This window comes from Pseudomonas sp. 2024-210 (assembly GCF_045062345.1).
Taxonomy (GTDB): domain Bacteria; phylum Pseudomonadota; class Gammaproteobacteria; order Pseudomonadales; family Pseudomonadaceae; genus Aquipseudomonas.
Genome location: NZ_JBJGEJ010000002.1, coordinates 1 through 57,292, shown reverse-complemented (window position 1 = coordinate 57,292; position 57,292 = coordinate 1). Strand labels below are relative to the sequence as shown.

50 protein-coding genes, 1 tRNA gene, 2 rRNA genes and 2 pseudogenes are annotated in these 57,292 nt (G+C 55.7%); 16 read left to right on the top strand and 39 right to left on the bottom strand.

Features of this window, described 5'->3' with window-relative positions; translation table 11 throughout:
* Positions 1–89: 89 nt before the first annotated feature.
* Complete coding sequence (locus ACI7MX_RS02905) at positions 90–494, bottom strand: flagellar basal body-associated protein FliL (RefSeq protein WP_405584721.1); 405 nt, start codon at positions 492–494, stop codon at positions 90–92.
* A 284-nt stretch (positions 495–778) separates the two neighbouring features.
* Entirely contained in the window at positions 779–1,456 is a 678-nt protein-coding gene (locus ACI7MX_RS02900) for an energy transducer TonB (RefSeq protein WP_314485966.1), read from the bottom strand.
* Between the two features lie 273 nt (positions 1,457–1,729).
* Between ACI7MX_RS02900 and ACI7MX_RS02895 the strand changes: the two genes are divergently transcribed.
* The gene (locus ACI7MX_RS02895) at positions 1,730–2,977 is read left to right on the top strand and encodes a hypothetical protein (RefSeq protein ID WP_405584717.1); all 1,248 of its coding nucleotides are present in this window, start codon (positions 1,730–1,732) and stop codon (positions 2,975–2,977) included.
* Here the strand turns inward: ACI7MX_RS02895 and ACI7MX_RS02890 are convergent.
* From ACI7MX_RS02890 to trxA, 5 genes are all read right to left on the bottom strand, one after another.
* Complete coding sequence (locus ACI7MX_RS02890) at positions 2,948–3,628, bottom strand: gamma-glutamylcyclotransferase (RefSeq protein WP_405584714.1); 681 nt, start codon at positions 3,626–3,628, stop codon at positions 2,948–2,950. The genes ACI7MX_RS02895 and ACI7MX_RS02890 overlap by 30 nt on opposite strands.
* Before the next feature lie 157 nt (positions 3,629–3,785).
* Positions 3,786–4,754, bottom strand: coding sequence for a CDP-6-deoxy-delta-3,4-glucoseen reductase (locus ACI7MX_RS02885; protein ID WP_405584711.1), 969 nt, complete (start codon positions 4,752–4,754; stop codon positions 3,786–3,788).
* Positions 4,754–6,220, bottom strand: coding sequence for a 4-hydroxy-3-polyprenylbenzoate decarboxylase (ubiD, locus tag ACI7MX_RS02880; protein ID WP_314485957.1), 1,467 nt, complete (start codon positions 6,218–6,220; stop codon positions 4,754–4,756). Before ubiD ends, ACI7MX_RS02885 begins: the two co-directional genes overlap by 1 nt.
* 142 nt (positions 6,221–6,362) lie before the next feature.
* A complete protein-coding gene (rho, locus tag ACI7MX_RS02875; RefSeq protein WP_003438291.1) occupies positions 6,363–7,622 on the bottom strand; it encodes a transcription termination factor Rho in 1,260 nt (419 codons plus the stop codon).
* 233 nt (positions 7,623–7,855) lie between these two features.
* Positions 7,856–8,185: a thioredoxin TrxA gene (trxA, locus tag ACI7MX_RS02870; protein WP_016783018.1), complete on the bottom strand. Its 330-nt coding sequence runs from the start codon at positions 8,183–8,185 to the stop codon at positions 7,856–7,858.
* A gap of 302 nt (positions 8,186–8,487) precedes the next feature.
* Between trxA and ACI7MX_RS02865 the strand changes: the two genes are divergently transcribed.
* From ACI7MX_RS02865 to ppx, 5 genes are all read left to right on the top strand, one after another.
* A complete protein-coding gene (locus tag ACI7MX_RS02865) occupies positions 8,488–9,273 on the top strand; it encodes a transporter substrate-binding domain-containing protein (RefSeq protein WP_405584704.1) in 786 nt (261 codons plus the stop codon).
* 21 nt (positions 9,274–9,294) lie between these two features.
* Positions 9,295–9,960, top strand: a complete 666-nt coding sequence (locus tag ACI7MX_RS02860; RefSeq protein WP_314489729.1) for an amino acid ABC transporter permease — start codon at positions 9,295–9,297, stop codon at positions 9,958–9,960.
* On the top strand, positions 9,960–10,607 hold the full coding sequence (locus ACI7MX_RS02855; RefSeq protein WP_405584700.1) for an amino acid ABC transporter permease: 648 nt from the start codon (positions 9,960–9,962) through the stop codon (positions 10,605–10,607). Before ACI7MX_RS02860 ends, ACI7MX_RS02855 begins: the two co-directional genes overlap by 1 nt.
* Positions 10,594–11,328, top strand: coding sequence for an amino acid ABC transporter ATP-binding protein (locus tag ACI7MX_RS02850; RefSeq protein WP_314489725.1), 735 nt, complete (start codon positions 10,594–10,596; stop codon positions 11,326–11,328). The genes ACI7MX_RS02855 and ACI7MX_RS02850 overlap by 14 nt, the downstream gene beginning before the upstream one ends.
* Before the next feature lie 174 nt (positions 11,329–11,502).
* Positions 11,503–13,005 (top strand): exopolyphosphatase, encoded by a 1,503-nt coding sequence (gene ppx, locus ACI7MX_RS02845; RefSeq protein WP_314489723.1) that lies wholly within the window; start codon positions 11,503–11,505, stop codon positions 13,003–13,005.
* A 156-nt stretch (positions 13,006–13,161) separates the two neighbouring features.
* Here the strand turns inward: ppx and ppk1 are convergent, their stop codons facing one another.
* Positions 13,162–15,399 carry a polyphosphate kinase 1 gene (gene ppk1 / locus ACI7MX_RS02840; protein WP_314489721.1) on the bottom strand — a complete coding sequence of 746 codons (2,238 nt, stop codon included), beginning with the start codon at positions 15,397–15,399 and terminating at the stop codon, positions 13,162–13,164.
* A gap of 345 nt (positions 15,400–15,744) precedes the next feature.
* Here ppk1 and ACI7MX_RS02835 point away from each other — a divergent pair, with 345 nt between their 5' ends.
* Entirely contained in the window at positions 15,745–16,365 is a 621-nt protein-coding gene (locus ACI7MX_RS02835) for a DedA family protein (RefSeq protein WP_314489719.1), read from the top strand.
* A gap of 59 nt (positions 16,366–16,424) precedes the next feature.
* Here the strand turns inward: ACI7MX_RS02835 and ACI7MX_RS02830 are convergent, their stop codons facing one another.
* The gene (locus ACI7MX_RS02830; RefSeq protein ID WP_314489717.1) at positions 16,425–17,564 is read right to left on the bottom strand and encodes a hypothetical protein; all 1,140 of its coding nucleotides are present in this window, start codon (positions 17,562–17,564) and stop codon (positions 16,425–16,427) included.
* Positions 17,565–18,013: 449 nt separating this feature from the next.
* On the opposite strand from ACI7MX_RS02830, the gene ACI7MX_RS02825 reads away from it, so the two are divergent.
* Entirely contained in the window at positions 18,014–18,937 is a 924-nt protein-coding gene (locus ACI7MX_RS02825) for a hypothetical protein (RefSeq protein ID WP_405584695.1), read from the top strand.
* Positions 18,938–19,094: 157 nt separating this feature from the next.
* On the top strand, positions 19,095–19,760 hold the full coding sequence (elbB, locus tag ACI7MX_RS02820) for an isoprenoid biosynthesis glyoxalase ElbB (protein ID WP_314489713.1): 666 nt from the start codon (positions 19,095–19,097) through the stop codon (positions 19,758–19,760).
* Here the strand turns inward: elbB and ACI7MX_RS02815 are convergent, their stop codons facing one another.
* From ACI7MX_RS02815 to ACI7MX_RS02795, 5 genes are all read right to left on the bottom strand, one after another.
* A complete protein-coding gene (locus tag ACI7MX_RS02815; RefSeq protein ID WP_314489711.1) occupies positions 19,761–20,213 on the bottom strand; it encodes a YaiI/YqxD family protein in 453 nt (150 codons plus the stop codon).
* A gap of 108 nt (positions 20,214–20,321) precedes the next feature.
* The gene (locus tag ACI7MX_RS02810) at positions 20,322–22,217 is read right to left on the bottom strand and encodes an FTR1 family protein (RefSeq protein ID WP_405584690.1); all 1,896 of its coding nucleotides are present in this window, start codon (positions 22,215–22,217) and stop codon (positions 20,322–20,324) included.
* A 67-nt stretch (positions 22,218–22,284) separates the two neighbouring features.
* Entirely contained in the window at positions 22,285–22,917 is a 633-nt protein-coding gene (locus ACI7MX_RS02805; RefSeq protein ID WP_314489709.1) for a LysE family transporter, read from the bottom strand.
* A 77-nt stretch (positions 22,918–22,994) separates the two neighbouring features.
* Complete coding sequence (locus ACI7MX_RS02800) at positions 22,995–23,552, bottom strand: mechanosensitive ion channel family protein (protein ID WP_314489708.1); 558 nt, start codon at positions 23,550–23,552, stop codon at positions 22,995–22,997.
* Complete coding sequence (locus ACI7MX_RS02795; protein ID WP_314489707.1) at positions 23,552–25,462, bottom strand: ATP-binding cassette domain-containing protein; 1,911 nt, start codon at positions 25,460–25,462, stop codon at positions 23,552–23,554. Before ACI7MX_RS02795 ends, ACI7MX_RS02800 begins: the two co-directional genes overlap by 1 nt.
* Positions 25,463–25,512: 50 nt before the next feature.
* On the opposite strand from ACI7MX_RS02795, the gene ACI7MX_RS02790 reads away from it, so the two are divergent.
* Entirely contained in the window at positions 25,513–25,977 is a 465-nt protein-coding gene (locus ACI7MX_RS02790; RefSeq protein ID WP_405584685.1) for a TIGR02444 family protein, read from the top strand.
* Here ACI7MX_RS02790 and ACI7MX_RS02785 read toward each other — a convergent pair.
* Complete coding sequence (locus ACI7MX_RS02785; protein ID WP_405584682.1) at positions 25,974–27,023, bottom strand: AlgP family protein; 1,050 nt, start codon at positions 27,021–27,023, stop codon at positions 25,974–25,976. The two genes, ACI7MX_RS02790 and ACI7MX_RS02785, sit on opposite strands and share 4 nt — an antisense overlap.
* 247 nt (positions 27,024–27,270) lie before the next feature.
* Here ACI7MX_RS02785 and ACI7MX_RS02780 point away from each other — a divergent pair, with 247 nt between their 5' ends.
* Positions 27,271–27,936 carry an FKBP-type peptidyl-prolyl cis-trans isomerase gene (locus tag ACI7MX_RS02780; protein WP_314489698.1) on the top strand — a complete coding sequence of 222 codons (666 nt, stop codon included), beginning with the start codon at positions 27,271–27,273 and terminating at the stop codon, positions 27,934–27,936.
* A gap of 56 nt (positions 27,937–27,992) precedes the next feature.
* On the opposite strand, the gene rsd is transcribed toward ACI7MX_RS02780, so the two are convergent.
* The 8 genes and pseudogenes from rsd to ACI7MX_RS02740 all read right to left on the bottom strand — a co-directional run.
* Positions 27,993–28,472 (bottom strand): sigma D regulator, encoded by a 480-nt coding sequence (gene rsd / locus ACI7MX_RS02775; RefSeq protein WP_314489696.1) that lies wholly within the window; start codon positions 28,470–28,472, stop codon positions 27,993–27,995.
* Positions 28,473–28,685: 213 nt separating this feature from the next.
* Positions 28,686–29,189, bottom strand: coding sequence for a disulfide bond formation protein B (locus ACI7MX_RS02770; protein ID WP_405584678.1), 504 nt, complete (start codon positions 29,187–29,189; stop codon positions 28,686–28,688).
* Positions 29,190–29,533: 344 nt separating this feature from the next.
* Positions 29,534–30,760: a heme biosynthesis protein HemY gene (locus tag ACI7MX_RS02765; RefSeq protein ID WP_405584675.1), complete on the bottom strand. Its 1,227-nt coding sequence runs from the start codon at positions 30,758–30,760 to the stop codon at positions 29,534–29,536.
* On the bottom strand, positions 30,757–31,884 hold the full coding sequence (locus ACI7MX_RS02760) for a uroporphyrinogen-III C-methyltransferase (protein ID WP_314489693.1): 1,128 nt from the start codon (positions 31,882–31,884) through the stop codon (positions 30,757–30,759). The genes ACI7MX_RS02765 and ACI7MX_RS02760 overlap by 4 nt, the downstream gene beginning before the upstream one ends.
* A gap of 16 nt (positions 31,885–31,900) precedes the next feature.
* Complete coding sequence (locus ACI7MX_RS02755) at positions 31,901–32,668, bottom strand: uroporphyrinogen-III synthase (RefSeq protein ID WP_405584671.1); 768 nt, start codon at positions 32,666–32,668, stop codon at positions 31,901–31,903.
* Positions 32,665–33,606: a hydroxymethylbilane synthase gene (gene hemC, locus ACI7MX_RS02750; RefSeq protein WP_314489690.1), complete on the bottom strand. Its 942-nt coding sequence runs from the start codon at positions 33,604–33,606 to the stop codon at positions 32,665–32,667. Before hemC ends, ACI7MX_RS02755 begins: the two co-directional genes overlap by 4 nt.
* 104 nt (positions 33,607–33,710) lie before the next feature.
* On the bottom strand, positions 33,711–34,457 hold the full coding sequence (locus ACI7MX_RS02745) for a LytR/AlgR family response regulator transcription factor (protein WP_405584666.1): 747 nt from the start codon (positions 34,455–34,457) through the stop codon (positions 33,711–33,713).
* A pseudogene (locus ACI7MX_RS02740) lies at positions 34,454–34,570 on the bottom strand (sensor histidine kinase); the annotation flags it as partial. The pseudogene ACI7MX_RS02740 and the gene ACI7MX_RS02745, both read right to left, overlap by 4 nt.
* Before the next feature lie 270 nt (positions 34,571–34,840).
* On the opposite strand from ACI7MX_RS02740, the gene argH reads away from it, so the two are divergent.
* Complete coding sequence (gene argH, locus ACI7MX_RS02735; RefSeq protein ID WP_314489686.1) at positions 34,841–36,235, top strand: argininosuccinate lyase; 1,395 nt, start codon at positions 34,841–34,843, stop codon at positions 36,233–36,235.
* 72 nt (positions 36,236–36,307) lie between these two features.
* Here the strand turns inward: argH and ACI7MX_RS02730 are convergent, their stop codons facing one another.
* A complete protein-coding gene (locus tag ACI7MX_RS02730) occupies positions 36,308–36,967 on the bottom strand; it encodes a glutathione S-transferase family protein (RefSeq protein WP_405584663.1) in 660 nt (219 codons plus the stop codon).
* 125 nt (positions 36,968–37,092) lie between these two features.
* Between ACI7MX_RS02730 and ACI7MX_RS02725 the strand changes: the two genes are divergently transcribed.
* Complete coding sequence (locus ACI7MX_RS02725) at positions 37,093–37,377, top strand: hypothetical protein (protein WP_405584660.1); 285 nt, start codon at positions 37,093–37,095, stop codon at positions 37,375–37,377.
* A gap of 7 nt (positions 37,378–37,384) precedes the next feature.
* Here the strand turns inward: ACI7MX_RS02725 and dibA are convergent, their stop codons facing one another.
* Positions 37,385–39,307, bottom strand: coding sequence for a phosphodiesterase DibA (gene dibA / locus ACI7MX_RS02720; protein WP_405584657.1), 1,923 nt, complete (start codon positions 39,305–39,307; stop codon positions 37,385–37,387).
* Positions 39,308–39,455: 148 nt separating this feature from the next.
* Here dibA and desA point away from each other — a divergent pair, with 148 nt between their 5' ends.
* Positions 39,456–40,640: a delta-9 fatty acid desaturase DesA gene (gene desA, locus ACI7MX_RS02715; RefSeq protein WP_339405097.1), complete on the top strand. Its 1,185-nt coding sequence runs from the start codon at positions 39,456–39,458 to the stop codon at positions 40,638–40,640.
* 591 nt (positions 40,641–41,231) lie between these two features.
* On the opposite strand, the gene ACI7MX_RS02710 is transcribed toward desA, so the two are convergent.
* The 3 genes from ACI7MX_RS02710 to gabD form a co-directional block, all read right to left on the bottom strand.
* A complete protein-coding gene (locus ACI7MX_RS02710) occupies positions 41,232–42,458 on the bottom strand; it encodes an HDOD domain-containing protein (RefSeq protein ID WP_405584654.1) in 1,227 nt (408 codons plus the stop codon).
* A gap of 145 nt (positions 42,459–42,603) precedes the next feature.
* Positions 42,604–43,887, bottom strand: a complete 1,284-nt coding sequence (gabT, locus tag ACI7MX_RS02705) for a 4-aminobutyrate--2-oxoglutarate transaminase (RefSeq protein WP_314491703.1) — start codon at positions 43,885–43,887, stop codon at positions 42,604–42,606.
* Between the two features lie 175 nt (positions 43,888–44,062).
* Entirely contained in the window at positions 44,063–45,505 is a 1,443-nt protein-coding gene (gene gabD / locus ACI7MX_RS02700) for an NADP-dependent succinate-semialdehyde dehydrogenase (RefSeq protein ID WP_122785370.1), read from the bottom strand.
* Positions 45,506–45,852: 347 nt separating this feature from the next.
* Between gabD and ACI7MX_RS02695 the strand changes: the two genes are divergently transcribed.
* Positions 45,853–45,929 (top strand) — tRNA-Arg (locus tag ACI7MX_RS02695).
* Positions 45,930–46,187: 258 nt separating this feature from the next.
* On the opposite strand, the gene ACI7MX_RS02690 is transcribed toward ACI7MX_RS02695, so the two are convergent.
* The 7 genes from ACI7MX_RS02690 to ACI7MX_RS02660 all read right to left on the bottom strand — a co-directional run bounded on the left by ACI7MX_RS02690 (position 46,188) and on the right by ACI7MX_RS02660 (position 53,386).
* The gene (locus tag ACI7MX_RS02690) at positions 46,188–47,672 is read right to left on the bottom strand and encodes a YdgA family protein (RefSeq protein ID WP_405584650.1); all 1,485 of its coding nucleotides are present in this window, start codon (positions 47,670–47,672) and stop codon (positions 46,188–46,190) included.
* A gap of 278 nt (positions 47,673–47,950) precedes the next feature.
* Positions 47,951–49,411, bottom strand: a complete 1,461-nt coding sequence (locus ACI7MX_RS02685; RefSeq protein WP_314491696.1) for an efflux transporter outer membrane subunit — start codon at positions 49,409–49,411, stop codon at positions 47,951–47,953.
* Entirely contained in the window at positions 49,408–50,310 is a 903-nt protein-coding gene (locus ACI7MX_RS02680; protein WP_314491694.1) for an HlyD family secretion protein, read from the bottom strand. The genes ACI7MX_RS02685 and ACI7MX_RS02680 overlap by 4 nt, the downstream gene beginning before the upstream one ends.
* Positions 50,307–50,516, bottom strand: coding sequence for a DUF1656 domain-containing protein (locus ACI7MX_RS02675; RefSeq protein ID WP_314491691.1), 210 nt, complete (start codon positions 50,514–50,516; stop codon positions 50,307–50,309). The genes ACI7MX_RS02680 and ACI7MX_RS02675 overlap by 4 nt, the downstream gene beginning before the upstream one ends.
* Entirely contained in the window at positions 50,513–52,603 is a 2,091-nt protein-coding gene (locus ACI7MX_RS02670) for an FUSC family protein (protein WP_314491688.1), read from the bottom strand. The genes ACI7MX_RS02675 and ACI7MX_RS02670 overlap by 4 nt, the downstream gene beginning before the upstream one ends.
* On the bottom strand, positions 52,600–53,031 hold the full coding sequence (locus ACI7MX_RS02665) for a MarR family transcriptional regulator (protein WP_314491686.1): 432 nt from the start codon (positions 53,029–53,031) through the stop codon (positions 52,600–52,602). The genes ACI7MX_RS02670 and ACI7MX_RS02665 overlap by 4 nt, the downstream gene beginning before the upstream one ends.
* Positions 53,032–53,140: 109 nt before the next feature.
* Positions 53,141–53,386, bottom strand: a complete 246-nt coding sequence (locus ACI7MX_RS02660; RefSeq protein ID WP_405584645.1) for a DUF2789 domain-containing protein — start codon at positions 53,384–53,386, stop codon at positions 53,141–53,143.
* A 613-nt stretch (positions 53,387–53,999) separates the two neighbouring features.
* Between ACI7MX_RS02660 and ACI7MX_RS02655 the strand changes: the two genes are divergently transcribed.
* On the top strand, positions 54,000–54,698 hold the full coding sequence (locus ACI7MX_RS02655) for a GntR family transcriptional regulator (RefSeq protein ID WP_314491680.1): 699 nt from the start codon (positions 54,000–54,002) through the stop codon (positions 54,696–54,698).
* Positions 54,699–54,751: 53 nt separating this feature from the next.
* Here ACI7MX_RS02655 and ACI7MX_RS02650 read toward each other — a convergent pair whose 3' ends face one another.
* The 4 genes and pseudogenes from ACI7MX_RS02650 to rrf (ACI7MX_RS02635) all read right to left on the bottom strand — a co-directional run bounded on the left by ACI7MX_RS02650 (position 54,752) and on the right by rrf (ACI7MX_RS02635) (position 57,292).
* On the bottom strand, positions 54,752–55,537 hold the full coding sequence (locus tag ACI7MX_RS02650) for a methyl-accepting chemotaxis protein (RefSeq protein ID WP_405585333.1): 786 nt from the start codon (positions 55,535–55,537) through the stop codon (positions 54,752–54,754).
* Positions 55,538–55,609: 72 nt separating this feature from the next.
* Positions 55,610–56,632 (bottom strand): annotated as a pseudogene (locus ACI7MX_RS02645) (cache domain-containing protein); the annotation flags it as partial.
* Positions 56,633–56,956: 324 nt separating this feature from the next.
* Positions 56,957–57,072: ribosomal RNA gene (rrf, locus tag ACI7MX_RS02640) — 5S ribosomal RNA — on the bottom strand.
* Positions 57,073–57,177: 105 nt separating this feature from the next.
* Positions 57,178–57,292 (bottom strand): 5S ribosomal RNA (gene rrf, locus ACI7MX_RS02635).

The window sequence follows — 57,292 nt, the reverse complement described above, 5'->3', positions numbered from 1 at the left end:
AGCCGTAAACAAGCCCCGCAGCCTCGTGCTTCGGCAGCGACTACAGGAAACACAGGGTGCATGAACCTTTACCGCAGAGGCTTTGAGCGTTACTGAACAATTAAATTGTTAAACAACAAGTCGTCCACCATCGGCTTCCCGGTCTCGTCGTTCATGACCTGTTGAATCTGTTTCAACGCCTCTTGTCGCAGGTTTTCCTTGGCCTCCACGCTGCTCAGCGTGGCGCTGGTCTGTTGGGCAAACAACCCCACCAACTGATTACGGATCAGTGGGTCATTGGCCTTCACCGCCTTGGCTGCCTCATTACCTGTTACGCGCAAGGAGATGTCGGCTTTAAACACTTTAAGTTTTGGACTGCCGTCCAAACCATAGTTACCCACAAAGGGTGGGCTCAACGTGATGTAGCTGACCTTGGCAGCGCCCTCTTCAGCCTCTTCAGCAACCGCTGCCAGTGGCAAACACAGGGCCATCATCAATACGATCCACGCTTTCACAATTCGCTCCTTTGTTGGGTTTGGCAGCGCACGGGATACCCCATTCAGAAGCAGAACAGCGACCACCCCATGAACGCTTCATAGGGTTATCGGCCGATTTTTTCAGAACAATAGAATCATGGACTTCACCCCCATCGTCGAGATTGGACATTGCTACGTGAAATAAGAAGAGCCCGTTGAGCAGCACTCACAGCGCCTGTCTTATTGAATGAAAGCATGATGGCCATAGGGGGCAGACCATACTCAAACGCAGGTAATTCTTTTATGTGTCGCCCCTTCGTTTGTTAAATAGGCTGGCTTTCTATCGGGCCTTTTAAGCCCGCCGTGCGCGCTAAAAGCGCCTGAACACTCTCCGGTAATTTCTCGACAAATCGGCGGCTGATCGTTCGCTGACAGGTTCTTACGATCCTTTCTGTTGCCTGAGAAAGATCAAACAGTGCAATCGCTAACTCCTCACTGGAATAGCGCTGGGCCACCAACCCGCTAATCAGTTGGTGGCGCGTTTTGCTGAACAGCTTCAACTGAGCCAACGGAGCATTTACCTTGCGGCGCATATGGTTTTCAATTTCAGTGTTCAGTTGACGGCACGTAGACGTCTCAAGATCGATGGCGCTCAACGGTTTATTTTTGGCGCTGGAATCACCGCCAAACAGCACCGGAGCGACGACTTCGACCTGCTCCGGCCTACCTTCACCCGATGTCCAAGTGCTAAAGCGCCACGCGCGTATAACCTTCAAGGTCGCGCCCGCAAACTCCGGATGAGAGCTGTAGAGAATCACAGGGTCAACGACGGTGCCATCGGGATTGACCAAAACCCTAACCCTTACGTCACCCACGATGCCCAAACGCATCAATTCATTTGGGTAGGCGGGTTCCAACAGGTACACAACTGAAGGCGGAAAATTTTGCGCCCAGGTATTGAACGACATCAACACTACTGCCAACCCCATCAAATGCTTCATCACCGTTCTCCAGAACTTGCGGCAAGCCGCCTCGGCATCAGTACCGTTGGGACGAATACTATTAATGTGGAGCCAATTTTTTCAGCTCATGGGTTCCGATAGTTACGTGGGATATGTCCGAATGTTTATATCAAGTTACTATTTGTCCACCTGTGTTTTAAATCTTCTATACAGCGGGAATTATTCCCCAAGCACGAGAGAATAAAGCGCTTTCAACCGCTCACCTAAAATACATAATTAGAAGCAATATGAAGAGAGGATGAGTGGATACACATGACGTACCATCTCGAAAAAATCACGGACGATATCGAGATGAACACGGCATACGCCATCAATAAAAATCAATATAAAAAATCTCTGGACTTCTACACTGCACTTATTAAAAAAGTAATGACGCCGCACGTCATCCCTAAAAAGATTTTGCTGGTCTGCCCACGTTACAGTTCAACCTTGGCCATGATAGAAGTCCTTGCCAGGCATTTCGATTTGTGCGGAATAATACTTAAAAATTCGACGAAGAAAAACGACGCCACGTTGCAGTTTTTGAAAAGTGCCAATTATCCGGTTCTAGACATATCCAAAGCCGATATGATTGCGCTTTCACCTTCCACTGTTGAAATACTGGAACAGGCCATCGGCCCAGGGTCCAGCTGTGTCGTGCTTGACCATGGCGGCTATTTTTCCTTGAACAGTCAGGCGTTGAGTATTTTAAAACCTGATCTAATATCCGGTATTGCTGAGTACGCTATTAATGGTGAAAACCGATACTTCAACACGTCCATTGACGACAGACCCTTCATATCAGTGGGGCGTTCCACCATAAAGAAAAACAGTGATCTGGCCTCCGCAAACAGCATCATGTTGATCACCGAACTTTACCTGCAAAACCAGGGCATCATGTTATTCGGCAATGATGTCAGGGTCGGCGTTATTGGTCACGGCACATTAGGCGCACGCATACGCAGCCTTCTCCAAGAGCGGGGAGTGGATCATTTTCTTATCCATGATTTAGACCCAAACAAGCTAGGTGATATTCCTTTAAAAAACATTGCACACAGCACCGCTCATCTTTGTCAGCAGTGCGATATTTTATTTTGTGCAACGGGCAATTACGCGTTAACGAGAGACGACCTAAAGTTCATCAAAGATGGCACCATCGCCTTTACCGTAACCTCGCCGGATGACGAGCTTGACCTGCATACCCTTAAAAAAGATCGCATCATCACCTTAAATACCGACCGCAGTCACGGTGACACGGTTGTTTACACCATTGCAGAGACGGGCCATGCATGGGTTCTTCCCTTTGATGGTGAGGCACCCAATACCCAAATCAATTTTGGGCTTGCCGATGCGTCCATCCACCAGCCGTGCGCAACACACATCGTGGCCGCCGTACGCCTGATGCAAGGGCAACTCGAACACAACCCTCAGTACTTGAGCCTGGAGGACGAACAGTTGGTTAAACAGCTATGGGACGAGTACTACCAGCCTTCAAAAACCCGTGACCATGCCACTGCCTGACCCTTCCAGCTGGGCCGCATCGCAGCGTTTGAGTCGTGCTTCCAGATTGCGATCGGGCATGGCATGAGTGCGCAGCGCTTTTACAGTCTGCTCAACATAATCGCGAGTAGTACCGTAGCGCCCGCTGGCATTGGCTAGCACTTGGCGCAGCACATTGTCCGGCAGGTTACCTGCATAGCTGGGTAAGTGGCGCTCCAGCACAAACCCCAGCGCCTGTACCTCCGTGCCATTATCCAACCGACAGCTAAGCCACCGTGGCCGATAGGAGGGAACCGGCATTTCACGCAGCCACAATGCGTACAAGGCAGCTTCCAGGTTGTCCTCTGGCAGCCTGTAAGCAAAGCCACTGCATGAGCCACCACGATCCAGACCAAATACCAGACCCGGCCATTGAGGCGTTCCACGATGTTCGTGAGACCACAGATACAGCCCGCGATGGTAGCCATGCACCCGCCCGCGCACGCGCTCGACCGCCGAACATTCGGGGCGCCAGTTCAGTGAGCCGTAGGCAAACAACCACACCGGCCCGCCTTGGTGACGCGCCATGGTGCTGCGAAGGGAATGGTGCAATTGTTCGGGGGTCAACGGCGCCCCGAGGTCGAGTCGCGGCGGATAGTGAGGGTTCAGGCAGGCAGTGTCTATAACAGTCATAACCAGTGATCGCGGCCTTACACGCTTAACATTAAGTAAACAAAATAACGTGTTGATTCTTATAGCACTGAAAAATCAGACGGTGTGGTTTGTCTGATGAACCGTGCAGGCAAGCCAAGTATGAGTCAGTAAAAATTATGGCTTGCCTGCCCCGTTTTCAAGGGCGTGGACAGTAGGCGAACACATCGGCGCGCATTTGATGCGGGTCCATGCCAGCGCTGACCAACGCATCGAGGGTGCCGTAGATCATCGCCGGAGAGCCACTGGCATACACATGCACAGCGCTTAAATCACTGATGTCTTCGCAGACCGCCTCATGCAGCAACCCACAGCGACCTTCCCAGCCACACAGGTCACTGACAACTTTGTGCAGGAACAAATTGGGCGTGTTCTGCCAGGCCTCCCATTCTTCCAGCCCGTAGAAGTCCTCGGGACGACGCACGCCCCAATACAGGTGCACCGGGTACTTGAAGCCTTTCTCGCGGCAATGCTCGATCAGGCTGTGCATTTGCGCCATACCGGTTCCGGCAGCGATCAAGACCAAAGGGCCGTCTGGCAACTCGGCCAAATGGGTATCCCCAAACGGCAGCTCAATTCGGATCATCTGGTTGCGCTGCAATTGCACAATGAGGCTGAGCGAACTGGCCTCACGAGCCAGAACATGCAGTTCCAGCTCTCGGCCGGAGTGCGGCGCACTGGCCAGCGAGAAGGCCGATTTTTCACCATTCTCGCGCGTCAGCATCGCGTATTGCCCAGCGTGATAACGCGGGAGTTTGCCGGCCGGTGCACGTAAACGCACCCGCCAGACATCCCCCCCCACTTCGACACATTCGACCAATTGACACGCCAGAGTTCGCACCGGTATTTCTCCTAACGCAAGCACGCCATCCCACAGCACTACGCAGTCTTCAAGTGGTGCTGCCAGACAGGTATACACCTCGCCGTGGTCGCGCACTTCCCCCGCCTGCTCTACCTGCCCTTCAACCAGCAAGGCCGCACACACGTGGCAATTACCATTGCGGCAACTCTGCGGGCATTCATAGCCCAAGCGTTGCGCCGCATCCAGAATTCGCTCACCAGGCAGGGTTTCCAGCACCGCACCTGAAGGCTGCAAAGTTACACGCATCAATCTATTCCTAATTGATTCCAGATGTCATCGACCCGGCGGGTAACAGCTTCGTCCTTGACGATAACCCGGCCCCATTCGCGGGTGGTTTCACCCGGCCATTTGTTCGTGGCGTCCAACCCCATCTTGGAACCCAGGCCGGAAACCGGCGAGGCAAAGTCGAGGTAGTCGATAGGCGTATTTTCAATCATCACCGTGTCGCGCTTGGGATCCATGCGCGTGGTGATGGCCCAGATTACGTCGTTCCAGTCGCGGGCATTGATGTCGTCGTCGGTCACGATAACGAATTTGGTGTACATGAACTGGCGCAAAAACGACCACACACCGAGCATCACGCGCTTGGCGTGCCCCGGGTACTGCTTTTTCATGGTCACAATGGCCATGCGGTACGAGCAGCCTTCGGGCGGCAGATAAAAGTCAGTGATCTCCGGGAATTGCTTTTGCAGGATGGGTACAAACACTTCGTTCAATGCCACACCCAAAATCGCCGGTTCGTCAGGTGGACGGCCGGTGTAGGTACTGTGGTAGATCGGTTTGACCCGATGAGTGATGCGCTCAACGGTAAAGACCGGGAAGCTGTCGACTTCGTTGTAATAGCCGGTGTGGTCGCCATACGGGCCTTCAGGGGCCATTTCACCCGGGTGAATCACGCCCTCAAGAATGATCTCGGCAGTGGCTGGCACTTGCAGGTCGTTGCCTCGGCATTTCACCAGTTCGGTCCGATTGCCCCGCAATAGGCCAGCAAAGGCATATTCGGACAAACTATCCGGAACCGGCGTCACAGCGCCCAAAATAGTTGCTGGGTCTGCACCCAACGCAACAGAGACAGGGAACGGCTGGCCGGGGTGTTTTTCACACCACTCACGGTAGTCCAGCGCCCCGCCGCGATGGCTCAGCCAGCGCATGATGACCTTGTTGCGGCCAATCACTTGCTGACGATAGATGCCAAGGTTCTGTCGGTCCTTGTTCGGACCTTTGGTCACGGTCAGGCCCCAGGTAATCAATGGCGCCACGTCGCCCGGCCAGCAATGCTGAACCGGCAACAGTCCAAGGTCGACGTCATCACCTTCAATGACCACTTCCTGGCACACCGCGTCTTTAACGACTTTCGGGGCCATGGAAATGATCTTGCGGAAGATCGGCAGCTTGGACCACGCGTCTTTCAGACCTTTAGGCGGCTCAGGCTCTTTTAGAAATGCCAGTAGCTTGCCGATTTCCCGCAGTTCACTCACGGCCTCGGCGCCCATGCCCAAGGCCACACGCTCCGGCGTACCAAACAGGTTGCCGAGCACAGGAATGTCATGACCGACCGGGTTCTCGAACAGCAACGCCGGGCCTTTGGCGCGCAGCGTACGGTCGCAGATTTCGGTCATTTCCAGATTCGGGGAGACTGGAAACTGGATGCGCTTGAGTTCACCGCGCGCTTCCAGGCCGCTGATAAAGTCGCGTAAGTCGCGATACTGCATGCATGAGCCTCATATTGGCCGGGCGTTGGGAGGAAGAGTGTAGCGCCCAAGTCGGCTGTTCAGAAGAGAGCGCTGTCTACCTCAAGAAAAGTCAGACAGCAAAAAGCCGGGTTTCCCCGGCTCTTGCTTGGCTTCCGGCGATTTACTTGCGCTTCATCGACAGGAAGAACTCATCGTTGGTCTTGGTCTGTTTCAGCTTGTCGATCAAGAACTCGATAGCCGCGACTTCGTCCATCGGGTGCAACAGCTTGCGCAGAATCCACATGCGTTGCAGTTCGTCATCCGCGGTCAACAACTCTTCGCGGCGTGTGCCGGAGCGGTTGATGTTGATTGCCGGGAAGACGCGCTTTTCAGCGATCTTGCGGTCCAGAGGCAGTTCCATGTTGCCAGTGCCTTTGAACTCTTCGTAGATCACTTCATCCATCTTCGAGCCGGTTTCAACCAGCGCGGTAGCGATGATGGTCAGCGAGCCGCCTTCTTCGATGTTTCGCGCCGCACCGAAGAAACGCTTTGGCTTCTCAAGGGCGTGAGCATCAACACCACCCGTCAACACCTTGCCGGAGCTTGGGATGACGGTGTTGTAGGCACGGGCCAGACGGGTAATGGAGTCGAGCAGGATCACCACGTCTTTTTTGTGTTCGACCAGGCGCTTGGCCTTTTCGATCACCATTTCAGCAACCTGCACGTGGCGGGTGGGTGGCTCGTCGAAGGTGGAAGCAACCACTTCGCCGCGAACGGTACGCTGCATTTCGGTCACTTCTTCAGGACGCTCGTCGATCAACAACACGATCAAGTGCACTTCAGGGTTGTTACGCGAAATGTTCGACGCGATGTTCTGCAACATGATGGTCTTGCCCGCTTTAGGCGGAGCAACGATCAGGCCACGCTGACCTTTACCAATCGGGGCACAGAGGTCGATCACGCGGCCGGTCAAGTCTTCAGTGGAACCGTTACCGATTTCCATCTTCATGCGCACAGTCGGGAACAACGGCGTCAAGTTCTCGAAGAGAATCTTGTTTTTCGCGTTCTCTGGACGATCGTAGTTGATCGTGTCGACTTTCAGCAGTGCGAAGTACCGCTCGCCTTCTTTTGGCGGACGGATTTTGCCGACGATGGTGTCGCCAGTGCGCAAGTTGAAGCGACGAATCTGGCTAGGCGAGACGTAAATATCATCCGGGCCGGCCAGGTACGAAGCGTCAGCGGAACGGAGGAAGCCGAAGCCGTCCTGGAGAATCTCCAGCACGCCATCACCCGAGATTTCCTCGCCGCTTTTCGCGTGCTTTTTGAGCAGGGAGAAAATCACGTCCTGCTTGCGCGAACGGGCCATATTTTCTATGCCCATCTGTTCGGCCAATTCGAGGAGTTCGGTAATCGGCTTTTGCTTGAGTTCAGTCAGGTTCATATAGGAATGACGTAATCATTTATGGGGAGGGAAATTAAGCTTTTGGCTTAATGAGGCCGCGCCGCAGAGAAGGCGACAGGATCGCGTACTAATTCGATAAGGAGTGCGTCGGCGACGGCTTGCAGGGGGCAGTGGAGAAACCAGTGCGGGGCCGAATGTACCACTTGAGTTTCATAGCGTCTAGTCCTTGAGCCATGAAAAAGCCCCGCATTTAGCGGGGCTTATATCGACGCTTAAATGTTTGCGTCGAGGAATGCTGCCAACTGCGACTTCGACAAAGCACCTACTTTGGTGGCTTCAACGTTGCCGTTCTTGAACAACATCAGAGTAGGAATACCCCGTACGCCGTGCTTGGCCGGAGTTTCCTGGTTTTCATCGATGTTCAGTTTGGCAACAGTCAGCTTGCCTTTATAAGTCTCGGCGATCTCGTCCAGAACGGGCGCGATCATTTTGCATGGACCGCACCATTCAGCCCAGTAATCGACCAGTACAGCGCCTTCAGCCTTGAGAACATCGGCCTCAAAGCTAGCGTCGGTGACGTGTTTAATAAGATCGCTGCTCATGGAAGTCTCCGTGGTTGTAAGCAAAAACGTAGCACATCATAGCCGTCATCAACGCGTTCAGGAAGCTGAGCGGTGATTGACTCTTACTATAGTGGTACGTAATCAAACGTATCGATCATGTCACTCAACGGTCATGGTGCGCACAATTAAGGTGCGCCAGTACCTTAACCCACGCACCATTGCGGCCCTTCATCTGCCTGGGAGCACCCTGAACAGGAGCAATCTTCCCCTGAAACGACTCTTGGCATGGCCTGTGCTCTGCTCACTACAGACCTTCCCCTGCCTGTTTTCGGAGACGTGCCATGACCCAGCGCTACAGCGCCCTGATTTGCGCCCTGTTCGCCAGCCTGATGCTGAGTCAGGCCCCCGCCCACGCCAATGGCCTTGAAGAGGTAATGGCAAGGGGCACGCTCAAGGTCGCGGTGCCTCAAGACTTCCCACCCTTTGGCTCGGTGGGCCCTGACATGAAGCCTCGCGGACTGGACATTGACACCGCCAAACTGCTGGCCGACCAGCTCAAGGTCAAACTGGAGCTGACCCCCGTTAACAGCACCAACCGCGTGCCTTATCTGACCACCGGCAAAGTCGACGTGGTTATTTCTACCCTGGGCAAAAACCCGGATCGTGAAAAGGTCATCGACTTTTCCCGCGCTTACGCCCCCTTTTACCTCGCCGTATTCGGCCCGCCCGACGCTGACATAAAGACGCTGGATGACCTGAAAGGGAAAACAGTCAGCGTGACGCGGGGTGCCATCGAAGACATCGAGTTAACCAACGTGGCCCCGGCAGGCGTCACCATCAAGCGCTTTGAAGACAACAACTCAACCATTGCCGCTTATCTGGCCGGTCAAGTTGATCTGATTGCCAGCGGCAACGTGGTGATGGTGGCCATCAGCGAACGCAATCCCAAGCGCATTCCGGCCATGAAACTCAAGCTCAAGGACTCACCGGTCTATGTGGGCGTCAACAAAGGCCAACCCGAGCTGCTGGACAAGGTGAACCAGATTATTAGCGCTGCCAAAGCCGACGGCAGTCTCGAAAAGAACGCGATGGTGTGGCTTAAAGAGCCGCTTCCCGCTGACCTCTGATTGATTTGGGCGAGGTTCATCATGGCTTATCACCTCGACTTCTTGCCGGTCCTGCAAAACAGCGACCTGTTATTGCGCGGCGCCCTGTTCACGCTTGAGCTGACGGCCATAGGCACCGTGCTGGGCGTTGGTTTAGGCATCGTCGGAGCAGTGGCACGGGCCTGGAACATCCGCCCCCTGTCTACAGTGTTCGGGGTTTATGTCGAATTGATCCGCAACACACCGTTTCTGGTGCAGTTGTTCTTCATCTTCTTCGGCCTGCCTGCGCTCGGCCTGCATATCAGTGAATGGCAGGCCGCCGTGTTGGCGATGGTGATCAACCTTGGGGCTTATTCAACGGAAATCATTCGTGCCGGTATTCAAGCCATCCCCATAGGCCAGCTCGAAGCCGCCTCGGCATTGGCCATGAGCCGCTTTGAAGCGTTTCGCCATGTCGTGCTGCAACCCGCGCTGGGCAAGGTATGGCCGGCACTGAGCAGCCAGATCATCATCGTCATGCTGGGGTCGGCCGTGTGCTCGCAGATTTCGACCGAAGAACTGAGCTTTTTTGCCAACTTTATTCAGTCGCGAAACTTTCGGGCCTTTGAAACCTATGCACTGACCACGCTGGTGTATCTGTGTATGGCCTTGCTGATTCGCCAACTACTCAACGCCTTCGGGCGCCGCTACCTGACCCGGAGTCGTTAATGGATTTCACGCTCTGGGACATCGTGCGCAACTTGCTGATCGGCTTGCAGTGGACGGTTGGACTGTCGCTGGCGGCGTTTATTGGCGGCGGCGTGATCAGCTTGCTGGTACTGCTGATGCGCATCTCCAAAAGCCGTTTCGCGCGCGTTCTGGCACGCGGCTATATCGAGCTTTTTCAAGGTACGCCGTTATTGATGCAATTGTTTTTGATTTTCTTCGGCATCGCCTTGCTCGGTATCGATATTTCACCGTGGATGGCCGCCGCGCTGGCCCTGACACTTTTTACCAGCGCGTATCTGGCTGAAATCTGGCGCGGCTGTGTCGAATCGGTAGCCCATGGCCAATGGGAAGCCTCGGCCAGCCTGGCGCTTAGCCCGCTGGAGCAATTGCGCTATGTCATTTTTCCGCAGGCCTTGCGCGTGGCCGTTGCGCCCACCGTGGGGTTTTCGGTGCAGGTCATCAAAGGCACCGCCGTGACCTCCATCATCGGTTTTACCGAGCTCACCAAAACCGGCAGCATGCTGGCCAACGCAACCTTTGAGCCGTTTATGGTGTACGGCCTGGTGGCGCTCGGTTATTTCTTCCTCTGTTACCCCTTGTCGCTCAGTGCGCGCTATCTCGAAAGGAAACTGCATGCCTCTGCTTAGAGTGACCGCCCTGCATAAATATTACGGGGATCATCATGTCCTCAAAGGCATCGACCTGACCGTCGAACAAGGCCAGGTCGTCGCCATCATCGGGCGCAGCGGTTCGGGTAAAAGTACATTGCTCAGAACCTTGAATGGCCTGGAGTCCATCAACGACGGTGTCATCGAAGTCGATGACGAATACCTCGACGCCGCCCGCGCCGACCTGCGCAGTCTGCGCCAGAAGGTCGGCATGGTGTTTCAGCAGTTCAATTTGTTCCCTCACCTCAGCGTGGGTGAAAACGTCATGCTGGCCCCGCAAGTCGTACAAAAAGTGCCCAAGGCCAAAGCAGTTGTATTGGCACGCGAGATGCTGGAACGGGTCGGGCTTGGCGACAAGTTTGATGCCTTTCCCGAGCGCCTGTCGGGCGGCCAGCAACAGCGAGTGGCGATTGCCCGGGCACTGGCCATGTCCCCCAAAGTGCTGCTATGTGACGAAATCACCTCAGCGCTGGACCCTGAACTGGTTAACGAAGTACTCAGTGTCGTGCGCCAGTTGGCCCGTGAAGGCATGACACTGATCATGGTCACTCACGAAATGCGCTTTGCCCGGGAAGTCGGCGACAAGCTGGTGTTTATGCATCAAGGCAAAGTTCACGAAGTCGGCGACCCTAAGACCCTGTTTGCTAACCCGCAGACCCCGGAACTGGCGAATTTTATCGGTACGGTGCACATGGCCTGACAGTCGCTTACAGCGTGTAGGCATTATCACGACCGACAATAAGAAAAACGAATTATCCGGGAGCGGCTAATGTCTTTGCTTACGTGTTCCATATCAACGCATCTGACACTACGCGTTGGCGCGAGCCTTTGATCGTGGCACGATGGCGACGTTATCGACCGAGACTTCTCAACTATGCCCCAATCCCAAGCCAAGAGTCCGCCCCTGATCGCCGCCATTGATCTGGGTTCCAACAGTTTTCATATGGTGGTGGCAAAAGCGCAGAACGGTGAAATCCGTATTCTCGAACGTCTGGGTGAAAAGGTTCAGTTAGCTGCGGGCATCGACGAAGAGCGCAAGCTCAACGAGGAATCCATGCAGCGCGGGCTTGATTGCCTGAAGCGTTTTGCCCAACTGATCAACGGCATGCCGCTGGGTGCCGTGCGTATCGTGGGCACCAACGCCTTGCGTGAAGCCCGCAACCGCCATGAATTTATCGTGCGCGCCGAAGAAATTCTGGGCCATACCGTAGAGGTCATTTCCGGCCGGGAAGAAGCCCGTCTGATCTATTTGGGCGTGTCGCATACCCTTCCTGACACGCCGGGCAAACGCCTGGTCGCCGATATCGGCGGTGGCAGCACTGAATTCATTATTGGCCAGCGCTTCGAGCCACTGCTGCGCGAAAGCCTGCAAATGGGTTGCGTCAGTTTTACTCAGCGTTACTTTCGCGACGGCAAGATCACCCCGGCGCGATACGCTCAGGCCTACACGGCGGCGCGCCTCGAAATCATGAGTATCGAAAACGCGCTGCACCGTTTGGGCTGGGATGAAGCCATCGGTTCTTCGGGCACTGTTCGGGCCATCGGGCTGGCCATCAAAGCGGGCGGGCACGGCAGCGGCGAAGTTAATGCCGAAGGCTTGAACTGGCTAAAACGCAAACTGTTCAAGCTGGGCGAAGTCGACAAAATCGACTTTGAAGGGATCAAACCGGATCGTCGGACTATTTTTCCGGCGGGTCTGGCCATTCTTGAAGCTATCTTCGATTCTCTTGAACTGCAGCGTATGGACCACTGCGACGGCGCACTGCGTGAAGGCGTGCTGTACGACCTGCTGGGTCGCCATCACCACGAAGACGTACGTGAGCGCACCCTCAGCTCGCTGATGGATCGTTATCACGTTGATCGTGAACAGGCGGCGCGGGTGGAAGCCAAGGCCCTGCGGGCTTTCGATCAAGTAGCCAAGTCGTGGGACCTCAAGGACGGTGTGTGGCGCGAGCTGCTGAGCTGGGCTGCCAAAGTGCATGAAGTCGGTCTGGACATCGCCCATTACCACTACCACAAGCACGGTGCTTATCTGATCGAGCACTCCGACCTTGCCGGTTTCTCACGCGAAGACCAGCAAATGCTCGCGCTGCTGGTACGCGGTCACCGACGTAACATTCCAAAAGATAAATTCGCCGAATTTGGTGCGGACGGCATCAAGCTGATTCGCCTGTGCGTGCTGCTGCGCTTTGCGATTTTGTTCTACCACATCCGGGGTAATCAGGAGGCGTCGCAAGTCAAGCTGCGCGCCCACGGCGACCACCTTGAAGTGATATTCCCCGAAGGCTGGCTGGCTCAAAACCCGCTGACACAGGCTGACTTCGAGCAAGAAGCACAATGGCTGACCCGGGTCGGAATTGTGCTGACGGTGTCTTGAAAACCTGCGCCCCGTAGCAGCTGCCGCAGGCTGCGTCCGGCGGTGAAACCGTCGTAAAACCTGATATCGCGGTGTTTCAAATTCACCGGGACTTCAGGGTTTACGAGCGCTTCGCACTCGGACGCAGCCTGCGGCAGCTGCTACGGATCTGGGCCTTTACACCGACGGGCCGGTGCTGACGGTCAACACCGGCAAGCTCAAACGCTCAAGCAAGGTCGCCTGCGCGCTACGCGGGTTTTGGTTGCCGGTCGGTGTATTACGCACATATCGACCGTCGGACTGCAAAATCCAGCTGTGAGTGTTGTCCGTCAGGTAGCACTCCAGTTCCTTCTTGACCCGCAGGATCAGCTTTTTACCCTCGATCGGGAAGCACGTCTCCACGCGCTTATCGAGGTTGCGTTCCATCCAGTCAGCACTCGACAGGAACATCTGCTCCTCGCCGCCATTGAGGAAGTAGAACACCCGTGTGTGCTCCAGGAAGCGACCAATGATCGAGCGCACGTGGATATTGTGCGATACACCGGGAATCCCTGGTCGCAAGCAGCACATGCCACGCACAATCAGGTCAATTCTCACGCCCGACTGGCTGGCTTTATACAGCGCGCGAATGATTTTCGGATCGGTCAACGAGTTGAACTTGGCAATAATGTGCGCAGGCTTACCCTCCACCGCGAACTGCGTTTCGCGGGCGATCATGTCGAGCATGCCTTTTTTAAGGGTAAACGGCGCATGCAGCAGTTTCTTCATGCGTAACGTTTTACCCATCCCAATCAATTGGCTGAACAGCTTGCCTACGTCTTCGCACAGCGCATCGTCCGACGTCAGCAAGCTGTAGTCGGTGTAGAGCTTGGCGTTGCCGGCGTGGTAGTTGCCCGTGCCCAAGTGCGCATAGCGGACGATTTCACCCGCCTCACGACGCAGAATCAGCATCATCTTCGCGTGGGTTTTAAAACCGACCACACCATAAATAACCACCGCACCGGCGGCCTGTAGACGGCTGGCCAGTTGCAGGTTGGACTCTTCGTCGAAACGCGCACGCAGCTCAACCACCGCTGTCACTTCTTTGCCGTTGCGCGCAGCGTCCACCAACGCGTCAACGATTTCGGAATTGGCACCACTACGATAGAGCGTCTGGCGTACGGCCAGCACATGAGGATCTTTGGCTGCCTGACGCAACAAATCGACCACCGGGGTGAACGACTCAAACGGGTGGAGCAGCAAAATATCCTGCTTGCTTACCACGCTGAAAATGTTCTCACTGTTCTGCAACAGCTTGGGGATCGCAGGCGTAAACGGCGTGTATTGCAGCTCCGGGTGGCTGTCCAGCCCGGTGATGCTGAACAGTCGTGTCAGGTTGACCGGGCCATTGACCGTATACAGCTCGGTTTCGTGCAGGTTGAACTGTTTGAGCAAGTAATCGGACAGATGTTTAGGGCACGTATCCGCCACTTCCAGACGCACTGCATCGCCGTAACGACGTGAAAACAACTCGCCACGCAGGGCGCGGGCCAGGTCTTCTACGTCTTCCGTGTCGACAGACAAGTCTGCGTTTCGGGTCAGTCTGAACTGATAGCAGCCCTTAACCTTCATGCCTTGGAACAGGTCATCGGCGTGGGCATGAATCATCGACGACAGGAACACATAGTTGTCCCCCGTACCGCCCACCTCTTCAGGCACCTTGATCACTCGCGGCAACAAACGCGGTGCCGGGATAATCGCCAGGCCCGAATCACGGCCAAAGGCATCAATGCCTTCAAGCTCGACAATAAAGTTCAGGCTTTTGTTAACCAACAAAGGAAACGGGTGCGTCGGATCAAGGCCGATAGGCGTGATAATGGGTGCTATTTCATCGCGGAAAAACTTGCGAACCCATGCTTTGATCTTGGTATTCCAGTGGCGCCGACGAATAAAGCGCACCTGATGCTTTTCAAGTTCAGGTAACAAAATGTCATTGAGGATCGCGTATTGGCGATCAACGTGACCGTGTACCAACTCACTGATCCGCGCCAGCGCTTGATGCGGCTGCAAGCCATCAGCGCCCGCCTGCTCACGCGCGAAGGTAATTTGCTTTTTCAGGCCCGCGACACGAATCTCAAAAAACTCATCCAGATTGCTGGAGAAAATCAGCAGGAATTTCAGCCGTTCCAGTAACGGATAGGACTCATCCAGCGCCTGTTCAAGCACGCGAATATTGAACTGCAATTGCGACAGTTCGCGATGGATATACAGGCTGCTGTCATCCAGGTTCGGAATGGCGATCACTGGGTGCGCCGCCGCAGGCGTTTCCGTCACCGCAGGCGCCGGGGCGTCCTGCACGGGTGGCGTTTGCGGGGCCGGCTCAACCTTCGGTTGGGCCTCGGTAGCAACGAGTTCTGTCAGTCCTTCGGTATTCATTGAATGTTCCTGTAAGAGCGGGTTGACTCTCGTAACAGTTAGGCGGCGCATGCGGTCAAGCTGCCAGAATGCCACCAACGCCGGCGGGATTAAACCGCTCGAAGGTGCTTTGTGTGAGTCGGAGCCTGTTAGAGGGCGTTTTGTCAGTTTTGTTCGTGTTAAACACGCCCGCACCTGCGCGCGCCCTTTATACCGACCTGCCATGAACACTAGATGACAACGCCTATGACGTAGGTCAAATCGACATCATTTGTAGGAATTGTTAACAACTAGAGACCTTACGAGACTTTCCTGAACGTGCCTTAAGGCGTAGGCTGCGCGTTCAATTTCGCCAGCTTCCAGACAATGCTCCAACAATTTCTTCAAGAATTTGGCTACTTCGCCCTGTTTCTAGGGACGTTCTTTGAAGGTGAGACCATTCTGGTTCTCGCAGGCTTCTTGGCGTTCCGCGGATACATGGACCTCAAACTGGTCATGATTGTGGCGTTCCTCGGCAGCTATGCCGGCGACCAGCTGTGGTATTTCCTGGGGCGCAAACACGGCCGCAAATTGTTGGCGCGCAAACCGCGTTGGCAGCTGATGGGCGACAAGGCGCTGGAGCACATCCGCAGGCACCCCGATATCTGGGTATTGAGCTTCCGATTCGTCTACGGCCTGCGTACGGTCATGCCTGTGGCCATTGGCCTGTCCGGCTATCCGCCGGGTCGCTATTTGCTGCTTAACGGTATTGGCGCGGCCATCTGGGCCATCGCGCTGGCGACGGCGGCTTACCACTTTGGTGCGGTGCTTGAGGGCCTTCTGGGCAGCGTTAAGAAGTATGAGCTGTGGGTGCTCGGCGCTTTGCTTCTGCTCGGCGTGTGCCTGTGGATACGCCGCCGCATCAAAAATGCGCGTATTGCAAAACAGACGGCGCTGGAAGAAAAGAAAAAGGCAGATGCCGACGCTAACACCCCACCCACTGAGTGAGCCCGAAAGTTGATCGCGTGGGGACGAGTCAGTGCCAACATAGGCTGCCACGCTCGTCCTCAAGTATTAATTTTGTAACCCCCACCCTCAGCACCCTCATGCAAAGCAGCTTGAATACGCTCGTATAAAGCATTGGCTTCCTGAGTAGTGATAGACCGAGAGCAATCTCGAAGCACCACTCTAAGCAGAACATTTTCTTGCCCTTTTAAAAGACCGAGACGCTCTACTGCCTGATTAGGCAAGTCCTCCATGGCCCATCGCCCTTTAACTTGCATTTCCTCAATCCAGCTCGAGTGCTCGCCCGCAGCAACTAACATTTTTTCTGTCAGCACCTCTTCGCTCAAACCAGGTGTGACAGCGAGTGATATATCCCGGGTTATGGAAGGCAAACGCGAAACGGGAGTCCAAGGATGCAAGTCATGCAATTGAGCCTGTACACGCTCATTAGGGTCGCGTAACAACCGTATATCAGGGATACCTTTGCGTAACATGGTCAAGCGATCCAACCCCATCCCCAAAGCCAAGCCCCCATGCTTCGCGGGATCGAGACCCAGTCGTAGCAAAAGTGAGGGAGCAATGCAGCCGCACTCAAGTACTTCCACGGGTTGCTCTTGAGAGATCACGTTCACTTCAATGCCGCCCTCGGTGTAGTGGTGTGGGCTGGGACTGTGCACCCACGGCATATTCGGAACGGCACATTCAAGAATGTCACCTACTAGCTTTAGTAAACGCTCCCGCGTTGAAAGGGCAGTGTCGCCAAGCACCCAAATATCCATCTGATGGGGCTCAGCACAGTGCCACCTGTCACGACTATCTCGCCTGAATGTAATCCCTGGAGCAGCCAAAAGAACGAGCTCTTCGGGTTTACGAACATGTGCAATACGCTGCAAAGCTCCAGGAATTAGACTCGTTGTTTGCGTACGTAAAAGTGAATGCTCATCTACCCAGCGAGTATGCTCGCTCCCCAATGTAACTTCCGCAGGGTCATAGCCAAGCAGTCCATAATTATCTTGTGCCGTCACAATGCGGGGCCCTCTGAGCAATTTTCCAACAGGCCACCCCTTGGTTGCCAACCCCGCGAGCACTTCACCCACTAAAAGCCCAATGGCGTGAACAGGCTCGTCCAGTTCGGTAAGATCGGCAAGTTCAAGCGCTTCATTAACCGACCGTTCACTCAGGTATTTTTTCAACGTAGACATTATTAATCCTCTAGCAAAATGTTAAAACCTCAAATCTATATTAATAAAATAAAATTCCACAATAGGAAAAGCGCTAAAAAACGGGATAAGAAAAATAATCAGACACGGACTACATATGTTTCCTACAGTTATTCCTCTTGTTCATAAATAGGCTCACCCTGCTCCGAAACGATATAAAAATTAAATAAATATCCCTTTAGTTTATTAATTTTTCTCACTTAACATACTGACGCCCTGAACCTATCAGGAGCACCTCTTAAACCAATAAAAAGGTACATCTAATGACCACATTAACTTTGGCAAAACTAAAATTTAACCGCATCACCTCAGGGCCTGATAATTTTGGCTGGGCACCGCTTGCCTGGGCTTACCTGCCAGACTAATTAGCCAATGTAAACGTGAGTGCCTCAGTAATCGCGTCAATAGGCACTCACACTTACCGCGAGGTCATGCCTGTGGCTACCAAAATATCTCCATTCAATTCACATGAATCATGGGTTATTTCCGACGACCCGATTTTTCTTCAACACTGCGCCGCTCAGGGATTCACGACGAGATTACTCAGTCAAATAGACTCGCTTCCTGCACAGAGCATCATTTTTTCCTTCTGCAATGAGGCCGCAAAGCGAACCTTCGACATCGCAAAAAACACGCCTGTGCAACAAAGCATTTTTTGCGCAACTCATGTGTTCGAACCTTCAGTCAACAATGCCTTGTACAGCTTGAACCTCATTATGAACAGTGATTTCCACGCAGCTCTCTATAAACAGAGGTTGGTATTAACACTGCTTGAGACACATACACACTTTAAACTGGAAGGTGCCTCCTCTGAGGCCAGCGTTGTTATTTCGGAGCAGTCCACGCCTTACGCGATGCTTGAGGAAGATATAAACAAACCGTATATACATTCAGTCGCTGAATTCTTTGAAGTCCACTACGCTCATATGCACGCTTCCGCACCTTGCCCTTTTAATTTTGAGGGGCATTTAATAATAACCGGGATTTTAACGGTGCTACGAAAGCCTTTAACACCCCCAGACAAAGAATTAAAAATGGCACTTCTAACCCTAATTCAAGAGGTCGCACAGCACACAGCCCTACTTACCATAAAGCACAACTGCATCACTTCGTTCACGGTTAACAGCATTGAATACAGATCGTTACTTAAACGCGCGGCAGGTGCTCGAGCTTTGGCGCTGACCGAGTTTGCAGTCGGCGTTAATGAAGCTATTGAACCGCTTATAGACTATCGTTTTAACTCACAAATGAACGAAGGCATTAACGGCGTGCATGTTGCAATAGGCGATGGGTCTACGGGTTATCACGTTGATTTCCTCAGTCCCACCGTGGCCTTCAGTCCTTATCAAAAATAACAGCGATAAATGCGCCAGATGAAGCGAACCTCGATCGACTGCTCCACCGGATGACACCGCCGCCTTGATGATGCAAGCGCTGGCGGTGTACAAAGCCCTATAGCTTCACACGCCGAATCCGGCGACATTAGGGCCATGTCCAAAGGAGACCTCCCATATGACTCAGAAAAAAGTTGCCGTGATTCTCTCCGGGTGCGGTGTCTACGACGGCGCTGAAATTCATGAGAGCGTTATTACCTTGCTGCGTCTGGATCAGCGCGGCGCCAAGGTTCAGTGCTTCGCACCCAACATTGCGCAACATCATGTGATTAACCACCTGACGGGCGAAGAAATGCCGGAGTCGCGCAACGTGCTGGTCGAGTCGGCGCGTATCGCACGCGGGGATATCAAAGATATTAGCGAAGCCAATGCCGAAGCGTTCGACGCGCTGATCGTTCCGGGCGGGTTTGGTGCAGCCAAAAACCTTTCGGACTTCGCCTTTCAGGGCACCGATTGCGCCGTGCAACCGGATGTACTGGCGCTGGCCGAAGCGTTCGCCGAGGCCGGAAAACCGATTGGGCTGATGTGTATCTCGCCTGCCATTGCCGCCAAAATCTATGGCCCGGGTGTGATTTGCACAATCGGCAAAGACGCTGATACAGCGGCGGCTGTCAGCAAAATGGGTGGCGAGCATCAGGAATGTGAAGTGTCTGAAATCGTTGAAGACAAAGCGCGCAAACTCGTCAGCACACCCGCCTACATGCTCGCCAACTCCATTAGCGAAGCGGCTTCGGGCATTAACAAAATGGTCGACCGTGTGCTGGAACTGACTCAACAGGAGTAATCAGCTGCGCATCAATCGGGTCAGAATCCGGTCAAGTGAATTGGCGAACGCCTGTTTTTCGCGCTCGCCATAAGCCCCCTGCCCGCCGCCCATCTGGCCCTGTTCCCGCAGGTCGGTGAACAGGTTGCGCACCGCCAACCGCTCGCCCATGTTCTGCGGGTCAAACTCCTTGCCGCGGGGGTCCAGTGCCGCCACGCCTTTCTTTACCAGCCGGTCAGCCAGCGGCACATCGCTACAAATCACCAACTCACCGGGTTCGGCATGCTCCACCAGGTAGTCATCTGCTGCGTCGGGGCCACTGGGCACCACGATCAGCTTGACCAGTGCGTACGTGGGTTTGATCTGGCTCTGACCTGCCACCAGCACCACTTCGAACTGACGCTTGAGAGCGAACTTGATCACTTGATCCTTGGCAGCCTTTGGGCAAGCGTCTGCGTCAATCCAGACACGCATGGTGGGTACTCCTGAAGTGTGATGACTAAAAACTCAAGTATTCGCTGCCGAGGAACGAGAGCTGCGACCGCTTCGCGCTCGATCGCAGCCTTCGGCAGCGGCTACAGGTTACGCGTGCACCCGGCGTCTTTCAGCCAGTTTGCTGCGCCCGAAGAGCACCCCAATCGCTGCCAGCGCCACTACTTGTGCGCCCAGCGAATAGGCGTCCGCATGAATGCCCAGCCAATCAAATTCGAAGAACGCCACGGGCCGTGTTCCAAAAATACCGGCTTCTTGCAGGGCCTTCACGCCATGCCCCGCGAACACGACAGACAAGGCGCAGAGCAAGGCCGCATTGATGCCGAAGAACAGCGCCAGCGGCAATTTGGCCGAGCCGCGCAGAATGACCCAGGCCAGACCGATCAACAGCACCAAAGCCGTGGCACCCCCCGCGAGCACGGCATTGTGGCCGGCCGGACCGGCTTGCAGCCACAGGGTCTCGTAAAACAGGATGACTTCGAACAATTCTCGGTAGACCGAGAAGAACGCCAGAATCGCGAAACCAAATCGACCGCCACCGCTGACCAGACTGCTTTTGATGTAATCCTGCCAGGCCGCCGCATGCCGCCGGTCGTGCATCCACACGCCCAGCCACAGCACCATGACGCTGGCGAACAAGGCGGTACACCCTTCGAGCAGCTCTCGCTGGGCACCACTGACGTCGATCACATAGGCAGCCAAGGCCCACGTTGCCCAACCCGCTACCAATGCCAAGGCCCAACCCGCGTTGACGCTGCGTACCGCAGATTGCTGACCCGTGTTGCGCAAGAAAGCAAGAATCGCCGCCAGCACCAGAATCGCTTCCAGCCCTTCGCGCAGCAATATCAGCAAACCGGAGATGTAGCTCAATGACCAGCTCAGACCGTCGCTACCCAGCAACCCGGCTGACTCTTTGAGCAAGGTTTTAGCCGCCTCCAAACGCTGCTCTACCTGTGCAATCGGCATCCCGTCCTGCAACGATTGCCGATACGCCATCAGCGCTTTCTCGGTGTTTTTGCGCACGTTGCTGTCAACGTTATCCAGCGAGCTTTCAACCAGCTCAAAGCCTTCCAGATAAGCAGCTACCGAGAGGTCGTAGGCCTGTTCGTGATCGCCGTCTCGGTAAGCGGCCAAGCTTTTGTCGAGGGTCGCCACGGTGTAGTCCAGCAACTGTGCAGGACCTCGTTTGACCTGCGGTGGCTGGGCCCGTTGAGCGCGGAACGTTGCCGCCGCTTGCGGGCCTTCGGCTGTCAGTACTTCATTGGGGGTTTGACGGGCAAGGTCGGCCAAGTTGTAGGTTTTATCAGCCTTGGCCGCTGCCGGGTCGGCACTCAACCCTGCGACATAGGTGGCCAGATCCCAACGCTGGCGCTCGTCCAGCTGGTCGGCAAACGACGGCATGTCAGTGCCTTCAACGCCTAAAGTCAAAGTGTTGAAAATGGCGTAAAGACTCAGACGATCCAGGCGCACCGCATCGCGCAGATTGGCGGGTGGCGGGGTCATGCCGACGCTGGCAGGGCCATCTCCGGCACCGGTTACGCCGTGGCATACCGAGCATTGCTGTGTATAAAGCGTCGCACCACGAGCCGGGTCAGGGGTAATCACAGGGGCTTGGCTAACCTCGTAAGCCGCCGCCAGTTTGGCCCCTAGCTGACGCGCTGCACGGGCCACATTGACGCCATCCTCATGCTGCTCAATGGCTGTCTGCAAGGCGCTGACGCCCTGCACCAACTCGGCATGCTCAGGACGATCTGGCAGATCAGCAATTAAACCCTTGAGCACCGCCAAAAATTCCAGCTGCTCGCGATACTCGGTTTCGTCGATGACTTTGCCATCTTCAACCGTAGGCGGATAGTCCGCCCCGATGTAATCGATCAGGTGCAGCGCTTGTGAGGCGCCCTCAGGGGAATTGGCAGATACGGCAAAGCTACACAGCGCGAGCACTGGCACGATCAGCCAGGCCAAGAAACGCGAGCGGGCGGTCATGAATAATTCCGGAATGGAAATGAGAAGTAACACATTGTTCACTTCTCATGACCGCGACTCAAGATTTTTAAGTGGTGGCGCGGTGCAATGTCGCCAGAAAACCGGCCGCGCCTACGAACAACCCCGCAAAAGTGCGGTTCATGCGCCGTTGCTGTCTGGGGGTACGCAGCAAGCGCAGCACTTTGGAGGCAAGCCCGGTGTAACCGGCCATGACAATCAGGTCAACGCAGATCATGGTTACGCCCAACATCAGGTATTGGCTCACCAACGGCGCATGCGGATCGACAAATTGAGGCAACACCGCAAGCATGAATACCAGTGCCTTGGGGTTACTGACGTTGACCAGAAAGCCGCGAAACACCAGTGCCAGCGGTTTGCCAATGGGGCGTAAGGTGGTGTCATCGCTGAGGTCAGCGGGTAGCGCACGCCACTGTTTGACCGCGAGGTAGATGAGGTAGGCAACGCCGAACCATTTGATCGCGTAGAACGCCGTGGAGGATGCAGCGAGGATGGCGCCGACACCGGCGGCGACGATGGCAATTTGCAGGGCCAGCCCCAATTGCAGGCCCAGCGCGTTCCAGTAGCCCCGCAAGAAGCCGTATTGCAGGCCGCAAGACATCGAGGCAATCGCCCCTGCACCCGGCGAAAGGCTGATGACCCAGCAGGCCGCGAAAAAGGCTAACCACGTTTCCAGCGACATATCGCACCCCGGACAATTGTTGTAACAAGTCCACTAAGCTAATGCGCCGTTTGGGAAGAATCAACCGCGGTTCGGCGTCAGATGTCGCCTTCGCGCCAGCGGCGCACCGAACGCTGAAAGAACAAACTGTTGGGGACCTGCACCATGCTGCTGCCGCTACCGGCCTCTACAGGCTCGACCAGAGTGGTGTAGAGCAGGTTGATGGCCACGACACGGCCTTTGACGCCCGGCTTGTCGAGGGTGTCGAGCAGCTCCACCACATCACCGATCCGGAAGGGCCCGACGGTGAAGATCAGCACCGCGCAGAGTAGGTTGGACAACACACTCCACATCGCGAAGAAAGCAATCGCCGCGACAGCGACGAAGCCTGAAAGCGCCGTCCACAAGACCGTGGCCGAAACACCGAGGCGTTCGAGCACGAAAATCAGTGCGCTGCCCATGATGAACCAGCGCAACCCACCGCGCAGCGGGATCAGCAGCTGCGGCGGCAATGGGTAGCGCTCCCCCAGACGGGTTAGAAATCGCGCCACCCCGCGCTGCATGAAGTAACCCGCCAGCAGGATCAGCAAGATCTGCACGCCAATCCACAGCGGTTCGATCATCTGCGCCGGCAGAGGCAAGTTAAGCGACTCCATCAGGACAGTGCCTCCAGCTCCGCTTGCAAGGTTTCAAGCAGTTCCAGCGCTTCCATCCAGCGCTCTTCGAGCTGGCCTTCTAGCACTTTGAGCTTGGCCTGCTCAGCCAGCAACTCACGCAGTTCGTCTTTACGAGCCGCTTCGTAAACACCGCTGTCGCCCAGACTGGTTTCGATTTTTGCGAGTTTTTCGTTGACCTTACCCAGCTCGCTTTCAAGCTTGTCGGCTTCACGCTTGTGCGGGGCCAATTGTTGACGCAGTGCTGCCGCGGCCTGACGTTGAGCCTTTTTATCGGTCTTGTCAGGGTTGACCGGCGTATTGCTGGTCGGGGCATTGCGCAAGCGGTAGTCGGCTAACCAACGGGCGTAGTCTTCGAGGTCGCCGTCGAACTCCTCCACCTTGCCATCCGCCACCAACAGAAACTCATCCGTGGTGCTCTTGAGCAAATGCCGATCGTGAGAGACCACCAATACCGCACCGCTGAACTCTTGCAGGGCCATGGTCAGCGCCAGACGCATTTCGAGGTCAAGGTGGTTGGTCGGTTCGTCGAGCAGCAACAGATTGGGACGGCCCCAAGCAATGAGCGCCAAAGCCAGACGGGCTTTTTCACCCCCGGAGAAGTTCAAGACCGGCTCGTCGATACGCGCACCACGGAAGTCAAAACCACCGAGGAAGTCGCGCAGCGTTTGTTCACGCTCAGTCGGCGCCAGACGTTGCATGTGCAGCAACGGACTGGCTTTGGAGTCCAGTGAGTCCAGTTGATGCTGAGCGAAGTAACCCACCACCAGGTTTTCACCACGGGCCAGACGGCCCGACAGCGGTTCCAACTCGCCCGCCAGGTTTTTGATCAGCGTCGATTTACCGGCACCGTTCGGCCCGAGTAAACCTATGCGCGCACCCGGAACCAGTTGCAGCTTGACCTTCTCGAGGATGGTCTTATCGCCATAGCCCAAACGTGCATCAGACAAGTCGAGCAGCGGGCTGGAAAGCTTCACCGCCTCACGGAACACGAAGTCGAACGGCGAATCAACATGGGCCGCGCTCAGTTCTTCCATGCGCTCCAGGGCTTTGATCCGGCTTTGAGCCTGACGTGCCTTGGTCGCTTGAGCCTTGAAGCGAGCAATGTAGCTTTCCATGTGCGCACGTTGCGCCTGTTGCTTTTCGTAGGCTTGCTGCTGCTGAGCCAGGCGCTCGGCACGGGCGCGTTCAAAGGCGCTGTAGCCGCCGCGATAGAGCGTGATTTTACGCTGATCAACATGGGCGATGTTATCAACCACGGCATCAAGGAAATCCCTGTCATGGGAGATCAGCAGCAAGGTGCCCGGGTAATTTTTAAGGAAGTCTTCAAGCCACAGAATGGCGTCGAGATCCAAGTGGTTGGTCGGCTCATCGAGCAACAACAGATCAGAGGGGCACATCAGCGCCTGCGCCAGGTTCAGGCGCATCCGCCAGCCACCCGAGAAGTCAGCAACCGGACGGTCCATTTGTTCGTTGGTGAAGCCCAAGCCGGCCAGCATTTTGCGAGCGCGCGCATCGGCGGTGTAGCCATCGGCGCTGTCCAGCTCGGCATGCAGACGCGCCAGCGCGGCGCCGTCTTCTGCGGCTTCGGCCTTGGCCAGATCGGCTTGCACCTGGCGCAAGCGCTGATCGCCATCGAGCACGTAGTCGACCGCAATACGGTCGAGGGTGTCGATTTCTTGCCGCATGTGGGCAATCCGCCAGTCGGCCGGCAGCAGACATTCCCCGGAATCAGGCGTCAACTCACCCAGCAGCAAGGCGAACAAAGTGGATTTACCGGCGCCATTGGCGCCGACCAGACCGGCTTTGTGGCCGGCGTGCAGGGTCAGCTCGGCGTCTTCTAGCAGACGTTGCGGGCCACGCTGTAAAGTCAGGTTCTGAAGTCGGATCATAATGGCGGCGGAGTCTACCAGCTTCCCTCTCAACTGGCGCGAATTGCACAATGCAGACTGACCTGTGGAATTACTGTTTGAACCTCTATGCCCGGCCGGGTGTTGAGCACGCGTGTTTGCGCCTGCAAGACCAAGGTCTAGACGTGTGCCTGTTGCTGTGTGCGGTATGGCTGCAACAGCGTGGCATCGCCTGCACTGCTGCCCGGATGGCGCAATTAAAGGATTGCGCCGAACCGTGGCAGCGCGAAGTGGTGCAACCGTTACGGCAATTGCGCACACAGTGGCGCGACGCGAGCGCACAAGATGAGGCGCTTGCAGCGTTGCGCGTGAAGGTCAAGGCATTGGAACTGGAGGCTGAACGGACGTTGTTGAGTCGTCTGGAGGCGGCGAGTCAGCATTGGCAGCGTGCTCAATCGCAAGACAACTGCGATTGGCCAGCCATGATGGCGGCCACTATTGACCACCCGGATTGCGGCGCGCTGCAAACATTACGCGCCGCAATCGGCCCCGCTTAGGACGCGCTGGAAGGCGTTGCTGCTGGCGTCGTTGAAGCTGTTGGGGATGTTGCGGGCGCGGTGGCTGCTGGCGCACTGGCCGTTGCTGTGGCCGGTTTGGTCGGCGCGCTGGCAGGTTTAGCTGCCACTGGTTTTTTAACGGCGGGCTTGGGGGCTGCTTTTACAGCTGGCTTGGCTACGGGCTTGGCTGCAACCGCAGGTTTGGCTGCTGGCTTGGCGGCAGGCTTGGTAGCAACCGCAGGTTTGGCTGCTGGCTTGGCGGCAGGCTTGGTAGCAACCGCAGGTTTTGCTGCTGGCTTGGCGGCAGCCGGTTTAGCGGCGGCAGTGTTCGGTGCCGGCTTGGCTGCGGCTTTTACGGGCGCCTTAACAGGTGCTTTGGCTGCTGCTGGCTTGGCAGCCGAAGTTTTAGCAGAGCCGGGCTTGGCTGCAGGTTTGGCGGCGGCAGTTTTAGCGCCAGTTTTGGTCGCTGGGGCTTTGGCTGCAACCGGCTTGGCAACTGGCTTAGCGGCTGGTTTGGCAGCAGCAGTACGAGAAGCTGCAGGCTTTGGCGCAGGTGTTTTAACAGCAGGCTTGGCGGCGGCTTTTACCGGAGCCTTGGCAGGCGCTTTAGCCGAAGATTTTTTAGCGGAAGATGCCGGTTTGGCGTCGCGAGTCGACAACGCTTTGTTTACCGCTTCTTTAACGCGACCCACACCTTGAGCCAACTTCAAACTTTCTTGGGCATCACGCTTGAGTTGTTGAATGTAATCGCGGGTTTCAGTCTGGCGTTCTTTGAGCGAATCAAGAAGGTGCTCAAGCTCTTTAACTGCAGACTTGGCCTTGGACTGAGCTTTGGACTTGCCTGCATGCGCAGCGTCTTGCAACTTTTCACGCGACTTGTGCAATTTTTCCTGTGCTTTGCCGCGCTGCTTCTCAAGCTTGGCGAGCAATTTCTCAGCATCAGCCAACGCTTGGGAACAAGCGTTTTCCAAATGCTCAAGCAAGCTGCCTGAGAGCTGTTGGAGCAGGTGCAACGGCGTATTTACTGGCTTCTTTTTGGCCGACATGATTTACCTCCTGGCTGAAGTGAGTGCGACTCATACTAGACCTCTGTAAGAACCGCCGCTAGATCATCTTGACACTAACCATAGCTGTGGGTTGCATGCCGTCTAGAAACTTGTGCCGGATACTTTTTAAATCATCATCGCGTTCATTTCTCAGGGTTCATTAACTCGTTAGCCAGCCCCGAATAAATTAACGTTCCCACGATGGGGCACTGGCATAATCCTGCGCACTTCAGGCCGGAGAGTGTCCATGCCGCGTTACCTTTTTTTAACGTTATTAAGCCTCGCATCTTTGACCCACGCGGCCTCGCCTCCAAGCCCGGACGTCGCCCACGACCTTGCTTACAGCCTGGGTGCCAGCCTCGGTGAGCGCCTGCGTGACGAAGTGCCCGAGTTACAGATTCAGGCGCTGGTTGAGGGCCTGCGCACGGCGTATCAAGGCAAACCGCTGGCATTGAGTGATGAGCGCATCAAAGCGATTCTGACCGAGCATCAGGCAAACGCTGAAAACGCGGTCGCGGCACCCCACAGTGAAATGGCCTTGGCCTCCGAGCGGGATTTTTTATCGACAGAGAAACGTAAGACGCATGCGCGAGAACTGTCCGACGGCCTCATCGCGACAGAACTAAGACCCGGCACGGGCGCCAAACCGGGCGCGCAGGATTCGGTGTATGTGAACTATGTAGGCCGTCTGCCTGACGGCACCGTATTCGATCAGAGCACCCAGCCCCAATGGTTTCGCCTGGACAGCGTTATTGCCGGATGGCGCAGTGCGCTAGTGCAGATGCCGGTAGGGGCAAAGTGGCGACTGGTGATTGCCTCCAGTCAGGCTTACGGCGCTACGGGAGCCGGGGATTTAATTGCGCCCTATACGCCGCTGGTGTTTGAAGTCGAATTGCTCGACAGCAAAAAATAATCCCTCGAAAACGAAAAACGGCGCGCAATGCGCACCGTTTTTTTAAGCGTAAAGGCTTAGGCCTGTATCGCTTCGACTTCTTTTTGTTTGTGCGCGTTGTGCAGCACTTCGATCAGGCAGTCTTCAAGCTCAAAGCGCTCATCCAGCAAGGCACCGAGCTCTTTGAATTTGGCGGCAAGTCTGTCGCAAGCAGGGTCGTGGTCTTTTCCACAGCGCTCATGGAAGGCCAAGGCGGCCTCTGTGCTGACATCAATTCGCGGGTAAATGCTTTGGGCAAACTCCAACGCCCGCACATCATTAAACGCTTTGGCTTCCTCAGCCAGCTCCGCGTAAATCTCAAAATGACCAGCGGAAACGTAGTCCACCAAAATCACACAAAAATCTTTTTGAGGCTTTCGCTTAGGGTTTGAACTCATTTGCTCAAGCTTGACAGCCTCATACGCCTCGATAAGTTGTTCTCGCTCTGCAAGCCAGCGATCAATCAGCTTATGGACGCCATTGAAACGTTCCTGAGCATTCTTGCAACTCTCGAGCATGACGATCTCTCTTCCCTTGTGGGCTTAGGCCGCCTGGCATTAGCCAAGCCTGTCTGAGCCCAAATGTGCAAAGCGCACCTGGATTGGGCGGCATATTTCCAATAATGCGTGCGGGCCAGATTATGCCCGCACGGCGACGTCTTCAAGGTACGCACGAGAGAAAGTTCATACAAGCGTTTAATCTTGGTTGCTACGCCACGTCGCATGCGCAGGTCATACGCGGTATGAGAGCGCTCGAATAATTTGATAACTACTCAGCACACTCAAACCGGCAAATGCCAGCAAGCTCAGCTCAGCCACGCGCAAATCGAAAAAGCTCCAGTGAGTCAGCACACACGCTTCACTCCCTCGATAGATGGTCGACACCACTTCAGACAGCGGCAGGTTGAGCCAGATCGCGCCGAGATCGGGCTGACAAAACATAAGTTGCTCAGGGGCCTGGCCTTGTAACAACACCTGCCTGACGGCACTGCCAGCGCCTCCCAGGGCTAACACCGTGCACACAATGGCGTAGGCCATCATGCCGCTGCGGCTTGGCCTGTGGAGGAATGCTGCCAGATTGACAATGCACCAGCCCAACAAAAAATACCGCTGGATCTGGCATAGCAGGCACGGCTCAAGCCCCAAGCCATATTCCAGAAATAAAGAAGCCCCCATGACGAGGACGCCAAGAAGGAAAGCAAGCAGAAAAATGAAACGTGAGCAGGCCAAAAACATGGCTTTTCCGTAACAAAATTGGTAGCTGGTTACGGTAGATGAAAGCCATTGGCCCTTTCAAGATGGCTCACTGACGAACCGTCTTTAAGGTTGTAGGGAATAACAAACAGATCTTGAAGGCACGATGCAATTAGCCTGTAGGAAATAACTTCAAGTGCTATTTTGAGCCCGTTTTACACCTGTCGCGGTATCAGTTCCTGCACTCAACCTTCGCTTTAGGCGAAGGGATTGTAGGAAACGGCAAACGAGGTGAATGCGGTGAGTGGCTGTATCAAAAGCCTCCGCTCACCGCGTTCATTCATTGTTTGAAGAGTCCGTGGAGGCGCTCAAGCACGGAAAGGGGTTTAGGCAGGCAACGGCAGCGCCAGCAAGCGTTCATCCAGCATATTCAAGCCTTCCTGAAACAGCTGATTGCTGCGTTCCGTATCGCCCAGCTGGGCCAGCAAGCGCGCCAGCTCTGCGCAGGTCTCCGGATTACGCTCAATCTTCAGGCTACTTTCAAAGTAGTCACGCGCTTTACCCCACAAACTGTTCTGCAAACACAGACGCCCCAACGTCAACAGCAGACTGGCGTCACCAGGATACGCCTTCAGCCACCCTTCGGCCGTCTGCAACTGCTTCACCGGGTCACTGCCACGAAGCAAGCCATAGAGGCGCACAAGGTGGCTGTCATAGTTGCGTTTGAGTGCGCCACGCAAGACTTCCTCTGCCTCGGCCTGAGCACCCAGTTGACGCAATTGTTCGGCATAAGCCAGTACCAGTGCAGGCTCATGACGCTGGGCCGATGTCAGTTGTTGCCATGCACGCTGCAAGGCTTGAAGCCCCGCCTCGCCTTCTGTTTCACGTTGCGCAGCCAAGCTCAGGTTTTGACCCCAGGCGCGACGCTCCAGCTCGGCCAGCTCATTTGCGGGCAGCACTTTATCTTTGCGCAATTCGGGCAATAAGCGGATCAAGGCAGCCCAATCACCCCGCTGCTGGTGCAAACGCTGCAACTGGCGGAGCACTTGCACGTTGTGTGGGTGACGCTCGTGCATGGCCTGCAAAGTGACCAGCGCACCCTCGGTGTCGGCACGGTCGACTTGCAACTGGGCATGGCTCAAGGCAATCGCCAGCTCGGCTTGAGGCTGGCGTTCAAGTGCACGCTCCAGCAAGTGGTCGCTGTCTTCGTAGCGGCCTAGCTCATTGGCGGCCCTGGCGGCGCCAAGGTAGTAAAGCAATGGCTGGCGCTCGGCTTCGGCGGCTCGTGCGAGGTGTTTTTGCGCACTGGCCCAACGCCCCTCGGCCAAGTCCATCTGGCCTTGTTCGATGGCGATTTGCACACGGCGGCTACGGTTACGTCGCGACCAGGGATTGACCAGACCGGTCGACGTGGTCAGCAGCTCGACCAGCAGCTTGATGCCCCAGACCAGCAGCCAAAGCACCAGCACCAGTGCCAACGTTGCCCACAGACTGGATTCGTAACGGAAGCTTTTGTAGGCAATCAGCACATAACCCGAGTCTTCGGCGATTGCCAGGCCGATGCACGCCGCCGCTGCGATCAACAAAAACACAATCACATAGAAACGTCTCATGGGCTGGTCTCCTGCGCGGGATTGCCAGCCGCCTTGCCCGGCTCGTCAGCAGAGACGTGGCGACGTTCAAGATAGGCCTGCACTGCGCTCAAGGTGCCAGCGAGGTCGGGGGTCTGCACCGTAACCGGCTGTTTGCTCAGGGCCACTACCTGCTCTAGCAACTTTTTACTTTGAACGTTATCCGCGTTGAAATTATTTTTCAGCACGTCTTCGGCCTGCGCCAGCGCTCGGGTATATACCGGTTCTTGAGCATTGAGAGCGGCCCACTGCGCCTGCTCCAGCGCCAGACTCAAGGCAAGACGCACTTGAGTCAGGCTTTGGCCGGCCAACAGTGGCCGTACATTTTTATCCGCGTTGAAGTCGATACGGATGTAATGCGAAATTTCATCCCACCACTGCGCCCAACGACTCGCGCCATCACCGTCGGCTGTCAGGCCTAACAGGGAGTCGCCCGCGTCCTTGTAAGACGGGGCCAGCGCATTGAGCTGTGCCACTTGGTCACGCAAGGCAGCCAATTGCAGGAAAAGGCCTGTGCGATCGGGCTGTTCGACGCTGCGCAGGGCTGCAAGGGTTTTGGCCAATTGCTCACGGGCAGCGAATGAACCGGGGTCATTCTGCTCACGCAAAATATCGTCAGCACCCTGCACCAGCGCTTGCGCACTGCTGATGTCTTGCAGGGCTGACAAGCGCAGGCTGGCCAGGCGCAGCAAGTGTTCGGCCTCGGCCAAGCGCCAATCCTTGCGGCTTGCACCCAATACAGTTTCAAGACGCTGGTTCAAACGCTGTTGATCACCTTGCAACTGCACAACCAATTGACGCTGATTATCCAGCTCATTGGCAGACGGCAACTGGTTGAGACGCGTCAGCAGTTGTTGCTCTCCCTGCCTGATCGACAGCGTTTGCGCCGCCAGCGCTGGCACTTCGCTTAACTGCTGCTCGGTGGTGACTTGCAGATGACGCACCTGCCACACCCCCCAACCGCCGACGGCAACGCCAGCAGCACCGAGCAACAGCGCCACCACGGCCAGACCATTGCCCCGCCGCTCGGAGCGTGTATCGGGCTTTTGAGCCGGCGCTTGAGGCGCGGGCTGCACGGATTCTTTTGGCAAGACTGTTTCGCTCACGTATCCATCCTTTGCATTAGAAAGCAGGTACGGGATGTTCCCGTAACGCCGCCAGCAAAGCCGTGGCACTGGCACCACGACAATCCACAACGTTTAGCGCCCCGGCATTTCGCGCCATCTGCGCAACCCGAGGGCTTGGAACAAACAACGGTAAATGTGCCAATTGCGGCCAGGCATCGCCTGCCAATTGGCATAAATGTTCGAAACCCTGCCCACTGCTGACCACCAAGCCGTTCAGGCGTTCCACTTTCACGCGCTCAACCAGCACTGCTGGCGGATAGGAAGGCAGCTCGCGACGGTACAGCTCAAGGTAGTCGACTTGTGCGCCAAGATCGCGCAAACGCTCGCCAAGCATCTCCCGCCCGCCCTCGCCGCGCAAAATAAGAACCCGGGGCTTGTCACAGGCAACAGCCTGACTTAACGCTGGCAACCCCAACAAGGCTTCACTGTCATCCGCGCTTTGAGGGTAGCTAACATCGAGACCATAGTCGGTGAGAATCTGTGCGGTCGCGGCTCCGACACTGAACCACTTCTGGGCAGGAGGCTGTGGCCAGTATTGGCTGACCAGATCGAGACCCAGACGCGCTGCGGGCTTGCTGACAACAATAACCGCGCAATAGCGATCAAGATGAGCAATCAATGCCCGCTGCGCGTCAGTCAAGGTCAGCGGCTGGATCGTCAGCAGCGGCAAGCTGCTGCTGTAAACCCCCACACTGGACAGCTCACACGCCAGCGCTGCCGACTCTTTTGCGGGCCGGGTCAGCAACAAGCGCCAACCTGTCACTCGTGACCTGCCTCACCGTAAACAGCCTTTAGGATGGCGCCTGCACCTTGATCCAGCAACGCTTCGGCCACCTTGACCCCAAGCTCTGTCGCAGCACCTTGAGGCCCTCGCGCTTGAGCTGTCAGGAGCACGCTGCCATTAGGGTCGCCCACGAGGCCACGCAACCAGATTTGGTCGCCTTCGAGAACGGCATAACAGGCAATTGGCACCTGACAGCCGCCATTCAAATGCTTGTTCAACGCGCGCTCGGCCGTCACACGCACGGCGGTGTCGGCATGATGCAAAGGTGCTAGCAAGGCATGAATTTCACTGTCGGCACTGCGGCACTCAATGCCTACAGCGCCTTGGCCGCCGGCCGGCAAGCTGTCATCAATGCTGATCGCAGAGGTGATGCGATCTTCGAAGCCCAGGCGAATCAAACCTGCTGCCGCAAGAATAATGGCGTCGTATTCACCCGCGTCCAGCTTGGCCAGACGCGTATTAACATTGCCACGCAAAAAACGGATATTCAGGTCGGGCCGACGGGTCAACAACTGCGCCTGTCGACGCAGACTGGACGTGCCGACAACGCTGCCTTCTGGCAAGGCATCCAGGCTCGCATAGGTATTGGAGACAAAGGCATCGCGCGGGTCTTCGCGCTCGCAAATACAGAACAAGCCCAAACCTTGCGGGAAGTCCATCGGCACGTCTTTCATGGAGTGCACGGCGATGTCTGCTTCGTTTTCGAGCAGCGCAGTTTCGAGCTCTTTAACGAACAGGCCCTTGCCGCCGATTTTCGACAGTGGCGAGTCCAGTAACTTGTCGCCACGGCTGACCATAGGCACCAGCGTCACCAAAAGCCCTGGGTGAGCCTGCTCCAAACGGGCTTTGACGTACTCGGCCTGCCACAGTGCCAAGGCGCTTTTACGGGTAGCGATGCGGATTTCGCGAGAGGACATGGATCAATCCGTACTGAATAGATACGGCTGATAATAACAGCTCAGCCAAAACAGCTCTGACTTGTATCAGAAAGTACGTGGCCTCCCTGGCCCGTATCCTGGCCCTACAGCTGCTGCATCATTTTGCGGACCCCAGCTACATGACGTCTGCTGACAATCAGCGCATCACCATTGAGCCCGCGCAGGTAGAGCTGGAAATGCCCTAACGGCGTACGTTGCAGGCGTTCGATTCGGTTACGTGCCACCAGCGCATTACGATGAATACGCACAAACCGTTTGCCGAATTCATCTTCAAGGGACTTGAGTGGCTCATCGAGCAAGACTTCGCCGCCTTCGTGACGCAACGTCACGTATTTATGGTCGGCGATAAAGTAGATCACTTGTTCGATGGGGATCAGCTCGATCCCTTTTCGAGTTCGGGCACTGATATGGCTGCGCGGGCCGCTGCCCGATTGCGCAGCAGGCCGGGTAAGCGCAGCCAACTGGCTTCGGTTAGGCCGATGCGCCTCTTTCAATGCCGCGCTCAATGCCTCGGCACTGATCGGCTTGAGCACATAACTGAGCCCGCTCTCTTGCAAGGCTTGCAGTGAGAACTCGTCTGGAGAGACGCAAAAGACAACCGAAGGGGGTAGCTCGCGCTCGCATAATTTGGCTGCAACCTGCAAACCGTCCAGCCCCGGCAGGCCAATGTCGAGCAACACGACATCCGGCTTGAGGCTTTCGATCAGGCTCAAAGCCTCTTCGCCATTAGTGGCGGTGGGTTCCAGCAATGTGTGGCCACCAAGCGCGCCAACTAAACGGCTCAAATGCTCGCGGGCCAAGGTTTCGTCATCAACGATCAGGACATTCATATAGCGCTGTATTCCTGCGTGAGTCTCGCACAAGGATAGCGTAGACAGGTGAAGTGACGGCTGTCACGGCGATCCACGCTAAGACTAGCGCGAAGGCCAAAAAGTGCCGCAACATCGCAGCAATATTCACCTGTGTCTGTTGCTCGATTTAATACCGAATCAGTTTAGTTATCTATAAAGACCTGCAAAGACTGATCCATACGACCAACTGTAGACGGTTGCCAAGACGAATGGGGGTAATCAGTCAATTTCGTTCCTGTATTTTTTAATAACTTACTTCATACAAAAGGTTACCGACGTACGTCAACGTCAGCGCTGGCAACCCTGTTATGATCTGCAGCAACTTTTTGTGTACCTTTCCTCAGCCGATTACGAGCGAATTCATGAGCACCGACAAGACCAATCAGTCCTGGGGCGGCCGCTTCAGTGAACCCGTCGACGCCTTCGTTGCGCGCTTCACTGCCTCCGTCACTTTTGACCAGCGCCTTTACCGTCACGACATCATGGGCTCCGTGGCTCACGCCACGATGTTGGCCAAAGTCGGCGTACTCACCGATGCCGAGCGCGACAGCATCATCGAAGGCCTGAACACTATCCAGAGCGAAATCGAAGCCGGCACGTTTGACTGGCGCATCGATCTGGAAGACGTGCACATGAACATCGAAGCGCGCCTGACCGACCGCATTGGTGTGACCGGAAAAAAACTGCACACCGGGCGCAGCCGTAACGATCAGGTCGCCACCGATATTCGTCTGTGGTTGCGTGACGAAATCGACGTGATCCTGGCTGAAATCACCCGTTTGCAGAAAGGCCTGCTGGAGCAGGCAGAGCGCGAAGCCGAGACCATCATGCCCGGCTTTACCCACCTGCAAACCGCGCAGCCAGTGACCTTCGGCCATCACATGCTGGCGTGGTTCGAAATGCTCAGCCGCGATTATGAGCGCCTGGTCGACTGTCGCAAGCGTACCAATCGCATGCCTCTGGGCAGCGCCGCACTGGCTGGCACCACTTACCCGATCGACCGCGAATACACCGCTCAATTGCTGGGTTTTGACGCCGTGGGCGGTAACTCGCTGGATAACGTGTCGGACCGCGACTTCGCCATCGAATTCTGCGCCGCGGCCAGCATTGCGATGATGCACTTGTCGCGCTTCTCTGAAGAGCTGGTGCTGTGGACCAGTGCGCAGTTCCAGTTTATCGACCTGCCCGACCGTTTCTGCACCGGCAGCTCGATCATGCCGCAAAAGAAAAACCCGGACGTCCCGGAACTGGTACGCGGTAAAAGCGGCCGGGTATTTGGCGCGCTGATGGGCCTGTTGACCCTGATGAAAGGCCAGCCACTGGCCTACAACAAGGACAACCAGGAAGACAAAGAGCCCTTGTTCGATGCAGCTGATACCCTGCGTGATTCGCTGCGCGCCTTTGCCGACATGATCCCGGCGATCAAGCCCAAGCACGCCATCATGCGCGAAGCTGCGCTGCGCGGTTTCTCGACAGCCACTGACCTTGCCGATTATCTGGTGCGTCGTGGCCTGCCGTTCCGTGACTGCCACGAGATCGTTGGCCACGCGGTGAAGTATGGCGTTGAAACGGGCAAGGACCTGGCTGAAATGAGCCTGGAAGAACTGCGCCAGTTCAGCGATCAGATCGAAGACGACGTGTTTGCCGTGTTGACTCTCGAAGGCTCGGTCAACGCCCGTAATCACATTGGCGGCACTGCGCCTGCGCAAGTGAAAGCGGCTGTTGCCCGTGGCAAGGCGTTGCTGGCTAACCGCTAAGCACAACGGCAGTGCAACCAAAAAAACGGGCACATTATGTGCCCGTTTTTTATTCCGCACTTAAGCCAGGCTTTATTTCTTGCTACTGATCCAAGCCAGGAACTGAGGCATGGCCGCTTCTTTATCCGCCGCGATTTTCTGCACGTGCGTGTTTTGCTCAAGTCGATCGAGCAGCGCCTTGGCCCCTGGCATATCGGCCATTAAGTCCAGGCCAAACAATTTATGCCCTACCGCACTCGCCAGACTGACGCTGTACAGGAAGTAGATATCCGCCAGGGTCAGCGCCTCACCCGCTACGAAGGGTGCGAATTTGCCATGACGCCCCAGCGAGGCAATACCTTCCAGCAACTCGGTGCGGGCTTTAGTTTTAATGGCCTCAGGCACCGTCATCCCGAAGAACGCCTCCGAGTACAGCGCACGGGCCGGTAACTCGATATACAGTTCTATTTCCTTGGCGAGCGCCAGCACTTGAGCGCGTTCGAAAGGATCCGCCGGCAGCAGCTTTGGACCTGACTGGGTCTGTTCGATGTACTCAAGGATTACGCTGGTTTCGTTGATAAACCCTTGCTTAACGCCCAACACCGGGACTTTGCCACGCGGGCTGATGGTCAACGCTTGAGGGGTGGTGCCGGCAAAGAAGGGAACCTCTTCGAAAGCAACGCCCTTTTCCAGCAGCGCCAATTTGACCATGTTGTAGTAATTGCTGACTGCGAATCCATAAAGCTTAAGCATTGCAAAGCCTCCAGGCCGTGTTGGGGTTGGCTGCAGCTGTTATAGAGGTTCGCCGCTAAGCTGGCTAGCAGCATCACTGAGCTGAATGCCGTTAGACTGCCAGCCTTTACTTAAGGAGCCTGCCCATGAGCGAGCCAACTGATATCGACAGCGACGAAGAAGAATTTGCCGAAGATACCCTGATTCAGGCGATTGAAAACCAGATTGAAAGCGACAACCCCCCTGCCGCTAAAGCCACGTTCAACAAGCTGACGCTGGTTGGCTACGAGCGCGACGATATTCTCAACATGATGGCGCACGTGCTGGCCGTGGAAATTGACGCGCTCCTCGAAGAAGACCGAGCCTTTGATTCGCAATGGTACGAAGCGGCTCTGCGCGCGCTGCCGACCTTGCCGCCCGAGAAGAACTGAGTCCGGCTTAGCTGTGAATCGCGGGAGCTCGCTGCCAGTCCAGTTCGCTGGCGGGCATCGGGCGTCCAAACCAGTAGCCTTGGCCCAAATCACACGTGAGGTCGAGCAGCAATTGCGCCTGCTCGACTTGCTCGATCCCTTCTGCCTGCACGTGCAAGCCCATGCTTTGAGACAGTGCGATGACCGCGCGAACAATCGCCACGTCATCATTATCTTCCGGTAGCCCGGCGACAAATCCTTGATCGATCTTGAGCTTCTGCACAGGCAACTGCTTGAGCCGAAGTAAAGACGAAAACCCCGTTCCGAAATCATCAATCGCCAGCCGCAGCCCCAACGCACGCAGGCGATGCATTTGCTCCAGCGCGGCCTGCGAATCGTCCATCACAGCACTTTCCGTGACTTCCAGCTCCAACAGCGTCGGGTCCAGACCGGTATCAGCCAGAACGGTAGACACCAGGGTGAACAATTCGGGGCGAGCAAATAAACGGCTGGAGATATTAACGGCCACAAACGACAACTCGACACCAGCCGCTTGCCACTGGCCCATTTGCCAACACGCTTGCTCCAACACCCACGCATCGATTTCGGCAATCAGACCGGTACGTTCGGCGATCGGAATAAATTCGCCCGGCGATATCAAACCTCGCACCGGATGCTGCCAGCGTACCAACGCCTCAACGCCAATCAGACGACTGGTCTTGAGGTCGTGCACTGGCTGGTAGTACACGCGCAGCTCTTGTTGCTCCAGTGCCCGGCGCAAATCGCTGGCCACTTCAACCCGGTACTGTGCGTGAGTGGTCAGCTCTTCGGTGTAGAGGGCATAGCCCTCACGGCCGGTTTGTTTGGCCTTGTACAAGGCCGAGTCGGCGTTGCGCAGTAATTGCTCGGCGTTTAAAGCGTCACGCGGGAATACGCTGATGCCCACGCTGGCGCTGATAAACAATTGATGCTTCTCTACCTCAAAGACCCCTTTCATCCCCTCCAGCACCTGCTGCGCAGCCAACGCCGCCTCAGCTGTGCGCGAGCAATTGTCGACCAACACGGCAAATTCATCGCCACCTAATCGAGCCACTGTGAACCCTTTGCCGAATAGACGCTGCAAACGATCCGCGACCCCCTTGAGCAATACATCACCGATGTTATGGCCCAAGCTGTCATTGACGATTTTGAAGTGATCAAGATCGATCATCAGCAGCGCACACCCCGAGGAGTGTCGTAAGGCCGAGGCTAACGCCTGCTCTGTGCGATCGGTAAACAGCAGTCGATTGGGCAAGTCGGTCAGCGCATCGTGGTGCGCCAACCGGGTCAATTCGGTCTGAGATTTTTTTATCGCCGAAATATCCGTGAACACCGCAACATAGTGAGTCACATGCCCTTTGCCATTGGTGATCGCGCGGACGGTTTGCCACTGCGGATACACCTCGCCATCTTTGCGACGGTTCCAGATCTCGCCACTCCAGTCACCGCCATCTTGTAATGACTTGAACACCGCCTGATAGAACTCGGGGCCGTGACGACCCGACTTGAACATATTGGGGCGTTGGCCTAAGACCTCGTCAGCGGTGTAGCCGGTAATTTCTACCAGCGCACGGTTCACATGCACAATCGTGCCACTGCAGTCTGTGACCAGTACCCCTTCACGGGTGCAATCGAACACCACGGCCGCTTGGCGCAGGCGCTCCCGATCCTCTCGCAGATGCTTCAAACGGGCGCCCACGCCCATAAAACTGAACAGCCGTGCACGGGCAATAAATATCAAAACGGCGCTTAAAAACGCCCAGAAATAACCGTTGATCCGTTGCCATTGGGCCAGATGCCCCCAATCATCGAAATAACTGTTCAATAAATGATCAGATATTTGCAGCCACAAAACCGATAACAGCCCGTACAACAAGGCCGCACGCAAGGCATCACGATAAGAAACCGACATAAGAAAGTGAAAGAACCTACAAAAAAAGAGGAATTATAGTGTAAGAAACATCTGAATACTCTTATCTGAAAGGTCGACTGGTTTTATCTGGCAGCAAGGGGATAATGCGTGTTGCAATTTTTTTATCTTCCCGAGGGCCAAACAGCCTATGTGGTACAACGGTTTTCTCGACTTGTCAGCCTGGCAACTGGTTGCAGTCACCCTGTTGATGACCCACGTGACCATTATTGGGGTCACGGTTTATCTGCATCGCTATTCAGCGCACCGCTCTTTGGAGCTTAACGGTGGTCTGAAACACTTCTTTCGCTTCTGGCTGTGGTTGACCACGGCGCAGAATACCCGCGAGTGGACTGCCATCCACCGTAAGCACCACGCTAAATGCGAAACCGTTGATGACCCGCATAGCCCGGTCATCAAAGGGTTATCGACCGTTTTGCGCAAAGGGGCAGAGCTGTACCGCGAAGAGGCACAAAACGCCGAAACATTGCGTATTTACGGTAAAAACTGCCCTGAAGACTGGATAGAGCGAAACCTGTATTCGCGCTACAAGTTACTGGGCGTGGGCATCATGCTGGCCATCGACCTGCTCTTGTTCGGCGCCATCGGCCTGACCATCTGGGCGATCCAGATGATGTGGATTCCGGTGTGGGCCGCGGGCGTGGTCAATGGTCTGGGACATGCTGTGGGCTATCGCAACTTTGAGTGCCGCGATGCGGCGACCAATCTGGTGCCGTGGGGCATCATCATTGGCGGCGAAGAGTTGCACAACAACCACCACACCTACCCCAACTCGGCCAAGATGTCGGTCAAGAAATGGGAGTTCGACCTGGGCTGGGCGTGGATCAAAGTCTTCAGCTTTTTACGTCTGGCCAAGGTTCAACGCGTTGCGCCCATTGCTCACCGGGTCGAAGGCAAAGGCAATCTAGACATGGATACCGCAATGGCGATCCTGAACAACCGGTTCCAGATCATGGCGCAGTACCGCAAGTTAGTGATTGCACCCCTGGTGCAGCAAGAGCTGGCCAAGGTTGATCACTCGGTTCGCCACCAGTTCCGTCGCGCCAAGCGCTTGCTTTCGCGTGAGACCAGCCTGCTTGAAGATCGCCATCACCAGCGTATCGAAACCTTGCTGGAGCACAGCCAGTCGCTCAAAGTGATTTACGAAAAGCGCCTGGCCCTGCAGCAGATCTGGGTGAAGACCAGCACCAATGGCCACGACATGCTGGCGGCTATCAAAGAGTGGGTTCATGAAGCAGAAGCCAGCGGGATTCAGTCGTTGCGCGAGTTTGCCAATCAATTGAAGACATACTCATTGCGCCCCGCTAAAGCGTAAAGGCTACTACCCTCACCCCAACCCTCTCCCAAAGGGAGAGGGGGCTGGTTCAGGGTAACCTTGAGGCCGCGTGCGCTCAGTACCCTTCCCCTCTAGGAGAGGGCGCTGGTTTGGAGTGATCTTGAAGCCGCGTGCGGTCAGTCCCCTCTCCCTCTGAGAGAGGGCGCTGGTTTGGAGTGATCTTGAAGCCGCGCGCGGTCAGTCCCCTCTCCCTCTGGGAGAGGGCGCTGGTTTGGAGTGATCTTGAAGCCGCGTGCGGTCAGTCCTCTCTCCCTCTGAGAGAGGGCGCTGGTTTGGAGTGATCTTGAAGCCGCGTGCGGTCAGTCCCCTCTCCCTCTGGGAGAGGGCGCTGGTTTGGAGTGATCTTGAAGCCGCGTGCGGTCAGTCCCCTCTCCCTCTGGGAGAGGGCGCTGGTTTGGAGTGATCTTGAAGCCGCGTGCGGTCAGTCCTCTCTCCCTCTGAGAGAGGGCGCTGGTTTGGAGTGATCTTGAAGCCGCGCGCGGTCAGTCCCCTCTCCCTCTGGGAGAGGGCGCTGGTTTGGAGTGATCTTGAAGCCGCGTGCGGTCAGTCCCCTCTCCCTCTGGGAGAGGGTTAGGGTGAGGGGCTCTGCTTTTTGACCAACCGTGCCAACTCTAACGGCCCGACTTTCAACAGTCGGGCCGTTTTGCTTTCCGCGAGTGACTCAATCCCATCGGCAGACGCCAGATTGGCTACTTGAGCGGCTAAATTCATGACCAGCGCCTCGCGGGAATACACACCACCGCCCAAGTGATAAATCGCTGCGATCAATTCCCGCAACTCCAACGGCAAGCGCCAGCGAGTGCGCAATGCGGAACCATAGGCGGCACCAAATTCAGCCACAGACGCGTCAATCACCTGAGTGTCCAGCTCGCCACCGGCCAACTGCCATTCCTGTAGACAGCGCAACACCGCCAAATCACCGATACGGTGCAGCAGCCCGGCGTAGTAACAACGTGCTTTGTCCAGATTCAGGAGGCCTGCCAAGGTTCGGCCAGACTCGGCTGTGCGCAGTGACACATCCCACTGCTGCTGCGCGCAGTCAGCCAGGCAAGGGTCCGTCAGGTAGGCGCTTTGCTTTAGCGCCAGCCCTTGTATCAGGTTCACGCTTTGCGTAGCGCCCAATCCTTGCAAGGCCTGCCCAAGCGTCTGCGCCGGAATGGCACGGTGTTTGGCGGCGCTATTAACCGCCGCAATCAATACCGCACTGATTTGCGGATCGGTATGTGCGTACTGTTCAAGTAACCCGAGGTCCAGGCCGACAGGCCCCACACTTTGCTTGACGACCGCGTGCACAGCCACAGACAGCGGGGCGCCATCGCACAACGTTCGTTGCTGCGCCAAAAAGCCCTTGAGCGTCATGCCCGGGGACAGGGCGGGCACATCACACGAGACCGCTTGCCCGGCACTCAGCAACAAGGTTTGCAGGCGTCGGGTCAAACCACTCATGTCCAGCGGTTTGGTCAGGTAGGCCGTCGGTGCCAAGGGTAAGGCTTCGCGCACGCTGGCGCTGTCACTGCGCTCACTCAGTAAAATAAAAGGCTGTGGAGGACTGTGACGCAGTTGGCGAACCGTGCGCAGCAAATCCAGCCCGCCAATGCCCGGTAGTTTGCCGTCAGCTATGACCAGATCATAAGTTTTTTGCTTGACCAGTATCAGTGCTTGCGGACCTTCCTGGCACACGTCCAGCTGCGCATCGCAGCGCACACTCAACACCACCTGTTTAAGCAAATCGCGAGTCCAAGGATCTGGCTCGGCAATCAGTACGCTCGGTACTGCCCGTGAATCTACAGCTGTCATCCAGTTCGCTCCCGGCCTAATGTTTGCACCTTAGTCAAAGGGAGCTCGCGCAGGTAGAAAAAATACGCATATGATTCGTCCAAACCAAAAAAAACCGCCGAAGCGGTTTTTTTTGTCTAACGAGTCACAATTCAGGCATCAGGACTCACGCCAGCTCAGCGAAGCACTCTTCGATGATGGCCAGGCCTTTATCCAGTTGCTCGTCGGGCGAAGTCAACGGCACCAGCACACGCAGGACGTTGCCATAAGGGCCGCACGACAGCAGGATCAAACCTTTCTCACGCGCTTTAGCGACAATTTGTGACACGGCTGCGGCGTTCGGCTTGTGAGAATCACCGCCTTCAAACAGCTCGACTGCGATCATCGCGCCCAATGCACGCACATCACCGATAACCGGGTACTTGGCCTGAATAGCTTTAAGACCTGTGACCAAGCGTTCGCCAACCGCTTTGCAGCGATCCAGCAGATGCTCTTCTTCAAATACCTCAAGCACGGCCAACGCAGCGGCGCAGGCAATCGGGCTACCGGCATACGTGCCACCCAGACCGCCCGGAGCGATGGCGTCCATCAGCTCTGCCTTGCCGCACACACCGGCCAGCGGGAAGCCACCCGCGATAGATTTAGCGAAAGTGGTCAGGTCGGCGGTAACGCCCATCTGCTCCATGGCGAAGAATGTGCCCGTACGGCCAGCACCTGTTTGCACTTCGTCAGCAATCAGCAGGATGCCGTGCTTGTCACACAACTCGCGCAAGCGGGCCATGAACGCTTTCGGTGCCACGTAGAAACCACCTTCGCCCTGCACAGGCTCGATGATGATGGCAGCGATGTCTTTAGGCTCGGCGTCGTTTTTGAAAATACGCTCGATGCTGGCGATCGAATCGTCAACGCTGATGCCGTGTAGCTCACACGGGTACAGCGCGCGGAAGATACCGCCGGGCATCAGCCCCATGCCTGCCGAGTACGGCACGACTTTGCCGGTCAGGCCCAGGGTCATCATGGTGCGACCGTGGTAAGCGCCGGTAAAGGCAATCACTCCTGCGCGGCCAGTGGCAGCACGGGCAATTTTCACGGCATTTTCTACCGCTTCCGAACCCGTGGTCACCAGCAGCGTTTTCTTGTCGAAATTGCCCGGCACTTTTGCGTTTATTTTTTCGCACAGTTCAACGTACGGCTCGTAAGCCAGAACCTGAAAGCACGTGTGGGTCAACTTGGTCAGTTGCTCTTGCACGGCCGCGATGATCTTCGGGTGCAAGTGACCGGTGTTCAGTACGGCAATACCGCCCGCAAAGTCGATGAACTCACGACCTTCAACGTCAGTTACCGTAGCGTTCTTCGCCGACTCGGCGAAGATCGGGTGAATTTGGCCAACACCGCGTGGTACAGCAGCTTCACGGCGTTTCATCAGAGATGCGTTGGTCTTGTTGCTCATGATGTCCTCATTCGCCGCGTATCACGCGGCGTGGTTCAAGTCTGACGCGCCTAAGTCACAACCTTGCCAGCATTCGATGATCGACTGGCATGGCGCACCCGGCCACAAAAGTTAACGATTTGAAGCACAGAGGGGGCATCGCTCTCGTGCCCCTTCTGCTGAACCACCCGCCGGATTAGATGCTCAGGCAGAGATATTTAATTTCCAGATAGTCTTCGATGCCGTACTTGGAGCCTTCACGGCCCAGGCCCGACGCCTTGATACCCCCGAACGGTGCGACTTCATTGGAGATCAAGCCGGTGTTGACACCCACCATCCCGTATTCAAGCGCTTCGGCTACACGGAACACACGGCTCATGTCGCGTGCATAGAAGTAGGAGGCCAGACCGAACTCGGTGTCGTTGGCCATCGCGATCACTTCAGCTTCGTCAGTGAAGCGGAACAGCGGCGCCAGCGGGCCAAAGGTTTCTTCCTTCGCGACTGCGGCGTTTTTCGGCACATTGATCAGAATGGTTGGCTCAAAGAAACTGCCTTCCAGGCTGTTGCCGCCAGTCAACACGGTCGCACCTTTACTCACGGCGTCAGCGATATGCTCTTTGACTTTGGCCACAGCCTTGTCATCAATCAGCGGACCTGTGGTGGTGCCTTCTTCAAGACCGTTACCGATCTTCAATTTAGCCACAGCCACTTTCAGCTTCTCAGCGAACGCGTCATATACACCGTCTTGAATGTACAGACGGTTGGCGCATACGCAGGTCTGACCGTTGTTGCGGTACTTGGAAATGATCGCGCCTTCGACGGCCTTATCCAGGTCAGCGTCGTCAAACACAATAAACGGCGCGTTGCCGCCCAGTTCCAGCGAAACCTTCTTGATATCCTTGGCGCATTCAGCCATCAGCTGGCGACCGATTTCGGTCGAGCCGGTGAAGGACAATTTACGCACGATCGGGTTGCTGGTCAGCTCGCCGCCGATGTCGCCGGCGCTGCCGGTCACAACACTCAATACACCTTTTGGGATACCGGCACGGTGCGCCAGCTCAACCAGTGCCAGTGCCGAGAACGGCGTTTGTGAAGCCGGCTTGATCACCATGGTGCAGCCTGCAGCCAATGCGGGCCCGGCTTTGCGTGTGATCATGGCGGCGGGGAAATTCCACGGTGTGATAGCCGCGGTAACGCCGATCGGTTGCTTGATCACGATCAGGCGCTTGTCGGGCTGGTGGCCCGGGATCACGTCGCCGTAAATGCGCTTGGCTTCTTCAGCGAACCACTCGATAAACGAGGCCGCGTACACGATTTCGCCTTTGGCTTCGGCCAGCGGTTTGCCTTGTTCAAGCGTCATCAGGCGGCCAAGATCGTCCTGGTTCTCGATCAGCAGCTCAAACCAGCGACGCAGCTTGGTCGCACGCTCTTTGGCGGTCAGTGCACGCCAGGCAGGCAGCGCATTGTCTGCGGCTTCGATGGCGCGACGGGTTTCAGCGGCACCCATTTTTGGCACCGTACCGATAATTTCACCGGTCGCAGGATTATTGACCTTGATCGTCTGACCACCGTCCGCGTCTACCCAGGCACCATCGATGTAGGCTTGCTGGCGGAACAACTGTGCGTCTTTAAGCTGCATGTGGGCTTTCCTTAACAGCACCGCGCGGGCGCGGGGCGAAGTATTGAGAGAGGAAGGCGCCGTAGAAGGCTGCCGTCAGGAAGTCATTCACTTACCAAAGTATCTGGAAAACGCACAGGACGTTAGGCGTTCGGCTCAGCACTCAGACAAGATCGTTTGAAATCTCAAACGAATCCTAGGGACAATGGGGGTAAAGGACAATAGCCTGTTCGAAAAAAAGAACAACCGAGGGCTTTATACCGGTTTGTCGCTTGTCGCTATTAATAGCCTATAACGCGCAAGGACACACCCGACGAATCAGCGGCATGGACGGGCGACACGCAGATGAGTATCATGGCGCCCGCGTCGCACCAGTAGCTCAGCTGGATAGAGTACTGCCCTCCGAAGGCAGGGGTCGTGGGTTCGAATCCCGCCTGGTGCACCATTCTTCCTCCCTTGCCCAAGGGACTCGCGTCAAAACACCCTGATCTGCACCACGCCTTACCTGGCAACGCTTGTCTGTGGCCAGTCGAAAACGACTGCATCGACATCTCTGGGCCACCTATGCCTGCCCCCTGCGTGGAAGTAAGCCCACCTAAGCCAGCGGTTTGAAAGATTTATCGAGTTGACGTCGATCGCAGCCTTCGTACGTCGTCAGCGACTACAAGCCTTCAGACCTGTAGCCGCTGGCATGCACCGCGAATTACTCCTGAATGTTCATGCCACCAAAACGGTTCATCATGGCGGCGATAAACGCCTCAAGGCTCATTTTCTGACCATTCAAATCCACTTGGCCTGCGGCATAGTTGAGTGAGGCAAGGATGTTGGCCCCCTCCACTTTTGCCAGCCCGCTCTGAACAGCAAGGACACCCGCCGTTTCACTGTTCAGTTGCGCCATTTCGGCAATGGTTTGTGGGTCGGTTTGCCCGTCCAGCTGCGCTTGCACACCCGACAAATCCGCAATCATCGGTTTGGACAATTGCAGCTTGGCATCCAGCGATGTCACCAGCTGTTTAACAAGTTCAATAGGCGGCTGTTCGAGCGTGGCCGGCTTGGCCAGGCTCACCGCAACATTGAACTGGCTTTCGCCATTAGCCGTTTTAAACGTCAGGTTTTCCAGCGCCAATTGAGGTTTGGCCGCCAACATTTTTTCAATGTCGGCTTGCATCTGTATTTGTTCAGCCGGGGTCAACTGCGCCACGGGTAATGTGCCATCGGCGTGCGGCTGGAACTTGGTTTGGTAGATCTGCAAGAGCGATTGCATGGCCGGAATATCCACACTACTGGCCGTCATGACCATTTTCGCGCTGCCTACGGGTTTGCCGTCCAGTGTGATGTCACCGATGTTGTAAGCCAGACGCCCGGACAACAGGGTGTCATTGGCAGACGCCGAGCCCGCGTATTCAAAGTTTTTGATCTTGGCCACCGATTGGCGTTCACCAAAGGTCAATTGGCCCTCGCTCAGCTCCAGAATATTTTGCCCAAGATAGAAGCCATAAGGACTTTTATTCAGGTCGCTGGCCAGGGTCAGCCCATTGAGCTCAACCAGTACAGGCGGTCTATCTGCTGAAACGGCATGGACTTTGAGATGGTCCATGTAGCCTTTTGCTTTAATGTTTTGCCCATCGGCATCGGATTGGGCGTCCATGGTCATACCCGAAAAACTGAGGCTGGAGCGCTCATCCAGCGCCAGCTCAAGGGGCAGCATCTCTGTATGGGCGTCAACCGAGCGGTTGTAGCCCAGTGTGACCTGGCCCTTAAGCGGAGACTGATCTTTGGCAGCGGTAAACCATTTTTCAGTGGATGGTGTTTTTTCCAGCGCATAGTTGCTGGTCGCCATCACTGGCATCCATTTGAACGTCTTGATGCGAGACCACGGCAACGGACCGTGCTCAATGTGGTCGACAAACTGCATGATCAGCGGCTGCGCATCTGCGCCCGCGGATTCGTCCTGGATGTTCACACGGTACTGCGCGGTGCTGCTGTATAACCCGCGATCAATGGAAACCAATTCGACAGTGGCGCGGGTCGCGGTGCCTTTGAGCTGCGTGGCAAGCGCTTGATTACCCTGCTCAATCGAAGTCTTGAGCACGCCTTCAAGTTTGGAGCCGGTGTACCAAGCGCCAGCCGTGTTAAGGGCTCCTGCGACGACAACAATGCCTACCAGTACGCCTAATGGTTTATTCATCAATTGACCCGTTCAATGTCCGTTGTGTTGAAAGATGTTCGGTCTTGTTGGGCCCCTCATGGGCCAAAAAGTGACTGCAGGTTACCACTGCAAAGAACGTTTCAACGATGACAGCTGCTTCACCTGGTGTATGCAAGGCAGCCCCCGACTCATGGAAGTGAAGGGTCAAACTCAGAAGGGTGGCGCTTCAGGCGTACACCAGGTCGCTCAAATCACGAGCACATAAGTCTATTCCTACAGAATTTAGAGAAATGTCTGAACCGACACACTGAAACAACTCACGGCTTCGCTTGAGTCACAGTTGACTGTGGGTCCTGTGGCTTTTGCGCTGACTCCCATCCGCCTCCAAGCGCCAAAAACAGATCAATCTGGCTCATGGCGACTTGGGTATTGGCCGCTGCCAGTTGAGCTTTCACGTCGGTGTAGGTGCGGGTGGCTTGCAGGTCGGCGAGAAACGACTCGCGCCCGGCTTGATAGAACTGACGGGTTTGTTCGGCCGCTGTTCTCGCTGACTCATCCGCTTCAGCCAGCGCATCTCGGCGCTGCAGCAAGGCGGTGTACTGAACGAGGCTGGTCTGGGTTTCGCGGATAGCGTTAAGCACCACACCGTCAAATTTGGCCAGTGCACCTTGAGTGGCTGCTTCTGCCTCTCGAATCCGCGCCCGCGAACCGTTGGTAGGAATGGTCCAGCTTAGCAACGGGCCGAATCCCCAGCGATTGGTCGGTGCGGTACCTAGATTGTCGATAATCCCGACGGTGCCTATGCTCGCACCAATGCTGATGTCTGGGTACAGGGAGCCTGTTGCCACGCCAATCTGGGCAGTGGCTGCGGCAAGATGGCGCTCAGCCTGACGCACATCGGGGCGGCGTTTGAGCAGTGCTGCGCCGTCACCCACGGGCAGTAACTGAGCGATGTGCGGCAATTCGGCACAAGAGGCCACGCCAGCAGGAAGTTGATCGAGCGGCTTGGCCAAAAGCATTGATAAGCGGAACAGGCCCGACTGACGCATGGCTTGATAACGCGGCAGTTCAGCACGCAGGGATCTGAATTGAGTTTCTGAGCGGGTTACTTGGGTCTCGTCTCCGCGGCCCGCGTCACGCAGGCGCTGAGTCAGGGTTGTGCTTTGTGACTGAAGACGTAATGACTCTTCAGCAATTTCACGCTCTTCGTTGGCCGAACACACTTGTGTATACGCCCGCACAACATCGGCCACCACGGTGATGCGTGCCGTGTCCGCTGCTGCCTGAGTGGCATCGGCATTGGCTTGAGCGGCTTCTATACCGCGCTGAAACGTACCCCACAGATCGAACTGGTAGGAGGTGCTGATGCCCAGATCGCCTACGTTGGCCACGGGCACTTTGTCTGCCTGCAAGAAGGCTTCACCCGACTCCTGCAAGCGTTGCGCACCGGCCTTCACGGAGCCACTCCAGCCGCCGGCCGACTGAGCCTGCTCAACCTGAGCCCGCGCGCGCAATAAGTTGGCTGCGGCCACGCGTAAATCGGTGTTGGAGGCCATGGCCTCGCGCACTAACGCGTTCAGCTTCGGGTCTTGGTAGAGTTTCCACCAGTCGTCCGGCACGGGGGCGGACACCACATTGGCGCCCTCCCCCGCCAGCTCGCCCTGCAAGTCCGGACGCTGCATGGCCGAGTCTTTGGGCAGGTGATAATCCGGCCCGAGTAATTGGCAACCTGACAGCAGTAACCCCAGGCTTACGGCCGCAAGGTGTACAGCTTTCATTGCGCAGCCTCCTGCGCAGGCTTGGCGTCGGGAGCGTCATCGATGATCGACACGGTGGCCGTACGCCCGGCAATCATGCGGAAATCTTCAGGCACATCATCAAAGGCGATACGCACAGGGATCCGTTGCGCGAGCCGTACCCAGCTGAAAGCAGGGTTAACGTTGGGCAGTAAATTTTGGCCGCTGGTACGGTCGCGGTCTTCGATGCCAGCCACAATGCTTTCGACATGGCCGCGCAGGCGAGCATTGTCGCCCATCACACGAATATCAACGCGCTGGCCGACATGGATGCCTTCAAGCTTGGTTTCTTCAAAGTAACCATCAATATGAAACGAGCTGCTGTCGACGATCGACAGCACAGGGCGCCCGGCTGTAACGAACTCATTGAGCCGAGGGGCGCGGTCATTGACGTAGCCATCAACCGGGCTGCGCACCACTGTGCGTTCAAGGTTGAGTTTGGCACTGTCCACTGCAACCTGAGCCTCGGTCAGTGCCGCCTGTGCTCGCATTTCTCGGGACTGGCTCTCTTCAAGACTTTCGCGGGACACCAGATTGCCCAGGCCGCGGTTACGTCGGCTTTCCCGCTGCGCCTGCGCCAGTGTTTCCTTGCGGTCAGCCTCGGTCGCTTCTGCTTGACGCAAGGCCAACTTGAAGCGCTCCTGATCGATGACAAACAACACTTGATCGCGGATCACGGGCTGGTTGTCGCGTACATCCACCTGTTTGATCAGGCCTGACACATCGGGCGCAATTTGCACCACGTCAGCACGGATATGACCGTCGCGGGTCCAGGGGGCAAACATGTAATACATTGTCATGCGCCAGACCACGACGCAGGCAAACGTGACCACCAATAAGGTGAGAACGACGCGGCCCAAGGTCAATACAGGTTTTTTCATGTCATTAGGTATCGACTGAACGAATCTACAACGCCGAGTAGCAGAGCGTAGAGACCGACGTTGAATAAAGCCCGGTGCCAGACCAAGCGGTAAAAGTGCACACGCGTGAGTACTGCGTGAACCCCCAAAAACAGCAAATACGTGATGCCCATCAGCACCAGAAGCGTGGGTAGAAACACGCCGCTGATATCAACCTCACCGATCATAGCGGCGCTCCATCAAGGCCAGGGTTGTGGGGCTGGGGCAGGCTGTCGTCGTCGACGATGAACTCGACGCCCGGCAAGAGCGCCAGACGCAGCCCACTCAGCGCATGAAGCAAGTGCACGCGTGCGTCACCTTCGTCGTGCAGGTCATGAATATTTAGTGCCCGACGGGTACGCTCCAGCGTCAATTGCAGGCCAGCGGGCATCGACAGCCGTTCGCCGGCCTTGAGGCAAGCACTGAAATATTCGCCTACTTCATGTACCACTTGGCCCAACAAGCGTTGCGCCTCGCCCCTGACCCGTGGTGAATAGGCCAGCAAATCCAACACATTGAGTGCCACCCTCAGGTCACGCAGAGCACTGCCCGTGTCTTGGCCTGTCAAGGCCAGTCGTGGCAGGTGCTGCATAAGGCGATCAAGCATTTGCGCGCCCATGTGCCGGTGCTCGGCCAGAGTCGCAGGCCGGGTCAGCAAGACGATATCGCGCCAACTGAAGCGGGTCAGGCGCTTAGCGGCCAATTCGGCACCAAACGGGCGAGCAATCAACGTCCAGATGAAAGCGAACAACAAACCAATGGGCCCAGCCAGGTTGGCGTTCATAAACATCAGAAAGTCAGCATCGTAGGCGCCCTGAATGCTGATAAACGACGCCGTATTGACAATGGTCAGCAGGGTGCCCAAATAGAAACGTGGTTGTACGGTCAGTGTACCGACACAGATGAACGGCACCGCAAACGCCAGCACCAGCATGGGGAAATCATGCAGGTTGGGCAGGATGACGAACAAATAAAGACTGGCGAATACGACCGACAACGAGGTCCAGAAAAAGAACCGGTAAATCTGGGGTGCAGGGTCGTCCATCGCAGCAAAAAAACTACAGGCAACGGCGGCCAGAATGACGGCGCTGGCTCCATCGGACCAGCCGAGCAATATCCACAACACCGAGGCAACCACAATCGCGGTCACCGTTGAAAAGGCTGAATAGAGCATCAGGCCACGGTCTAGAAACGGTGTCAGACGGCCTAGCCGCCAATGTCGGTAAACCGCTCGCCAAGGCGCCTGACTGCCCGTGGCGATCGCATGCTGAAGGCTGCGGCAGTCTTGCCATAAATCGATCCACTCACCCAGCCGATAAAGCACGTTGGAGAACACCAACTGACGTCGATCATCCAAGGCTTCAGCACTGGGCTGCAGCAGCTCCAGCTCATGACGCAAGGCCTTCCAGGCTGAGATCGGGGCACTATCATGCGTGCTTTCAAGCCAATCACGGGTTTTAGCCAACAGAGGCTGGACTCTATCCTGTTGTTCAGGGGTACGACGCTCCAATGCATACAAGGCATCATCCAGTGCGTCGACCACCGGCAATAAATGGATCATGCGTCCGCGCAGTTCTTTGGTGTGGCGCACGGTCTGCGGCAAAGCGCCTTCGTGGGGTAGTTGGCCAATCATCAACTCTAGACTGTTGAAGGTTGCCACCATGGAGGAGCGCAGACCGCTGGCTTTGGCGGGATCTACATCGCGAGCCAGGAAATGTTTTGTGTAGTTGGCGGCGTCGTTCAGCCAGCGAGCAGCAGCATCGACAAACACAGGTGCCAGACGCCGCGGCCAAAACATGCTGCCGACAACGGCAGCACACACAATGCCGAGCATAATCTCTTCGGTCCGCGAAACGGCGATATCGAATACATTCAGTGGGTTATCCACAATCGGCAAAGCGATCATGGGCATGGTGTAACCCGCGAGCATAAAAATATAGCTGTTAGCCGTGCGCAGATGCAGCGACAAGAACAGCAAAATGCCCGTCCAGAGCGCGATCACCAGTACCAGCAGAAAGGGGGTTTGTACAAATAATGGAACAAAAAATACGGCGGCCGCAGCGCCAATCAGGGTCCCCAACGCCCGGTAGACCGCTTTAGAGCTGGTCGGCCCGACAAATGGGCTGGAGACAATGTAAACCGTCGCCATGGCCCAGTACGGGCGCGGCATTTCCATCCATAAAGCGATATACAGCGCGATCATTGACGCGGCAAAAGTACGCACACCGTAAAACCAGTCACGAGCGGGCGGTAAACTGCTGAAAAAACCGTTCAAGATGAGGCTCGATCAGGCAATTGACCTGACGCCTCGAAAGCTTTGATAACGCGTAATGCAGCTTCTTGATCCGCCACAGAGACTCCAGCCAACGCCATGCGCCGCAATTCTACGAGTTGCGCTTCAATCGCCTGCGCCACTGCACGACCGGTGTCGGTCAGGCTCAGGGATTTAGCTCGGCGGTCGCTGGCGTCTTCATTGCGCACGACATAGCCGGCCCTGCACAACTGGTCGAGCAGGCGCACCAGTGAAGGGCTTTCCATGCCGGCCGCCTGGGCCACAGTGACTTGGCGCACGCCCTCACCCAAGCGGCCGATGAGCAACAGCGGCATCGCACAGGCTTCGGAAATCCCGTAATTAACCAGCGTGGTCTGGCAGACGCGACGCCAATGGCGCGTCGCAACTACCATACCGGCGCTGATATTCATTTGAAGCAGATCAAGAGTGTCAGGCAAGAGGCATCACATAATGTTAGTTTGCTAACTATTAATACTGCGGTGACAAATGCTAACAGTCAAGTGATGCAAGGTATTTCTGTTACTCAATTTTGGGTTTGACGTGCAAACGCTCATTGAGCTCATCGACGGGGATCGCCCACTCGGCATCTGCCTTGAGCTGCTCCTTCAAAAAAGCCCGTTGACTGTCGCTCCAAAACTCAGCTTCTGACAATTTAACGTCGTCAGGGATTCGATATGCCCCGATAAACGCCTCGATTTCAGCATCGGATGACGGCAGGCCAAGTTGGTCGAACAGAAGGTTGATGCTAGGGATTGGCTCTTGCATGGGAGGGTCTCCAGTCAGGTGGGACGCAGTCAGCGCCGGTGCAGGTCAAATATAGTCGAGCCTGCGTATCATCGACTGTAATGTCCTGCGCTTTGTTCCAACGGGCCGGAATCGAACTGAAATCATCGGGCTGCACGCTGCTGCTAATCAGCCAGACGCGCTTTGTTTGCGCGGGTAAATCTGCCAGATGATCAATGTAGATTCTGGCTGCATCTGCGTTCACCAATGTGCCAAAACCGTAATCGTTTGGCCGCCCTGACGCCCCGTCCGCTATAGGCGGCGTGTACAGCATGGGCTGGCGTATCAGTGTGCCCAACACACCGGTAGACAAATGAAGGTCGCGAAGCGGTGTGATGGTTACATCGTTACGCCTGAATACACCCATTCCTCACCTGTTCTGTGGCATTGCTGACTGGGCACATTGGCCTTTCACGATTAAAAATCGATAGGGCCTGACTAACCCTTTCATCGAAAAAGAACATGACCTTATAAGACCGTTGTACGTGCGGTGACGTTAAACTAATCGTAACAAGGTTTGACAGGGATGGGGTCAGTACCTAACGTGGATTGGATCCAAAAAGCATGTCCAAATCTCGGCATAGGTAGTCTTAACATGGCCGTCAAAATCTCCCCGCTCAATTGCCTCGACGTTTCAGGCCCCATACCGGCTCATTTGGCACGATCGACTATTGAGGAGAGCTTACGCACCGCTATTCTTGATGGCCGACTTCCCTGCGGTACGGCTATTCGGCAAGAGGCGCTGGCAACACTATTTGGCGTCAGTCGGATGCCGGTCAGAGAAGCATTGCGACAATTGGAGGCTCAAGGTTTGTTGCACGTCGTTCAGTACAAAGGGGCAGTGGTTGCCCCTTTGATTGAAGATGATTCATTGCAAACTTATGAGCTGCGTTTATTGCTTGAGGCTCAAGCCCTTCGACTATCGGTACCCCTGCTCACCGTGGAAGATTTGGAGGCGGCAGAGGGCTGTATAGAGGCGCTGGAAGTCGAAACTGATTTCGGAAAAATCGGCTTGCTCAATCGACAGTTTCATCAGGCCCTCTACTGCAAAGCCCCCAATAAGAAACTGTTGATTCTCGTAGAAGCCGGTCTTACTGAAGAAGAGCGCTTTCTACGCTTTAACCTGGAACAAATGAATCTGGGAAAATTGGCTCAGGACGATCACAGGGCGTTGCTACGGCATGCCCGAGACAGAAATGTTGAGATGTGTATTGCAGAGTTGGAACAGCATCTGCAACGCGGAGTCAGCGCCATTACCCAGTATCTGGAAAGCCAGAAACCAAAACAGCCCTGACGTTTAAAACGCCAAGGCTGTGGATAAGTATTTAATTGCTGCGTGAAATAACGTTAGATTTTGAAGCTGTCGACTAATTGTTTGAGCCGGCTTGCTTGCTGTGATAAAGCATCGCAGTCCTTCAAGGTATCAGTGAGATTGACCACACCTTGCTGGTTAAGCAGATTGATCTGGTTGATATCGACGTTAAGGGTTTCGACAACCGCCGTTTGCTCTTCAGTCGCTGCTGCGACTGACTGGTTCATTCCATCAATTTCTTCGATGCGCTTGGTTACACTGACCAAACGTGCACCGGCTTGATTGGCCACCTCAACACTTTCTTCACTGGAAACCTGACTCGCGTTCATGGTGCTGACGGCTTCGCGAGAACCCACTTGCAGCGAGGTAATCATCTTATGAATTTCCTCTGCCGACTCTTGAGTGCGGTGAGCCAGATTGCGGACTTCATCCGCAACCACAGCAAAGCCACGTCCCGCTTCACCAGCACGTGCGGCCTCAATGGCGGCGTTTAGAGCCAGCAGGTTAGTTTGCTGAGAGATACCCTTAATCACATCCAAAATATGGCCAATATTGTCGGTACTGGCATTCAAATTTTCGATTTGCGCACACGACAAGCTGATTTTCTGCGACAACGCGGACATCGCTAGAATGGTCTGCTCGACTACTTTACGGCCATCATCTGCCTGCTCGCTTGCTCCACTGGCATGCTGTGAAGCATCGGCTGCGTTACGGGCAATTTCCTGAGTGGCGGCACCCAGTTCGTTGATGGCGGCAGCAACACTATTGGTACGTGCGCTTTGCTCATCGGAGCCAATGATTGAAGCATTGGACGATGCCATAACGCGCTCGGATAAATCATGAACTTGGCGAGTTGCAGAAGACACTTCTGAAATGGATGCGTGAATACGCTCCACAAACAGGTTGAACGAGCCCGCCATCTCGCCGAACTCATCCTTGTGCTCAATCACCAAACGCCGCGTCAGATCGCCCTCACCTTGGGCGATGTCTTGCATGGCACGGCCCATCGTAACCAATGGGCGCATCAACACCTTAATCAACAGACTCAAAAGCAGTGCAATGACAGCTACCGCGATTAACATGGCGATTAAGGCCGAAGTACGAAATTCGGATAGCGGCAAGTAGGCTTTGTTTTTATCCAGGGATTGGCCGATATACCAATCGGCAGACGGCAAACCTGTCACAGGCGTGAAGGAAATAATCCGCTCATGGCCATTGAGCGTCACTTGCTGAATACCTTTCTCGATCATCAGAGTGTTGGACGGGTATATATCCTTCAGGTTTCTCATGACCTGATTTTCTTCCGGGCTAACGATGACCTGACCATCACCGCTTACAAGAAACGCGTAGCCCAAGCCGCCTGAATCCACCGAGTTAATAATTTTGACCAAGCTATCCAGGCTCAGATCTCCCCCAACCACACCCAGTAACTGGCCATCTTTATTGACGGGCATGGCAATCGTCACAATCAAACCGCCTACAGCAGCCATATAAGGCGCTGTCAGCATGGCCTTACCGCTAAGCACCCCGTCCTTGTACCAAGGGCGCTGACGAGGGTCATATCCGTCCGGCATTTTGGCGTCTGGGCGTTGGGTAAACACACCATTGACCTGACCGACGTAAGTGAATTGAAAGTTCGAAGTCAGCGCGGGCTGGTCGACCAACCCTGCAAGATCCGCTTGGCTGCCTTGATGGGCGATGTTTTGTGCCAGGTTTTCGAGTAACAAGATTCGCCCGGCCAGCCAGTTCTGAACACTGCTAGCCGTCAGGTTGCCTGCCTGTTGCACAGACTTTTCAATATTCTGAGTAATGGTTTTTCGCTGAAGATAGTCGTTGTATAACGTGAAAAACGCGAACGCCAGAACCACGACTCCTGAAGCGGCCAGAAGGATTTTATGGCTGAACTTTAGATTCATTTCATGGGACTTCTTTTGCCGAAAGGGGGGGATGCGTGAGGCAAGACAGCAGAAAGGGCTCTGTTCCCGATTCACACATTGCTCAAATAGGCTGTCGGCATCCATTGCAGAAAAATGAGCGGATTGTCTCGGCTATTTGTAACCATGTACTCAACCGCTATTTCTGAAGCGCGTTGATAAACCGCTACGTTAGACGTACGGCCGTATACCTGATGGTTGATGTCGTTTCAGAAGAGGTGAATACAAGAAAGGAAGTTGGAGATTTTCGTCTCGCAAAAAACAAAACCCCTGTCTGCGTGAGCAGACAGGGGTTTTGGAATTCAATCTTGACGATGACCTACTCTCACATGGGGAAACCCCACACTACCATCGGCGATGCATCGTTTCACTGCTGAGTTCGGGATGGGATCAGGTGGTTCCAATGCTCTATGGTCGTCAAGAAATTCTGTATCAGATCCGTTATAAAAACGTCTCTGCGAAAACTTGGTACTTCTATAAAAACAAAAACCCTGTCTGCGTAAGCAGACAGGGTTTTTGGAATTTAATCTTGACGATGACCTACTCTCACATGGGGAAACCCCACACTACCATCGGCGATGCATCGTTTCACTACTGAGTTCGGGATGGGATCAGGTGGTTCCAATGCTCTATGGTCGTCAA

Bases quoted from the DNA above. Each gene is read 5' to 3' on its own strand.
- ACI7MX_RS02900 (WP_314485966.1), bottom strand. From the start codon at position 1,456: ATGAAGCATTTGATGGGGTTGGCAGTAGTGTTGATGTCGTTCAATACC.
- ACI7MX_RS02895 (WP_405584717.1), top strand. From the start codon at position 1,730: ATGACGTACCATCTCGAAAAAATCACGGACGATATCGAGATGAACACG.
- ACI7MX_RS02890 (WP_405584714.1), bottom strand. From the start codon at position 3,628: ATGACTGTTATAGACACTGCCTGCCTGAACCCTCACTATCCGCCGCGA.
- ACI7MX_RS02885 (WP_405584711.1), bottom strand. From the start codon at position 4,754: ATGCGTGTAACTTTGCAGCCTTCAGGTGCGGTGCTGGAAACCCTGCCT.
- ubiD (WP_314485957.1), bottom strand. From the start codon at position 6,220: ATGCAGTATCGCGACTTACGCGACTTTATCAGCGGCCTGGAAGCGCGC.
- rho (WP_003438291.1), bottom strand. From the start codon at position 7,622: ATGAACCTGACTGAACTCAAGCAAAAGCCGATTACCGAACTCCTCGAA.
- trxA (WP_016783018.1), bottom strand. From the start codon at position 8,185: ATGAGCAGCGATCTTATTAAACACGTCACCGACGCTAGCTTTGAGGCC.
- ACI7MX_RS02865 (WP_405584704.1), top strand. From the start codon at position 8,488: ATGACCCAGCGCTACAGCGCCCTGATTTGCGCCCTGTTCGCCAGCCTG.
- ACI7MX_RS02860 (WP_314489729.1), top strand. From the start codon at position 9,295: ATGGCTTATCACCTCGACTTCTTGCCGGTCCTGCAAAACAGCGACCTG.
- ACI7MX_RS02855 (WP_405584700.1), top strand. From the start codon at position 9,960: ATGGATTTCACGCTCTGGGACATCGTGCGCAACTTGCTGATCGGCTTG.
- ACI7MX_RS02850 (WP_314489725.1), top strand. From the start codon at position 10,594: ATGCCTCTGCTTAGAGTGACCGCCCTGCATAAATATTACGGGGATCAT.
- ppx (WP_314489723.1), top strand. From the start codon at position 11,503: ATGCCCCAATCCCAAGCCAAGAGTCCGCCCCTGATCGCCGCCATTGAT.
- ppk1 (WP_314489721.1), bottom strand. From the start codon at position 15,399: ATGAATACCGAAGGACTGACAGAACTCGTTGCTACCGAGGCCCAACCG.
- ACI7MX_RS02835 (WP_314489719.1), top strand. From the start codon at position 15,745: ATGCTCCAACAATTTCTTCAAGAATTTGGCTACTTCGCCCTGTTTCTA.
- ACI7MX_RS02830 (WP_314489717.1), bottom strand. From the start codon at position 17,564: ATGTCTACGTTGAAAAAATACCTGAGTGAACGGTCGGTTAATGAAGCG.
- ACI7MX_RS02825 (WP_405584695.1), top strand. From the start codon at position 18,014: ATGCCTGTGGCTACCAAAATATCTCCATTCAATTCACATGAATCATGG.
- elbB (WP_314489713.1), top strand. From the start codon at position 19,095: ATGACTCAGAAAAAAGTTGCCGTGATTCTCTCCGGGTGCGGTGTCTAC.
- ACI7MX_RS02815 (WP_314489711.1), bottom strand. From the start codon at position 20,213: ATGCGTGTCTGGATTGACGCAGACGCTTGCCCAAAGGCTGCCAAGGAT.
- ACI7MX_RS02810 (WP_405584690.1), bottom strand. From the start codon at position 22,217: ATGACCGCCCGCTCGCGTTTCTTGGCCTGGCTGATCGTGCCAGTGCTC.
- ACI7MX_RS02805 (WP_314489709.1), bottom strand. From the start codon at position 22,917: ATGTCGCTGGAAACGTGGTTAGCCTTTTTCGCGGCCTGCTGGGTCATC.
- ACI7MX_RS02800 (WP_314489708.1), bottom strand. From the start codon at position 23,552: ATGGAGTCGCTTAACTTGCCTCTGCCGGCGCAGATGATCGAACCGCTG.
- ACI7MX_RS02795 (WP_314489707.1), bottom strand. From the start codon at position 25,462: ATGATCCGACTTCAGAACCTGACTTTACAGCGTGGCCCGCAACGTCTG.
- ACI7MX_RS02790 (WP_405584685.1), top strand. From the start codon at position 25,513: ATGCAGACTGACCTGTGGAATTACTGTTTGAACCTCTATGCCCGGCCG.
- ACI7MX_RS02785 (WP_405584682.1), bottom strand. From the start codon at position 27,023: ATGTCGGCCAAAAAGAAGCCAGTAAATACGCCGTTGCACCTGCTCCAA.
- ACI7MX_RS02780 (WP_314489698.1), top strand. From the start codon at position 27,271: ATGCCGCGTTACCTTTTTTTAACGTTATTAAGCCTCGCATCTTTGACC.
- rsd (WP_314489696.1), bottom strand. From the start codon at position 28,472: ATGCTCGAGAGTTGCAAGAATGCTCAGGAACGTTTCAATGGCGTCCAT.
- ACI7MX_RS02770 (WP_405584678.1), bottom strand. From the start codon at position 29,189: ATGTTTTTGGCCTGCTCACGTTTCATTTTTCTGCTTGCTTTCCTTCTT.
- ACI7MX_RS02765 (WP_405584675.1), bottom strand. From the start codon at position 30,760: ATGAGACGTTTCTATGTGATTGTGTTTTTGTTGATCGCAGCGGCGGCG.
- hemC (WP_314489690.1), bottom strand. From the start codon at position 33,606: ATGTCCTCTCGCGAAATCCGCATCGCTACCCGTAAAAGCGCCTTGGCA.
- ACI7MX_RS02745 (WP_405584666.1), bottom strand. From the start codon at position 34,457: ATGAATGTCCTGATCGTTGATGACGAAACCTTGGCCCGCGAGCATTTG.
- argH (WP_314489686.1), top strand. From the start codon at position 34,841: ATGAGCACCGACAAGACCAATCAGTCCTGGGGCGGCCGCTTCAGTGAA.
- ACI7MX_RS02730 (WP_405584663.1), bottom strand. From the start codon at position 36,967: ATGCTTAAGCTTTATGGATTCGCAGTCAGCAATTACTACAACATGGTC.
- ACI7MX_RS02725 (WP_405584660.1), top strand. From the start codon at position 37,093: ATGAGCGAGCCAACTGATATCGACAGCGACGAAGAAGAATTTGCCGAA.
- dibA (WP_405584657.1), bottom strand. From the start codon at position 39,307: ATGTCGGTTTCTTATCGTGATGCCTTGCGTGCGGCCTTGTTGTACGGG.
- desA (WP_339405097.1), top strand. From the start codon at position 39,456: ATGTGGTACAACGGTTTTCTCGACTTGTCAGCCTGGCAACTGGTTGCA.
- ACI7MX_RS02710 (WP_405584654.1), bottom strand. From the start codon at position 42,458: ATGACAGCTGTAGATTCACGGGCAGTACCGAGCGTACTGATTGCCGAG.
- gabT (WP_314491703.1), bottom strand. From the start codon at position 43,887: ATGAGCAACAAGACCAACGCATCTCTGATGAAACGCCGTGAAGCTGCT.
- gabD (WP_122785370.1), bottom strand. From the start codon at position 45,505: ATGCAGCTTAAAGACGCACAGTTGTTCCGCCAGCAAGCCTACATCGAT.
- ACI7MX_RS02690 (WP_405584650.1), bottom strand. From the start codon at position 47,672: ATGAATAAACCATTAGGCGTACTGGTAGGCATTGTTGTCGTCGCAGGA.
- ACI7MX_RS02685 (WP_314491696.1), bottom strand. From the start codon at position 49,411: ATGAAAGCTGTACACCTTGCGGCCGTAAGCCTGGGGTTACTGCTGTCA.
- ACI7MX_RS02680 (WP_314491694.1), bottom strand. From the start codon at position 50,310: ATGAAAAAACCTGTATTGACCTTGGGCCGCGTCGTTCTCACCTTATTG.
- ACI7MX_RS02675 (WP_314491691.1), bottom strand. From the start codon at position 50,516: ATGATCGGTGAGGTTGATATCAGCGGCGTGTTTCTACCCACGCTTCTG.
- ACI7MX_RS02665 (WP_314491686.1), bottom strand. From the start codon at position 53,031: ATGAATATCAGCGCCGGTATGGTAGTTGCGACGCGCCATTGGCGTCGC.
- ACI7MX_RS02660 (WP_405584645.1), bottom strand. From the start codon at position 53,386: ATGCAAGAGCCAATCCCTAGCATCAACCTTCTGTTCGACCAACTTGGC.
- ACI7MX_RS02655 (WP_314491680.1), top strand. From the start codon at position 54,000: ATGGCCGTCAAAATCTCCCCGCTCAATTGCCTCGACGTTTCAGGCCCC.
- ACI7MX_RS02650 (WP_405585333.1), bottom strand. From the start codon at position 55,537: ATGGCATCGTCCAATGCTTCAATCATTGGCTCCGATGAGCAAAGCGCA.